This window comes from Litoreibacter janthinus (assembly GCF_900111945.1).
Taxonomy (GTDB): Bacteria; Pseudomonadota; Alphaproteobacteria; order Rhodobacterales; family Rhodobacteraceae; genus Litoreibacter; species Litoreibacter janthinus.
This window is the reverse complement of sequence record NZ_FOYO01000001.1, coordinates 2,005,450-2,061,212: the sequence shown is the minus strand read 5'-3', so window position 1 is coordinate 2,061,212 and position 55,763 is coordinate 2,005,450. Positions and strand designations below refer to the sequence as shown.

59 protein-coding genes (2 of these 59 only partly in view) are annotated in these 55,763 nt (G+C 58.1%); 24 read left to right on the top strand and 35 right to left on the bottom strand.

Features of this window, described 5'->3' with window-relative positions:
* Positions 1-64, top strand: the end of a protein-coding gene (locus BM352_RS10330; protein ID WP_090216405.1) for a class II fructose-bisphosphate aldolase. The gene continues 773 nt to the left of window position 1, outside the view; 64 of the gene's 837 nt are visible here — the last part of the coding sequence; the start codon falls outside the window, past its left edge; its stop codon occupies positions 62-64.
* Here the strand turns inward: BM352_RS10330 and uxuA are convergent.
* The 6 genes from uxuA to uxaC all read right to left on the bottom strand — a co-directional run bounded on the left by uxuA (position 61) and on the right by uxaC (position 6,024).
* A complete protein-coding gene (gene uxuA, locus BM352_RS10325; RefSeq protein WP_090216402.1) occupies positions 61-1,236 on the bottom strand; it encodes a mannonate dehydratase in 1,176 nt (391 codons plus the stop codon). The two genes, BM352_RS10330 and uxuA, sit on opposite strands and share 4 nt — an antisense overlap.
* On the bottom strand, positions 1,233-2,639 hold the full coding sequence (locus tag BM352_RS10320) for a mannitol dehydrogenase family protein (RefSeq protein WP_425434553.1): 1,407 nt from the start codon (positions 2,637-2,639) through the stop codon (positions 1,233-1,235). The genes uxuA and BM352_RS10320 overlap by 4 nt, the downstream gene beginning before the upstream one ends.
* Position 2,640: 1 nt before the next feature.
* The gene (gene kduD, locus BM352_RS10315; RefSeq protein WP_090216395.1) at positions 2,641-3,381 is read right to left on the bottom strand and encodes a 2-dehydro-3-deoxy-D-gluconate 5-dehydrogenase KduD; all 741 of its coding nucleotides are present in this window, start codon (positions 3,379-3,381) and stop codon (positions 2,641-2,643) included.
* The gene (kduI, locus tag BM352_RS10310) at positions 3,378-4,202 is read right to left on the bottom strand and encodes a 5-dehydro-4-deoxy-D-glucuronate isomerase (protein ID WP_090216392.1); all 825 of its coding nucleotides are present in this window, start codon (positions 4,200-4,202) and stop codon (positions 3,378-3,380) included. Before kduI ends, kduD begins: the two co-directional genes overlap by 4 nt.
* 18 nt (positions 4,203-4,220) lie before the next feature.
* The gene (locus tag BM352_RS10305; protein WP_090216389.1) at positions 4,221-4,526 is read right to left on the bottom strand and encodes a cupin domain-containing protein; all 306 of its coding nucleotides are present in this window, start codon (positions 4,524-4,526) and stop codon (positions 4,221-4,223) included.
* Positions 4,527-4,617: 91 nt separating this feature from the next.
* Positions 4,618-6,024 (bottom strand): glucuronate isomerase, encoded by a 1,407-nt coding sequence (gene uxaC / locus BM352_RS10300; RefSeq protein ID WP_090216386.1) that lies wholly within the window; start codon positions 6,022-6,024, stop codon positions 4,618-4,620.
* A gap of 157 nt (positions 6,025-6,181) precedes the next feature.
* Here uxaC and BM352_RS10295 point away from each other — a divergent pair, with 157 nt between their 5' ends.
* The 8 genes from BM352_RS10295 to BM352_RS10260 all read left to right on the top strand — a co-directional run bounded on the left by BM352_RS10295 (position 6,182) and on the right by BM352_RS10260 (position 12,644).
* On the top strand, positions 6,182-6,907 hold the full coding sequence (locus BM352_RS10295; RefSeq protein ID WP_090216383.1) for a GntR family transcriptional regulator: 726 nt from the start codon (positions 6,182-6,184) through the stop codon (positions 6,905-6,907).
* A complete protein-coding gene (locus tag BM352_RS10290) occupies positions 6,904-7,803 on the top strand; it encodes a sugar kinase (RefSeq protein WP_090216380.1) in 900 nt (299 codons plus the stop codon). Before BM352_RS10295 ends, BM352_RS10290 begins: the two co-directional genes overlap by 4 nt.
* Positions 7,804-7,906: 103 nt before the next feature.
* Positions 7,907-8,455 (top strand): DUF4329 domain-containing protein, encoded by a 549-nt coding sequence (locus BM352_RS10285; RefSeq protein ID WP_090216377.1) that lies wholly within the window; start codon positions 7,907-7,909, stop codon positions 8,453-8,455.
* Positions 8,456-8,462: 7 nt separating this feature from the next.
* The gene (locus tag BM352_RS10280) at positions 8,463-9,071 is read left to right on the top strand and encodes a class I SAM-dependent DNA methyltransferase (RefSeq protein ID WP_090216374.1); all 609 of its coding nucleotides are present in this window, start codon (positions 8,463-8,465) and stop codon (positions 9,069-9,071) included.
* Between the two features lie 123 nt (positions 9,072-9,194).
* Positions 9,195-10,076, top strand: a complete 882-nt coding sequence (locus BM352_RS10275) for a metal ABC transporter substrate-binding protein (RefSeq protein WP_139229866.1) — start codon at positions 9,195-9,197, stop codon at positions 10,074-10,076.
* Positions 10,073-10,954 carry a manganese/iron ABC transporter ATP-binding protein gene (locus tag BM352_RS10270; protein WP_090216367.1) on the top strand — a complete coding sequence of 294 codons (882 nt, stop codon included), beginning with the start codon at positions 10,073-10,075 and terminating at the stop codon, positions 10,952-10,954. The genes BM352_RS10275 and BM352_RS10270 overlap by 4 nt, the downstream gene beginning before the upstream one ends.
* A complete protein-coding gene (locus BM352_RS10265) occupies positions 10,951-11,799 on the top strand; it encodes a metal ABC transporter permease (RefSeq protein ID WP_090216364.1) in 849 nt (282 codons plus the stop codon). Before BM352_RS10270 ends, BM352_RS10265 begins: the two co-directional genes overlap by 4 nt.
* Complete coding sequence (locus BM352_RS10260) at positions 11,799-12,644, top strand: metal ABC transporter permease (RefSeq protein ID WP_090216360.1); 846 nt, start codon at positions 11,799-11,801, stop codon at positions 12,642-12,644. Before BM352_RS10265 ends, BM352_RS10260 begins: the two co-directional genes overlap by 1 nt.
* Positions 12,645-12,649: 5 nt before the next feature.
* Here BM352_RS10260 and BM352_RS10255 read toward each other — a convergent pair whose 3' ends face one another.
* From BM352_RS10255 to BM352_RS10245, 3 genes are all read right to left on the bottom strand, one after another.
* Positions 12,650-13,435, bottom strand: coding sequence for an FAD binding domain-containing protein (locus tag BM352_RS10255; protein WP_090216354.1), 786 nt, complete (start codon positions 13,433-13,435; stop codon positions 12,650-12,652).
* A 56-nt stretch (positions 13,436-13,491) separates the two neighbouring features.
* Positions 13,492-13,968, bottom strand: a complete 477-nt coding sequence (locus tag BM352_RS10250; RefSeq protein WP_090216351.1) for a (2Fe-2S)-binding protein — start codon at positions 13,966-13,968, stop codon at positions 13,492-13,494.
* Positions 13,969-14,135: 167 nt separating this feature from the next.
* The gene (locus BM352_RS10245) at positions 14,136-15,380 is read right to left on the bottom strand and encodes a urate hydroxylase PuuD (protein WP_090216348.1); all 1,245 of its coding nucleotides are present in this window, start codon (positions 15,378-15,380) and stop codon (positions 14,136-14,138) included.
* Between the two features lie 101 nt (positions 15,381-15,481).
* Between BM352_RS10245 and BM352_RS10240 the strand changes: the two genes are divergently transcribed.
* Both BM352_RS10240 and BM352_RS10235 read left to right on the top strand, forming a co-directional pair.
* Entirely contained in the window at positions 15,482-16,402 is a 921-nt protein-coding gene (locus BM352_RS10240) for a LysR family transcriptional regulator (RefSeq protein WP_090216345.1), read from the top strand.
* 52 nt (positions 16,403-16,454) lie between these two features.
* Complete coding sequence (locus BM352_RS10235) at positions 16,455-17,105, top strand: TetR family transcriptional regulator (protein ID WP_090216342.1); 651 nt, start codon at positions 16,455-16,457, stop codon at positions 17,103-17,105.
* Here BM352_RS10235 and BM352_RS10230 read toward each other — a convergent pair.
* Both BM352_RS10230 and uraH read right to left on the bottom strand, forming a co-directional pair.
* A complete protein-coding gene (locus BM352_RS10230) occupies positions 17,090-17,869 on the bottom strand; it encodes a DUF2189 domain-containing protein (protein WP_090216339.1) in 780 nt (259 codons plus the stop codon). The two genes, BM352_RS10235 and BM352_RS10230, sit on opposite strands and share 16 nt — an antisense overlap.
* A 38-nt stretch (positions 17,870-17,907) precedes the next feature.
* Positions 17,908-18,261: a hydroxyisourate hydrolase gene (uraH, locus tag BM352_RS10225; protein WP_090216337.1), complete on the bottom strand. Its 354-nt coding sequence runs from the start codon at positions 18,259-18,261 to the stop codon at positions 17,908-17,910.
* A 148-nt stretch (positions 18,262-18,409) separates the two neighbouring features.
* On the opposite strand from uraH, the gene puuE reads away from it, so the two are divergent.
* The 6 genes from puuE (at position 18,410) to BM352_RS10195 (ending at position 25,444) form a co-directional block, all read left to right on the top strand.
* The gene (gene puuE / locus BM352_RS10220) at positions 18,410-19,819 is read left to right on the top strand and encodes an allantoinase PuuE (protein WP_090216334.1); all 1,410 of its coding nucleotides are present in this window, start codon (positions 18,410-18,412) and stop codon (positions 19,817-19,819) included.
* Positions 19,816-20,631: a bifunctional allantoicase/(S)-ureidoglycine aminohydrolase gene (locus BM352_RS10215; protein WP_090216332.1), complete on the top strand. Its 816-nt coding sequence runs from the start codon at positions 19,816-19,818 to the stop codon at positions 20,629-20,631. The genes puuE and BM352_RS10215 overlap by 4 nt, the downstream gene beginning before the upstream one ends.
* Positions 20,625-21,107, top strand: a complete 483-nt coding sequence (locus tag BM352_RS10210; RefSeq protein ID WP_090216329.1) for an ureidoglycolate lyase — start codon at positions 20,625-20,627, stop codon at positions 21,105-21,107. Before BM352_RS10215 ends, BM352_RS10210 begins: the two co-directional genes overlap by 7 nt.
* Positions 21,108-21,170: 63 nt before the next feature.
* Entirely contained in the window at positions 21,171-22,586 is a 1,416-nt protein-coding gene (locus BM352_RS10205) for a uracil-xanthine permease family protein (protein WP_090216326.1), read from the top strand.
* A 148-nt stretch (positions 22,587-22,734) separates the two neighbouring features.
* Complete coding sequence (locus BM352_RS10200) at positions 22,735-24,093, top strand: phosphohexomutase domain-containing protein (protein WP_090216323.1); 1,359 nt, start codon at positions 22,735-22,737, stop codon at positions 24,091-24,093.
* 73 nt (positions 24,094-24,166) lie between these two features.
* Positions 24,167-25,444: a hypothetical protein gene (locus BM352_RS10195; RefSeq protein WP_139229817.1), complete on the top strand. Its 1,278-nt coding sequence runs from the start codon at positions 24,167-24,169 to the stop codon at positions 25,442-25,444.
* Between the two features lie 51 nt (positions 25,445-25,495).
* Here the strand turns inward: BM352_RS10195 and BM352_RS10190 are convergent, their stop codons facing one another.
* From BM352_RS10190 to BM352_RS10180, 3 genes are all read right to left on the bottom strand, one after another.
* Positions 25,496-26,089 (bottom strand): L,D-transpeptidase, encoded by a 594-nt coding sequence (locus BM352_RS10190; protein WP_090216317.1) that lies wholly within the window; start codon positions 26,087-26,089, stop codon positions 25,496-25,498.
* Between the two features lie 68 nt (positions 26,090-26,157).
* Positions 26,158-27,144: a type I glyceraldehyde-3-phosphate dehydrogenase gene (locus BM352_RS10185; protein WP_090216313.1), complete on the bottom strand. Its 987-nt coding sequence runs from the start codon at positions 27,142-27,144 to the stop codon at positions 26,158-26,160.
* 101 nt (positions 27,145-27,245) lie between these two features.
* A complete protein-coding gene (locus BM352_RS10180; protein WP_090216308.1) occupies positions 27,246-27,971 on the bottom strand; it encodes a DsbA family protein in 726 nt (241 codons plus the stop codon).
* Positions 27,972-28,114: 143 nt separating this feature from the next.
* On the opposite strand from BM352_RS10180, the gene BM352_RS10175 reads away from it, so the two are divergent.
* Complete coding sequence (locus BM352_RS10175) at positions 28,115-30,157, top strand: protein-disulfide reductase DsbD family protein (RefSeq protein WP_090216305.1); 2,043 nt, start codon at positions 28,115-28,117, stop codon at positions 30,155-30,157.
* Here BM352_RS10175 and ccmI read toward each other — a convergent pair.
* The 5 genes from ccmI to BM352_RS10150 form a co-directional block, all read right to left on the bottom strand.
* Positions 30,154-31,305, bottom strand: a complete 1,152-nt coding sequence (ccmI, locus tag BM352_RS10170) for a c-type cytochrome biogenesis protein CcmI (protein ID WP_090216302.1) — start codon at positions 31,303-31,305, stop codon at positions 30,154-30,156. The two genes, BM352_RS10175 and ccmI, sit on opposite strands and share 4 nt — an antisense overlap.
* On the bottom strand, positions 31,302-31,769 hold the full coding sequence (locus BM352_RS10165; RefSeq protein ID WP_090216299.1) for a cytochrome c-type biogenesis protein: 468 nt from the start codon (positions 31,767-31,769) through the stop codon (positions 31,302-31,304). The genes ccmI and BM352_RS10165 overlap by 4 nt, the downstream gene beginning before the upstream one ends.
* Positions 31,766-32,308, bottom strand: a complete 543-nt coding sequence (locus BM352_RS10160; RefSeq protein WP_090216297.1) for a DsbE family thiol:disulfide interchange protein — start codon at positions 32,306-32,308, stop codon at positions 31,766-31,768. Before BM352_RS10160 ends, BM352_RS10165 begins: the two co-directional genes overlap by 4 nt.
* Before the next feature lie 4 nt (positions 32,309-32,312).
* Complete coding sequence (locus BM352_RS10155) at positions 32,313-34,298, bottom strand: heme lyase CcmF/NrfE family subunit (RefSeq protein ID WP_090216293.1); 1,986 nt, start codon at positions 34,296-34,298, stop codon at positions 32,313-32,315.
* A 112-nt stretch (positions 34,299-34,410) separates the two neighbouring features.
* A complete protein-coding gene (locus BM352_RS10150) occupies positions 34,411-35,259 on the bottom strand; it encodes a DMT family transporter (RefSeq protein WP_090216290.1) in 849 nt (282 codons plus the stop codon).
* Positions 35,260-35,427: 168 nt separating this feature from the next.
* Here BM352_RS10150 and ppk2 point away from each other — a divergent pair, with 168 nt between their 5' ends.
* Both ppk2 and BM352_RS10140 read left to right on the top strand, forming a co-directional pair.
* Positions 35,428-36,318 carry a polyphosphate kinase 2 gene (gene ppk2 / locus BM352_RS10145; protein ID WP_245780963.1) on the top strand — a complete coding sequence of 297 codons (891 nt, stop codon included), beginning with the start codon at positions 35,428-35,430 and terminating at the stop codon, positions 36,316-36,318.
* Between the two features lie 109 nt (positions 36,319-36,427).
* A complete protein-coding gene (locus BM352_RS10140) occupies positions 36,428-37,480 on the top strand; it encodes a hypothetical protein (protein WP_139229816.1) in 1,053 nt (350 codons plus the stop codon).
* A 51-nt stretch (positions 37,481-37,531) separates the two neighbouring features.
* Here the strand turns inward: BM352_RS10140 and BM352_RS10135 are convergent, their stop codons facing one another.
* The 9 genes from BM352_RS10135 to BM352_RS10095 all read right to left on the bottom strand — a co-directional run bounded on the left by BM352_RS10135 (position 37,532) and on the right by BM352_RS10095 (position 45,695).
* Complete coding sequence (locus BM352_RS10135) at positions 37,532-38,527, bottom strand: ABC transporter substrate-binding protein (protein WP_090216282.1); 996 nt, start codon at positions 38,525-38,527, stop codon at positions 37,532-37,534.
* Between the two features lie 34 nt (positions 38,528-38,561).
* Positions 38,562-39,407 carry an ABC transporter permease gene (locus BM352_RS10130; protein ID WP_090216278.1) on the bottom strand — a complete coding sequence of 282 codons (846 nt, stop codon included), beginning with the start codon at positions 39,405-39,407 and terminating at the stop codon, positions 38,562-38,564.
* Positions 39,404-40,318, bottom strand: coding sequence for an ABC transporter permease (locus tag BM352_RS10125; protein ID WP_245780962.1), 915 nt, complete (start codon positions 40,316-40,318; stop codon positions 39,404-39,406). The genes BM352_RS10130 and BM352_RS10125 overlap by 4 nt, the downstream gene beginning before the upstream one ends.
* 42 nt (positions 40,319-40,360) lie before the next feature.
* Complete coding sequence (locus BM352_RS10120) at positions 40,361-41,152, bottom strand: ABC transporter ATP-binding protein (RefSeq protein ID WP_090216275.1); 792 nt, start codon at positions 41,150-41,152, stop codon at positions 40,361-40,363.
* A gap of 23 nt (positions 41,153-41,175) precedes the next feature.
* Positions 41,176-41,388 carry a hypothetical protein gene (locus BM352_RS10115; protein WP_090216273.1) on the bottom strand — a complete coding sequence of 71 codons (213 nt, stop codon included), beginning with the start codon at positions 41,386-41,388 and terminating at the stop codon, positions 41,176-41,178.
* A gap of 123 nt (positions 41,389-41,511) precedes the next feature.
* The gene (hydA, locus tag BM352_RS10110) at positions 41,512-42,975 is read right to left on the bottom strand and encodes a dihydropyrimidinase (protein ID WP_090216270.1); all 1,464 of its coding nucleotides are present in this window, start codon (positions 42,973-42,975) and stop codon (positions 41,512-41,514) included.
* 21 nt (positions 42,976-42,996) lie between these two features.
* Positions 42,997-43,752 carry an endo alpha-1,4 polygalactosaminidase gene (locus BM352_RS10105; protein ID WP_090216267.1) on the bottom strand — a complete coding sequence of 252 codons (756 nt, stop codon included), beginning with the start codon at positions 43,750-43,752 and terminating at the stop codon, positions 42,997-42,999.
* A 3-nt stretch (positions 43,753-43,755) separates the two neighbouring features.
* Complete coding sequence (locus BM352_RS10100) at positions 43,756-44,448, bottom strand: hypothetical protein (protein WP_139229815.1); 693 nt, start codon at positions 44,446-44,448, stop codon at positions 43,756-43,758.
* Positions 44,445-45,695: a Zn-dependent hydrolase gene (locus BM352_RS10095; RefSeq protein ID WP_090216261.1), complete on the bottom strand. Its 1,251-nt coding sequence runs from the start codon at positions 45,693-45,695 to the stop codon at positions 44,445-44,447. The genes BM352_RS10100 and BM352_RS10095 overlap by 4 nt, the downstream gene beginning before the upstream one ends.
* A 124-nt stretch (positions 45,696-45,819) precedes the next feature.
* Between BM352_RS10095 and BM352_RS10090 the strand changes: the two genes are divergently transcribed.
* Entirely contained in the window at positions 45,820-46,440 is a 621-nt protein-coding gene (locus BM352_RS10090) for a TetR family transcriptional regulator C-terminal domain-containing protein (protein ID WP_090216256.1), read from the top strand.
* Positions 46,441-46,443: 3 nt separating this feature from the next.
* Here BM352_RS10090 and preA read toward each other — a convergent pair whose 3' ends face one another.
* From preA to BM352_RS10065, 5 genes are all read right to left on the bottom strand, one after another.
* On the bottom strand, positions 46,444-47,748 hold the full coding sequence (preA, locus tag BM352_RS10085) for an NAD-dependent dihydropyrimidine dehydrogenase subunit PreA (RefSeq protein ID WP_090216252.1): 1,305 nt from the start codon (positions 47,746-47,748) through the stop codon (positions 46,444-46,446).
* Between the two features lie 2 nt (positions 47,749-47,750).
* Complete coding sequence (locus tag BM352_RS10080) at positions 47,751-48,254, bottom strand: hypothetical protein (RefSeq protein WP_090216250.1); 504 nt, start codon at positions 48,252-48,254, stop codon at positions 47,751-47,753.
* 5 nt (positions 48,255-48,259) lie between these two features.
* Positions 48,260-49,597 (bottom strand): NAD(P)-dependent oxidoreductase, encoded by a 1,338-nt coding sequence (locus BM352_RS10075; protein ID WP_090216247.1) that lies wholly within the window; start codon positions 49,595-49,597, stop codon positions 48,260-48,262.
* 89 nt (positions 49,598-49,686) lie between these two features.
* Positions 49,687-50,484 carry an N-acyl homoserine lactonase family protein gene (locus BM352_RS10070; protein ID WP_090216244.1) on the bottom strand — a complete coding sequence of 266 codons (798 nt, stop codon included), beginning with the start codon at positions 50,482-50,484 and terminating at the stop codon, positions 49,687-49,689.
* Positions 50,481-50,771: a putative quinol monooxygenase gene (locus tag BM352_RS10065; protein WP_090216242.1), complete on the bottom strand. Its 291-nt coding sequence runs from the start codon at positions 50,769-50,771 to the stop codon at positions 50,481-50,483. The genes BM352_RS10070 and BM352_RS10065 overlap by 4 nt, the downstream gene beginning before the upstream one ends.
* Before the next feature lie 94 nt (positions 50,772-50,865).
* Between BM352_RS10065 and BM352_RS10060 the strand changes: the two genes are divergently transcribed.
* Genes BM352_RS10060 through BM352_RS10050 form a run of 3 tightly spaced genes read left to right on the top strand, consistent with a single transcriptional unit; the run spans position 50,866 to position 53,617 of the window.
* Positions 50,866-51,954: an isocitrate/isopropylmalate dehydrogenase family protein gene (locus tag BM352_RS10060; protein WP_090216239.1), complete on the top strand. Its 1,089-nt coding sequence runs from the start codon at positions 50,866-50,868 to the stop codon at positions 51,952-51,954.
* Positions 51,951-52,955: a Gfo/Idh/MocA family protein gene (locus BM352_RS10055; protein ID WP_090216236.1), complete on the top strand. Its 1,005-nt coding sequence runs from the start codon at positions 51,951-51,953 to the stop codon at positions 52,953-52,955. The genes BM352_RS10060 and BM352_RS10055 overlap by 4 nt, the downstream gene beginning before the upstream one ends.
* 2 nt (positions 52,956-52,957) lie before the next feature.
* Complete coding sequence (locus BM352_RS10050; RefSeq protein ID WP_090216234.1) at positions 52,958-53,617, top strand: GntR family transcriptional regulator; 660 nt, start codon at positions 52,958-52,960, stop codon at positions 53,615-53,617.
* A 91-nt stretch (positions 53,618-53,708) separates the two neighbouring features.
* Here BM352_RS10050 and BM352_RS10045 read toward each other — a convergent pair whose 3' ends face one another.
* Both BM352_RS10045 and BM352_RS10040 read right to left on the bottom strand, forming a co-directional pair.
* Positions 53,709-55,055: an ABC transporter permease gene (locus tag BM352_RS10045; protein ID WP_090216230.1), complete on the bottom strand. Its 1,347-nt coding sequence runs from the start codon at positions 55,053-55,055 to the stop codon at positions 53,709-53,711.
* On the bottom strand, positions 55,052-55,763 hold the 3' portion of the coding sequence (locus tag BM352_RS10040; protein WP_245780961.1) for an ABC transporter permease. The gene runs 218 nt beyond the window's last position; the window shows 712 of its 930 coding nt (coding positions 219-930); its start codon lies off the right edge, out of view; it ends in the stop codon at positions 55,052-55,054. The genes BM352_RS10045 and BM352_RS10040 overlap by 4 nt, the downstream gene beginning before the upstream one ends.

Sequence of the window (55,763 nt, the reverse complement as noted above, 5' to 3'; positions counted from 1 at the left end):
CCACGATCCAATCGTAGCCGCGACACGCGAGGTGCTACGCGCGTTCAAACCTGTGGGCGCTTAACCCGCGTGCGACAATGCGCTAATCACGCCGCGAAGCTCTGCCAGTCCCCGCAAGCGACCGATCAGCGGGTAGCCGGGGATCAGGTCGCGGGAAAGGTCTGACAACATGTGATGGCCGTGGTCGGGGCGGAAGGGGATCAGATGATCCGCGCGCCCAGCGTCCAGCCTGCGGGCCTGCTCGTCCAGCAACACGCGGACCAGCGCCACCATATCGGTATCGCCCTCAAGGTGTGCGGCCTCTTCAAACGAGCCGTCCGGATCTTTCGCGACATTGCGCAAATGGGCAAAATGGATGCGGTCCGCGACACGCGCTGCGATAGCAGGAACGTCGTTCGCAGGATTGGCCCCCAACGAGCCGGAGCACAGCGTGATCCCGTTGGCGGGGCTGTCATGAGCGGCAAGGATCCAATCCAGATCGTCCCCGTTCGACACGATGCGTGGCAGCCCCAAAATGTCACGTGGCGGATCATCGGGGTGTACGCAAAGCTTGACGCCCAACTCCTCAGATGTTGGCACAACTTCATCCAGGAAGCGCTTGTAATTCCTTCGTAATCCCTCACGCCCCACACCGTCATATGTCGCCAATGCCTGACGCAAACCGGCCACGTCGTAGCGATCAAACGCCCCCGGCATTCCAGCCATAATCGACGCCAGCAAGCTGTCACGATCAGCCTCTGTCGCCTGCTGAAACCAGCTTGCGGCCTTGGCGCGGACATCGTCGGGATAGTCGTCTTCGGCGTCTTGGCGCCCGAGCATATGGATCTCGAATGCCGCCATCCGCACCGCCTCAAACCGCAAGCACGTTGCCCCACCCGCGACAGGTGCGTTGAGATCGGTTCGGGTCCAATCCAGCAGCGGCATAAAGTTGTAGCAGATGGTCGTGACACCTTCGCCCGCCAGATTTGCCATAGACTGACGGTAGTTGGCGAAGAGCGCGGACAGGTCGCCCTCCCCCTTTTTGATGCGTTCATGGATCGGCAGGCTTTCGACGACGACCCATTCAAAGCCCCCAGCCTCAACACGGGCTTTCCGCGCCGCAATGGCATCAGACGGCCAAACCTCGCCATAGGGGATTTCATGCAAGGCGGTCACGATGCCTCGCGCGCCTGTTTGGGCAATCTCTTCCAGCGAGATTGCGTCCAAGTCTCCATACCATCGCCAGCTTTCAATCATGGGGTCACCTCAAATACCGCAGCGCGTGCGCCCTCTTCCCAAAGCAGCGTCGCAGCCTCGGTGACAGGCGCAAGAAGGCGTGGGGCCAAATCTGCAGGAAAGACGCCCTGCACTGCCAACAAGGCCGCGACCTTGTCAGCAGGAGTGTCTGCAGCCGCCGAAAGCTCTTGCAAACGGGGCGCGAGTGGATCGCGCACATCGATCGGCTGGCCTGTTTCGTCCTGACCGCCGACATAGCGCATCCATGCGGCCACAGCGAGCCAGAGCCCCGGCGTCTCCCGCCCAGCATCCAGGGCTTCTCGCAGCGTGCCCAATATGCGTTGCGGCAGCTTTTGACTGCCATCCATCGCAATCTGCCATGTGCGGTGTTGAATGGCCGGATTGGAATAACGCGCGAATAAGGCGTCCGCGTAGTCTGGCAGGCTCACGCCGGCAGGCGCGACCACGGCAGGCATGATTTCCGCCCAAAGCTGCCGCACATAGGCGGCAAAGACGGGATCGGCCATGGTCTCGGAAATCGTCTCGTGCCCCGCCAAGTAACCCGTGTAGGCCAGCGCGGAATGGGTGCCGTTCAGCATCCGCAATTTCATATGCTCATGCGCGGTGACATCAGCCACCAATTCAACGCCGGCTGCCGCCAGGTCTGGACGCGCACCGTCTACAAAATCATCCTCTACAACCCACTGCGAAAACGGCTCGTGCATGACGGGCGCGTCGTCGCGCATACCTGTCAGGCGCTCCACTTTTTCGATGTCGGCATCGGTCGTTGCAGGGGTAATACGGTCCACCATCGTACAGGGAAAACGGCCGTTTGACTTGATCCATTCGGCCAAAGCGGGATCAACGCGCTGCGCAAATTCCAGCACCAAGCCACGCACCAGTTTGCCGTTTTCTGGCAGGTTGTCGCAGCTTAGAATCGTAAACGGCTGATTTCCGGCGTCGCGTCTGCGTTGGAGCGCACGGACCAGAAAGCCGATGGCCGAGACGGGAAACGGCGCGGTCAGGTCATGCTGGATGTCGGGGCGATCGAAGTTCAGCGCGCCAGTTGCGGGGTTGTGGCAATAGCCCTTTTCGGTGACCGTCAGGGTGACGATTTTCACCTCGGGATTAGCCATCGCGGCCAGCACAGCGTCAGGATTCTCTGGCGCGACGAGAACGCCATTCAAAACATCGACGACCCGAGCCACCTCCTCCGTCGCGCCAAGGCTGACGGCGGTATAAGCCCAATCCTGATCGCGGAGCGCATCGCGAGTGGCAGGGCTGCGAAGCGAGACGCCAACAACGCCCCAGTCGCCACCGGATGCCGCCATCGCATCGGCGATGTAGATGCAGCCATGAGCGCGAAAGAACGCCCCTAGCCCCAGATGGACGATTCCCGTCGCGGGTTTTGGAGGAAGTGTAATTTCAGCGGGCAAGCCAGCCTCCATCGACATTCAAAACAGCGCCATGGATATAGGCAGCAGCGGGTGAGCATAGGTAAGCCACCGGACCTGCGATATCTTCGGGCGCACCCCAACGTCCTGCGGGGATGCGGTCCAGAATGGCTCTGTTGCGCTCTGGGTCCGCGCGCAAGGCTTCGGTATTGTTGGTGTCGACGTAGCCCGGGGCCACGGCGTTCACATTGATGCCCTTCGCCGCCCACTCATTCGCAAGCAGTTTGGTTAACCCAGCAACTCCGTGTTTCGACGCTGTGTAGGACGGCACACGGATCCCCCCCTGAAATGACAACAGCGAGGCCACGTTTACGACCGCGCCCTTTCCGCCAGAAGCAAAGACCGACTTGGCAAAGGCCTGCGTGGTGAAGAAGAGCGCCTTCAGGTTCACGTCCATGACATCGTCCCAATCCGCTTCGGAAAACTCGACCGCGTCCGCGCGGCGGATGATGCCCGCGTTGTTGACGAGGATATCATAGCCTTCCCCGTCAAAGAGACCTTGGCCCGCCATCGGATCAGCAAAATCCACCAGAAGCGAGGAAGCATTGCCCCCTGCCTGAGTGATCGTGCCTACGGTTTCGTCACATGCGCGACGCCCCGCACAAACGACGCTGGCACCTTCTCGCGCGAGTGACACGGCGATGGCTTGACCGATGCCCGTATTGGCCCCTGTCACCAGCGCCTTGCGCCCATTGAGAGAGTAAACGCTCATCGCAAATCCCCGATCGCAATCATATCCATATCAGTGAAATCGACATTGTCGCCCGCCATTGCCCAGCAGAAGGTGTAGGACGACGTGCCGGCACCCGCATGGATGGACCACGGGGGTGAAATCACCGCTTCCTCGTTGGCCATGATGATGTGCCGAGTCTGGGTTGGCTCCCCCATCATGTGAAAGACGCGTTGTTCCTCTGGCAGCTGGAAGTACAGATATGCCTCCATTCGCCGGTCATGGGTGTGTGCTGGCATCGTGTTCCAGACAGAGCCTTGGGCAAACTGGGTGTAGCCCATGACCAGTTGGCAACTGGGGTGAACATCTGGATGCAGTAACTGGATGATGACACGCTCGTTGGCGGTTTCGGGCGCGCCCATCTCTACCCGTCGCGCGTCGGCGAGCTTGATGAGGGTCGTGGGATAGGTTTGATGCGCGGGGGCAGACAGGATGTAATAGCGCCCGTTGCCAGAGAACGTCACAGGCCCCGACCCCATGCCGATATAAAGCACTTCGCCGTTATCGATCTGATATTTTTTTCCCCCGACTTCGACCGTGCCCGCGTCGCCGATATTCAGAACGCCCATCTCCCGTCGGTCCAAAATCGAGGGTGTCCCCGCTTCCGCAACCTTATCAAGCGTCAGCGCCCCGCCTTTCGGAACTGCAGAGCCGAGGATCAATCGGTCATAGTGGCTATAGACCAGGCTTATCTCGCCATCGGCGAACAAGCCGCCAACATGGAAATGGTCTCGCAACTGGTCCGTATCCAAGGTTTTGGCAGTCGCCGGATCGATGGCGTAACGGGATTGGGTTTTCAGCATGGGGTCAGCTCTTTCAATCTACAGGAAATCGTCGCGGCGTGGGGTGAACGTGTCGATCAATGCCCCCGCCTCGACGCAAACGCATCCGTGTCTCGCTCCCGAGGGGATAACCAGACTATCGCCGGGACCAAGGTCATGCTCGGTCCCATCAACGCTGAAGGTGAAGCGGCCTGTTTCCACGTAGGTCGCTTGCACATGCGGGTGGTCATGAAGCTTGCCTTCAGCACCTGCCTCGAACCTGAATGCAACCATCATCAAATCGGGGTTTTCAGCAAGTACCTGGCGGGTCACGCCGGGATCGGTTGGGACTACGGGATGGGTCATTCTGGGTCCTCCATTTCTAAGTCAGGGCAATCAAAAGGGTCCTTGGGGGAATGCTGCCGAGTTTGCACAGATATCGCACTTTAAGTTGGCATCAGAGCTTGTAGGCATCCTTTGCTAGTCGGTAGCTGAGATCATAGGCAACATCCGGTGCCTCGTCCTTCGCCAGCCGCCCCGTGGCGACCAATGTCGCGAGGAACGCACAATCTACCCGCCGCGCTACGTCATGGCGCGCAGGGATGGAGCAAAAGGCGCGGGTGTCGTCGTTGAATCCGACGGTATTGTAGAAGCCAGCGGTTTCCGTCGCCATTTCGCGGAAACGCATCATGCCTTCGTAGCTGTCATGGAACCACCACGGCGGTCCAAGCTTTAGCGCAGGATAAACCCCTGCGAGCGGAGCCAGTTCGCGTGCATAAGATGTCTCGTCCAACGTAAACAATATCACCGTTAAGTCGGGACGAGCCCCCACCGCGTCAAGCAAAGGCTTCAGCGCCGAGACATAATTCGTCTGCGTTGGAATGTCGTAGCCCTTGTCACGGCCGAACCGCGCCATGATGTCTTTCGAATGGTTGCGGAACGATCCGGGGTGTATTTGTAGCACCAGCCCGTCATCAAGGCTCATTCGTGCCATCTCAGTCAGCATATGGCCACGGAACGCATCGGCCTCCTCCGCACTACATGCCCCGCGAAGGGCCTTGTCGAACAGGGCGGCGGCGACCTCTTGTGACAGATCTTCCGTGCGCGCCGTCGGATGGCCGTGGTCCGACGACGTTGCACCGAAGCTCTTGAACACCTCCCGCCGTAAGCGATGTGCTGCCAGATATCCCGTCCAAGTCGTTGTATCCTCTCCGGTCATATCGCCAAGCGTTGCGATATTGGCGGTGAAGCCGTCGAATTCCGGATCAATGACCGCGTCAGGGCGATAGGCCGTTACAACCTTGCCCTGCCATCCACTGTCGCGGATCATTTTGTGCCAGCGCAGGTCGTCGATGGCGCTCTCGGTCGTCGAAATCGCCTCTATATTGAACCGCTCGAACAAGGCGCGCGGGCGGAAAGCATCTTGCGTGAGGCAATCTGCAATGTGGTCGTAAATCTCGTCTGCGGTATCCAGCGACAGGCGCTTGACCACGCCGAAGACCTCTTGAAACGCGTGCTCGACCCAGATGCGCGAAGGTGTGCCACGGAACAGGTAGAAATTCTCTGCAAACAAACGCCAGATTTTGCGAGGGTCTTGCTCGGTCTTGCCGCCATCTTCGCGCGGCACCCCCATCGCTTCCAGCGGGATACCTTGACTGTGCAGCATACGAAACACGTAGTGGTCGGGGGTCACAAACAGCTGTGCCGGATCGGGAAAAAGTTCGTTTTCGGCAAACCATCGTGGATCGGTGTGACCATGCGGGCTGATGATCGGCAGATCCTTCACGCCCTCATAAAGATCACGTGCCATGCGACGCACGGCAGGCTCCGTCGGAAACAAGCGATCGTCGTCAAGTTGCGACATGACCCCCCCTATCGTCCTGCGCGTTTAGGCGATACAAGGTCACCTTAACTGGTATGCTAGTATGTCTATTTTTTGCTGTCAACTAATATCCCAGTTGCGCGAATGATCTTGATCTGTAGAATGTAGAAGCCAGTTTGTTGCGAAAAAAGGCGCCGATATGAAAGACACAGAGAAGCCACCGGAGCACCTATCGCACCTGCCCCTAATCCGGCAGAGTACAGCGCCAACGGTTGCCGACCAAATCTTTTCGGCACTTCAAACCCGCATTCTAACGCTTGAATTACCTCCGCGTACGAAAATATCGGAGACCGAAGTCGCCAAAGCGATGGGCGTCTCCCGCCAACCTGTCCGTGAGGCATTCAAGCGTTTGGCAAAGCTGGGCTTTCTGACCATCCGCCCGCAAAGCAGAACGACTGTTAGCCTGATCTCCGAAGAGGCTGTGACACGTGCCCGCTTTATTCGCATGGCACTGGAAACCCAAACCTGCCGAACAGCCAGTGAGGGGTTGTCTGAAGCGGGGCTTACAGCGCTGTCCAACTTGATTGAGCAGCAAAAAGTAGCAATTGCCGCAGGTGATCGCATGCAGTTCCACACTCTAGATGACCAGTTTCACAAAGAAATCTGCGTTCAATCCGGCGTTGGCTATGTCTGGGACCTGATCCATGAAAACAAGGCGCATATGGACCGCATCCGAATGCTGTCGCTGGATACCTCATCTCAGCACTTCGCACTGGAGGAGCATATCGAAATGTACGAAGCAATCTCGTCGTGCAATGGTGAGGCTGCCGCAGCGGCGGTGACAAAGCATCTATCACGCATACTTCAGCTTATTGAAACCATCAAACAAGAGAACCACAACTGGTTCACGGATATCTCAGAATGACCCGAATTATTGCGATTGGCGAGTGCATGGTCGAAATGGCCCCGTCCGAATCCCAAGGCGAATACCGCATGGGGTTTGCGGGGGACACGATGAACACCGCGTGGTATCTGCGCAAGCTGCTCCCGCCAAGTGATCACGTTGATTATCTGACCGCTGTTGGCTCCGACGCCACTTCTGCCAAAATGACCGGCTTTCTAGAAGAGGCCGGGATTGGCACGGGGCAAATTGCGCGGCGCGATGGCCTGACGGTCGGGCTCTACATGATCTCGCTGGCAGATGGCGAGCGCAGCTTTAGTTACTGGCGCGGGCAAAGTGCTGCTCGGACGTTGGCGCAGGACGCCGCTGCGCTGGACGCCGCACTAGACGGCGCGGACGTTGCTTACTTTTCGGGGATCACGCTTGCGATACTGCCTGATGACGACCGCGCCCGCCTCCTTGAAGCCCTCAGCAAGTTCCGCGCCAAGGGCGGGGATGTGGTGTTTGACCCCAATTTGCGCCCCGGACTTTGGCCTTCATCGGAAGCCATGACCGATGCCGTGATGCAGGCCGCCGCCGTCAGCAGCACGGTCCTACCGTCGCATGAGGACGAAGCGACATGGTTCGGAGATGCGGACACCGCCGCCACCGCCCAACGCTATGTATCGTGCGGAGCGCAAACCGTTATTGTCAAAAATGGACCGGATGAGATGTTGGCTTGGGATGCAGGGACCACCAGTACACATGCACCTGTCGCGGCCGTAAAGGTCGTCGACACAACGGCCGCAGGCGACTCGTTCAATGCAGGCTTTCTGGCAAGCCGCATTGCTGGACAACCGCTGGACGTCTCGATCAACGCCGCCGCAAATCTTGCAGCGCGCGTCATTCAAGCGCGCGGCGCGCTGGCTGATGTCACATAGCAACCACTGAGATCCACCGCTTTGGTGGCGAATAATCCGCCGCGTTTTCCGCAACGCGCGGATTGAATGGACAGCGCGCGCTGCTCTGCGTTAGCGTGCCTCCATGAAATGTCTGACCCTTTGTTGCGCTCTATTCCTCGGCCTTTCTCACACAGGCGCTGCAGATACACTGCGGTTGAACGAAGGCCGGATGCTTGACGCCGCCGCGCGGCAAGTTCTGACAACGCTGCAAGCCCGCAGTTTTCGTAGTGGGCGGGAATTTTGCGGATTACTCGGGCGGAACGAGAATGGGGCGATCATCTCGACCCAGCCCAGACGCGGGAACGCGGACACATGCCTGCCCTACCAGTTCCGTACAAAAGGGGTCGTTCCCTTAGCTTCCTTTCACACACACGGCGCGTATGATCATGAGGCGGATAGCGAAGTCCCCTCCTACGAAGATCTAGATGCCGACATGAAAGAAGGTCTGGTTGGCTTCATCGCCACTCCCGGCGGGCGGTTTTGGGTCAACTTGCCCCAAGAAGGTCTGACCCGCCAGCTCTGCGGGTTGCGCTGCCTTCCGCAGGACCGCCATTTCAATCAAGGGGATTGGGGTCTGATCCGAAAAACCTATACTTTGCGCCAACTCAAACAGCGGCGACAGCTCTACTAGCGCAACCATGCCCAAGCCCCCCTCCGACACCGTGATCGACCTTTACCAAGCACACGCAGCGGTTTGGGAAACGCTGCGTAGCCAGTCGCTGATGGAGCGAGGCTGGATGGAGAGGTTTCTCACGGCCCTGCCCACTGCTGGTCATGATGTCCTTGATCTTGGCTGTGGCTCGGGGAAACCGCTCGGCGCGTATCTCATCAAGCAGGGGTGCAATGTGACCGGCGTCGATGGTGCAGCTGCTATGGTCGACACGGCCCGCGCTCGCTTTCCTGCTCAACGGTGGATCACTGCCGACATGCGTGCCCTGCCCCCATTGGGCAAATTCCACGGCGTGCTTGCTTGGCACAGCTTCTTCCACCTGCCTCCAGAGGACCAGCGACTGATGTTCAAGGCCTTTGCCGACCTCAGTCACGCAGGTGCAGCTTTAATGTTTACCAGCGGCACGGAGCTTGGAGACGCCATCGGGACGTTTGAGGGTGCCCCCCTGTACCACGGAAGTTTGGACAAGACGGAATACCGAAACCTGTTGCAGGCGAACGCCTTCGAATTGATCCGCCACGTCGAGCGCGACCCAGCCTGTGGCGGGGCTACGGTTTGGTTGGCGCGGAAGCACTGAGCATTTCGCCAAGACATCGGCCTTCACCTTATTGCGAGCAATTCGCAAAAACTTGACTTTTTGCAAACGACTCGCATATAGAGATCAATGACCCTTCCCCGTTCCAGAATGGATTTTCCGCAAATGCGCCTTGCCCTCCCCGCCCTCCTTGCGTTGTGCCTGAGCGTTTTTCCAGCATCCGCTGCCGACAAGTTCAAGGCCGTCACAACATTCACCGTAATCGCGGACATGGCCTCGCGCGTTGCTGGCGATGCCGCCGTGGTCGAAAGCATCACCAAGCCAGGCTCCGAAATTCACCAATACGAGCCGACGCCGCGTGATATCCTGCGTGCTCAAGAAGCCGATCTGGTTTTGTGGAACGGACTGAACTTGGAGCTCTGGTTTGAACAATTCTTCCGCAATCTCCGCGACGTGCCATCGGTTGTTATCTCAGAAGGCGTTGAACCTATGGGCATCTCCCAAGGCCCCTATTCCGGCAAGCCAAATCCTCATGCGTGGATGTCCGTCGACTCTGCGCTGATCTATGTCGACAATATTGCCAAAGCCTTTTCGACCTATGATCCAGACAATGCCGAAACCTACATCGCCAACGCTGCCGCTTACAAAACCGAAATCCTGGCTGCCCTTGGCCCCCTAAAGGATCGCATCGCAGCCTTGCCGGAAAACAAGCGCTGGCTGGTCACGTCAGAAGGCGCGTTTTCCTACCTTGCGCGCGATCTGGGCCTGAAAGAGCTATATCTCTGGCCGATCAATGCCGACGCCCAAGGCACGCCAAAGCAGGTCCGTGACCTGATCGACGCGGTGCGAGACAACAACATCAACGCCGTGTTCTCGGAAAGCACCGTCTCCGCCGCCCCTGCAGAGCAAATCGCCCGCGAAACGGACGCGGTCTATGGCGGCGTGTTATATGTCGACAGTCTCAGCGCAGCGGACGGCCCTGTGCCCACCTATCTGGACCTGTTGCGCGTCACCGTTCAAACCATCGTAGAAGGTTTAGAAAAATGAGTTTTGGCAGCTTGCCAGACGATGCCGCTGGACTGTGCGCAGAGGGCATCACCGTCACCTATCGCAACGGCCACACCGCCCTGCGCGATGCGTCCTTTTCCCTGCCCAAAGGGACCATTGCTGCTTTGGTGGGGGTGAACGGCTCCGGCAAGTCGACCTTGTTCAAGGCAATCATGGGGTTTGTTCCAACCTCGGCTGGCAAGATCTCAATCCTTGGCGGCACCGTGCGCGATGCGTTGCGTGCCAATACGGTCGCCTATGTCCCACAGGCCGAGGAGGTCGACTGGACCTTCCCTGTGCTGGTGGAAGACGTAGTGATGATGGGACGCTATGGCCATATGGGCTTCTTCCGCATCCCCCGCCCCGAAGACCACAAGATGGTTGAGCGGGCGTTGGAGCGCGTCAACATGCTTGAATTCCGCCATCGCCAGATCGGCGAGTTGTCCGGCGGCCAGAAAAAACGCGTCTTCCTTGCCCGCGCACTGGCACAAGACAGCCGTGTGGTGCTGCTGGACGAGCCGTTTACGGGTGTGGACGTGCAAACCGAGGACGCGATCATAGCCCTGCTGCGCGAGATGCGTGACGAGGGCCGCGTGATGCTGGTCTCGACCCACAACCTTGGCTCCGTCCCAGAGTTCTGCGACCGCACGATCCTGATCAAGGGCACCGTTCTGGCTTATGGACCGACCGAGGACATCTTTACCCGCCAGAACTTGGAGCTGGCCTTCGGCGGCGTGCTGCGCCACTTCGTCATGCAAGGCGCGGACCTCCACGACGACGAGGAAGACACCCGCCGCCTGACAGTCATCTCGGACGACGAGCGGCCTTTCGTGATCTACGACCATCACGACGACGAGGAAGAGGCAGACGCCCCATGATCGAAGCGATGTGGGAACCCTTTACCTATAATTATATGTTGAACTCCATGTGGGTGTCGGCCTTGGTTGGGGCCGTCTGCGCGTTCCTGTCCGCCTATCTGATGCTGAAAGGCTGGTCGCTGATCGGGGACGCACTCAGCCACTCCATCGTGCCGGGCGTGGCGGCGGCCTATATGCTGGGCCTTCCTTTCGCGTTGGGAGCCTTCTTTGCCGGCGGCTTGGCGGGCGGGGCAATGCTGTTCCTGAACCAACGAACCGGATTGAAGGAAGACGCCATTATCGGGCTGATTTTCACCTCCTTCTTCGGGCTGGGGCTGTTCATGATCTCGCTGTCGCCTGCGTCCGTGAACATTCAAACGATCATTATGGGCAACATCCTTGCCATCTCTCCTGCGGACACGCTGCAATTGGCGCTGATTGGCGGCGTCTCCTTGGTCGTCTTGCTGGCAAAGTGGCGAGACCTGATGGTGACCTTCTTTGATGAAAGCCATGCGCGGTCCATCGGGCTGCGACCTGAACTGCTGAAGGTGGTCTTCTTCACGCTATTGTCGGCTTGCACCGTAGCTGCGATGCAAACTGTTGGCGCGTTTCTGGTCATCGCTATGGTTGTGACCCCCGGAGCGACGGCCTACCTGCTGACCGACCGCTTCCCAAGCCTTCTGATCATCTCTGTGGCGATCGGGACGCTGACTTCGTTCATTGGGGCCTATATCAGCTATTTCCTTGATGGCGCCACGGGCGGGGTCATCGTCTGCCTCCAAACGATGCTGTTCCTTGTGGCATTCGTCTTTGCCCCCAAGCATGGCATCCTCGCGTCCCGCGCTCGCGCTCGAGAGGCTTTGTGATGGAGTGGCTGTCACAGTGCGAGGCAGAATGGTGCCTGCCCTTCCAGTTCCCGTTTATGGTGAACGCGCTGATCATCTCGGTCATGCTGGCAATTCCCGCTGGTTTGCTGTCCTGCTTTCTGGTCCTCAAAGGCTGGTCCCTGATGGGCGATGCTATCTCTCATGCGGTGCTGCCAGGGGTGGTACTGGCCTATGTGCTGGGCTTGCCGCTTGGCCTTGGGGCCTTCGCGGCGGGCATGGCCTGCGCGGGGCTGACGGGGTGGATCGACGAAAACTCGCGCGTGAAGCGCGACACCGTCATGGGCGTCGTCTTCTCGGGCATGTTCGGGCTGGGCATCGTGATGTACACGAAAATCGAAAGCGAGGTTCATCTGGACCACATCCTATTCGGCAACATGCTGGGTGTCGGGCCGGAAGACATGTGGACCACCGGCCTGATCGCGGCGCTGGTCACGGGGCTCATCGCCTTTTTCTGGCGTGATTTGTTGCTGCAGGCCTTTGACGAGCAGCAAGCGCGTGCGCAAGGCCTGCCTGTGCGCCTGCTTCACTTCGGAATGCTTGCTGCGATTTCGCTAACCGTCGTGGCGGCACTTCAGGCGGTCGGGATTATCCTAGCCATCGCCTTCCTTGTCGCCCCAGGTGCCATCGCGTTTTTGCTTACGAAACGGTTCGGCGTCATGCTCTGGCTGTCCATGGCGATCGCAGGGCTGTGCGCCTTTGCGGGTGTCTATGCCAGCTTCTTTCTCGACAGCGCCCCTGCCCCGACCATCGTGTTGCTGATGACAGCGGCTTTCATTGCTGCGTTCCTCCGCGCCACGATCCAATCTCGGCGCGTCACGCAGTAAATCGGTCAGGCCGCAGCCGACACGGCCCGCCCCGTCAGCACCTTCACCAGATGTGCGCGGTAGTCGCCGGTGCCGTGCAGGTCGGAGATCATCCCCTCCCCGCTCAGCGATAGCCCATCCAATGCTGACGCTTTGAAACTGTCGGACAGTGCCGCTTCGGCGTCCGTCCAGCGGAACACGCCTTCTTCAGATGCGCCAGTCACAGCAACCCGCACCCCATCCCAGAATTTGGCGACAAACACCCCCACCAAAGCAAAGCGCGAGGCGGGTTGGACGAACTTCTGGTAGTTGGCTTTTTCCGGCACCGGGAATTTCACTTCGGTGACGAGTTCACCGTCTTCCAGCGCCGTCGTGAACATACCTTGGAAGTAGTCGTCAGCCGCGATGTCGCGGGCGTTGGTGACAATAGTCGCGTTGGAGGCGAGAACCGCCGCCGGATAGCACGCAGCAGGGTCGTTGTTGGCGACCGATCCTCCGATGGTGCCACGATTGCGCACAGCCGGATCGCCGATCTGGCCTGCAAGCGCAGATAGCGCCGGATAGCGCGTATCGGCAGCAACAACCGCGTGGGTGGTGCCCCCACCAATGCAAACCCTGCCGTCATCATCCACGCAAATCCCCTTCATCTCGTCAATTCCGGTCAGGCTGACAAGCATCTCGGGACTGGCAAGGCGCTGCTTCAATGTCGGGATCAGTGTCTGCCCGCCACCCAGTGCCTGCGCCTCTTCCGACGACAACGCTGCCACGGCCTCTGCAATTGTCGTTGGGCGGGTCATTTCGAACTTATACATTGTAGAATTCCCCTTTTTGTTTCGGGCCGCGCGCTCGCGCCGCAGTCTACCGTTAGCTAGTGCGAAGAAACGTCCTGCCCGGACGCGGCCATGATTGCCTTGACGATATTGTGGTAGCCCGTGCAGCGGCAGATATTGCCTTCGAGATACTCACGCACCTCGGCTTCGGAGGGCTTCGGGTTCTCCTTCAGCAGTGCTGCCGCAGACATCACCATGCCGGGCGTGCAGAAGCCGCATTGCAATCCGTGATGCTCCTGAAACGCCGCCTGGATCACGTTGAGCGAGCCGTCGGCATTTGCCTGCCCCTCGATCGTGGAAACCTCGGCGCCATCAGCTTCTGCGGCGAACATGGTGCAGGACTTTACCGCCTTGCCGTCCACGTGAACCACACAGGCCCCACATTGCGACGTGTCGCAACCGATATGCGTGCCGGTCAATCGCAGATCCTCGCGCAGGAATGTGGACAACAGCGTGCGCCCCTCCACCTCGCCCGAGACGGCTTTGCCGTTCACTGTCAGCGCAATATCAACCATCAATTCCCTCTTTAGCTCCTGAATTCGGTTCCCCAGAACTGGGGCAGACCTCAGGAAACTGCGCGGCATATATCGATGGGTATGAGTGGTGCGGTGGCAGCTTCCTGACCTCAGGCTGGATCAATGTCCGCGCGGACTCAAGAGAAAAATTCCGGGGCCTCCGACCCCTAATTCGTTGAAGCCAAAGCCACGGGAACGCGTGCATTTTTGAACCATTGCCGGATCGCCGCGCGCTCTGTCGGCTCGATATAGGTCAGGTTGGCGGGTGGCATGGCGTGGCTTGCACCAGCTTGCAAATAGATTTGGGCGGCCTGAGCCGCGATGTCGGCATCTGTCTCGAGATGCACGCCTTTCGGAGCCCACAGAATCCCGTCCCAGACGGGCTCGCGTGCGTGACACATGGAGCAGCGGCCAAGAACGATGTCGCGCACGTCCTCGAACCCCTGCGCCTGAGCGTATTGGGTGGCCACGGGACCCATCGCCTGATCCTCATCAACTTCAAGCGAAGGCTGGCCAAGGGCGGACAGCCACATGATCGCAATGAACAGCAGCACCGTCGCCCCGATAGTCCAGCGCGGCTCGGGCTTCTTCATGTGCATCGTGTTGAAATAATGGCGAATGGTCACACCCATCAGGAAGACCAGCGCCGCGATAATCCAGTTATACTCGGTGGCGAAAGCCAGCGGGTAGTGGTTGGACAGCATCAGGAAGATTACCGGAAGCGTAAGGTAGTTGTTGTGAGTGGAGCGCAGCTTGGCGATTTTGCCGTATTTCGGGTCCGGCGCGCGGCCCTCTTGCAGGTCTTTGACCACGATGCGCTGGTTGGGCATGATGATGAAGAACACGTTGGCCGTCATGATCGTTGCGGTGAACGCGCCCAGATGCAGCAGCGCCGCGCGGCCCGTGAAGACTTGCGTGTAGCCCCATGCCATCACCACCAACAGCACGAAGAGCAGAACCATCAGCATGGTCGGGCGATCGCCCAGTCGGGATTTGCATAAGAAGTCGTAAATGATCCACCCGATGGTCAGCGAGGCCGCCGAGATTGCTATGGCCTGCCACTGCGCCAGATCCATTACGTTCGGGTCAATCAGGAATAGCTCTGCCCCGACCCAATAGACCACTGCCAGCATCGCCGCGCCGGAGATCCACGTCATGTAGCTTTCCCATTTGAACCATGTGAGATGCTCGGGCATCTGCTCGGGGGCCACCAGATACTTCTGAATGTGGTAGAAGCCGCCGCCGTGGACCTGCCATTCCTCGCCATCTGCCGGACCGTCGATATCGCGGTTCAGGCCCAGGTCGAGCGCAATGAAGTAAAACGAGCTTCCGATCCATGCGATAGCGGTGATGACATGCAGCCAGCGCACGGCGAAGGCCAACCAGTCCCACATGATTGCCAAGTCATACATGATCTTTCTCCCGCTGTTTCGCCTATGACACCACAGTTGATTACCTACAGGAAATAGAGAATTATCATCGGCAGTTTCAAATATTATTGGATAATCGCCCTGTGAGCTACGTCGAGACCATCAAAACCTTCCTCAGGGTCTATGATTTGGGCTCCATGTCCGCTGCGGCGCGCGATCAACGGATCTCCGCTGCTGTCGCCTCGGCTCGGATTAACACGCTCGAAACACAGTTGGGCGTGCGCCTGTTCTCGCGGACCACCCGCTCGCTTCATCCGACGGAGCAAGGCCGGGTCTTCTATGACGGGGCGCTGCGTATTCTTGAGGCGATAGACGCCGCAGAAGCGGCCGTGACTGACATGACGCGTTCCCCACGGGGAACTCTTTTCGTGGCTGCGCCTTTGGGCGTCGGGAAGCGGTTCCTCGCGCCTGAAGTGCCACGGTTCAAAAAACTGTACCCGCTTGTCGAAATCAGGTTGCGACTGTCAGACCGCAAGATCGATCTGACCAGCGAAGGGCTGGATGTGGCCCTGTTTCAGGATCAACCCCGCGACAGCAACCTGATGATGCGCCAATTTGCCGAGGTGGAGCGGGTTGTCTGCGCCGCACCGGATTATCTTGCCGTTATGGGCCGCCCGAAAAACGGCGATGACCTGATTGCAGATGGCCACCATTGCCTGAACCTGCGTTATCCGGGTGCGCCTGAGTTTCAATGGATTCTAAATACGCCGGACGGCCCGCGCAAATATGCTGTTACCGGCCCGTTTGAAAGCGATGATGGCGACGTTCTGACCGGCTGGGCGTTGGATGGGTACGGAGTAATTCTGAAGCCACGGCATGAGGTGGCCCAACATCTGGCATCCGGCGCGCTGGTAGAACTATGTCAAGATACACCGCCCTCGCCGGTCACTTTGGGTTTTCTTTATGCCCACCGGAAGCATCAGGACCCAAAGCTGCGATTGTTCATGGATCATATGTCCGACCGGATCGGCACAGCGATCAAGAAGGCCCAGTCCGACGCATAGCAGCGCCCGTGACCGACTCCGACATCTGAGGCATATTTACTTTTCCGTATAGATGTGTTCGGTAATTCCCGAGTTATTTGAGGCCGCCATGCGCGCAGAACTGAAAGAGCAGCGAAGATCCGAGATTGAGAGTGCCGCGCTCGATGTCATGAGAAGCCGTGGGTACGAAGGCGCGTCGATGCTCACCATAGCCAAAGCCGCCAATGCGTCGAACGAAACGCTCTATCGGTGGTATGGCGACAAGCAGCGCCTGTTTCTGGAGATCGTGAAATCCAATGTCCTCGATATCGAAACGGCACTGGAGAAGGCGCTTACCAGTTCGGTGAGGACTGAGGATACGCTCGATCAGATTGGCCGATTGTTGTTGGGGCTGCTATTGGGCGAGCGCGAGATTGCGCTGAACCGCGCGGCGGCTTCTGACGCGACCGGCAAGCTGGGGGCCGCCATATCGCGTGGCAATCGCGATCGGATATTGCCCAGGATTGTTCAACTAATGGCCGCATTGCGCCAGACAGGGGTGATCTCTGCGCCAAGCGACGAACAGGCGGCGGAATGGTATTTGACCCTGTTGATCGGCGATCTGCAAATCCGGCGTGTCATTGGCACCCTGCCCCAACCCACACGCGGCCAGATCAAAGAGCATGTCGCAGGGGTGATGCCTGCGTTCTTACAGCTTTGCGCGGCGGATCAAGTTGGTGTGTAAAGTGCTCTGCGGTAGATGTGCCACGTTGCGTGACCCAACACAGGCAGCGCCAGAAACAACCCTAGGAACATTGGCACCAGCGCCACCAATACCACGATTGCTATGATTGCGGCCCAAAGCAGCATGACGGCCCTGTTGTGCAGCACCGTCCGAATAGAAAAGCCCATGGCCGTCATGAAGTCGATCTCACGGTCAAGCAGCAGCGGCATGGAGACCACCGTGATCGTATAGGTCATCAAAGCGACAACCCCGCCTACAAAGATCTGAAAGGCGATTAGCGCGATGCCCGTAGGTGACTGGAAAACCTCCCACGACGTTGTAATGTTGATCAGCTGCATATTCCCCAAGAACAGCGCAAGCGACATATGTGCAAAGAAGCTCCAGAACAGGAAAATGAGTACCAGTAGCGCGCCAATCCAAGGGAGTTGCCTCCCGCGTTCGGCCCAAACGACCGACAGGACAGACGACCATGTCAGGGGCTCTTCCGCCTCAAGGCGGCGGCTCACCTCATAGAGGCCGACTGCGGCGAACGGGGCCACGATGGGAAAGCCCAAGGCCAGCACAAGCGTCCACGTAAACGTCCCCGCGCCCCAATAAACCAAACCTGCGCCGCACAGAACATAGAAGGCGGAAAAGAACAGCCCATAGGCCGGCGCACGGGTAAAGTCGCGCCATCCCTCGCGCAATGCGCGAAGCAATTCCCAAAACGTAACGGTTCCAATTTCGGGTCGAGGTGAAGCTGCGGGCTCAGTAAGCTGTGTCATGGCTCATGACAGCACACTCCGCCCTGCCAGAGCAAGTTCTAGCTGCCGCGATAGGTCGAATATCCAAACGGGCTGACCAACAACGGAACGTGATAGTGGCTTTGCTCGGACATCCCGAACCGGATCGGTACCTCGTCCAGAAAGCGCGGGTCTTCCGGCGGCGTGCCGCACGCATCGAGATAGGCCCCTACTTTGAAGACCAATTCATAGGTGCCCGTTTTGAAATCCTTTTCAGGGAGGATCGGGCTATCGGTGCGCCCGTCTGCATTTGTCACCATCGTTGCAATCTTGCGATGGCTGTTGCCTGAAACGCGATAAAGCATGATTTCCAGTCCCGCCGCAGGACTGCCGAGCGCGGTATCGAGCACATGGGTCGTTAGGTAGCCGAGCATCTGCGATCTCCTCAATATCGGTCAGGTTAACTCAAGGTCGGGCAATAGCGAAATAAATGCTAGGTCGCGCTCCGGAAAACTCTTTCAAATAATTTTTGAAATACGTGCGCATTTAAATGATGTAGCGATAAAACGAGGGAGATCTGCCATGAATCGTTATCCGCGTGATCTGCACGGCCACGGAGCCCAGCCACCGAACGCCAATTGGCCAAACGGTGCGAAGATCGCCGTTCAAATTGTCCTTAATTATGAAGAAGGTGGCGAGAATTGCGTGCTGCATGGCGACGCGGCCTCCGAAGCCTTCCTGTCCGAGATCGTCGGTGCCGCCCATTGGCCCGGACAGCGTCACTGGAACATGGAATCAATTTACGAATATGGAGCCCGCGCCGGATTCTGGAGGCTCCACCGACTTCTGAAGGATTTACCAATCACCGTCTATGGTGTTGCGACCGCCCTCGCCCGGTCCCCTGAACAGGTGGCCGCGATGAAGGGCGCGGGTTGGGAAATTGCGTCTCACGGGTTGAAATGGGTCGAGTACAAGGATGCTTCGCCCGAGGATGAGCGCGCTGATCTTGAAGCCGCTGTCAAGCTCCACACGCAGGTCGTCGGTGAAGCCCCGCGCGGGTGGTATACGGGACGTTGTTCGGCCAACACAGTGAGGCTGGTGGCAGAACACGGGGGCTTCGACTATGTCGCCGACAGCTACGCGGACGATTTGCCTTATTACGTGCGCTTTGACGGGCGTGACCAGTTGGTGGTGCCTTACACGCTGGATTGCAACGACATGCGCTTTGCCACGCCGCAAGGGTTCAACTCGGGCGACCAGTTCGAGGCCTATTTGCGCGACAGCTTTGATGCGCTTTATGAGGAAGGCTGCGATGGGGCCCCCAAGATGTTGTCCATCGGGTTGCATTGCCGACTGATCGGGCGTCCGGGTCGGGTGCAGGCGCTGAAGCGGTTCCTTGACTATGTGCGCGGCCATGATGGCGTTTGGTTTGCCACCCGCCAGCAGATTGCGCAGCATTGGTTGGCAGAACACCCTGCGGCCCCGAAGACGCGCCCGACGCTGATGGATAAGCAAACATTTATAGATACTTACGGTAGCATCTTCGAGCATTCACCTTGGGTCGCGGAGCGGGCTTGGAACCTTGAGCTGGGCCCCGCGCATGACACGGCCGAAGGGCTTTGGAACGCAATGGCCCGGATGTTCCGCGCGGCAAGTTCGACGGAACGGCTAGAGGTTCTGGATGCACACCCTGATCTTGCCGGCAAGCTGGCCGCAGCCAAGCGACTGACGGCCGAAAGCACGTCCGAGCAAGCCAGCGCAGGCTTGGATGCCCTGACAGATGAGGAACGCCAAGCGTTTACTGATTTAAATGAGGAATATGTCGCAAAGCACGGATTTCCCTTCATTATAGCCGTACGCGACAATACGAAGCTCAGCATTCTGGAAGCCTTTCAGCGCCGCATCCACAATGACAGCCAAGTCGAATTCGACGAGGCCTGTCGTCAGGTCGAACGGATCGCGCAGCTGCGCCTGAAGGAAATCCTGCCATGAGCTACGCACTTCCGCCCGCAGGGTTACCAGCGCAATCGGACAAGCTGACTGGCACAGCGGTTTTCACCGAAGCCTATGCCTTCCTGCCCGCTGGTGTGATGCGCGATATCGTGACGAGCTTCATTCCGAATTGGTCTGGCACGCGCGCTTGGATCATCGCACGCCCCCTTTCGGGCTTCGCCGAAACATTCTCTCAATACATAGTGGAAGTCGCGGCTGGCGGCGGCTCTGACCGGCCGGAAAACAACCCCGAGGCGGAAGCGGTGCTGTTTGTCGTGGAAGGACAATTGGACCTGTCCAACAGCGCGGGCACCCATGTGCTGCAAGAAGGCGGCTATGCCTATCTGCCCGCCGGACAAGGCTGGACCCTGCACAACCGCAGTGACGCGAAAGCCACCTTTCATTGGGTGCGCAAACGCTACGAGGCGGTCGAAGGCCTACTTGCCCCAGAAGCTTTCGTGACATCAGATGCGGAAAACGCCCCGATCGCGATGCCTGACACACATGGCGCTTGGGCCACCACGCGCTTTGTGGAGCCGACCGATTTACGGCACGATATGCATGTCAACATCGTTACATTCCAACCGGGGGGACTGATCCCCTTCGAGGAAACGCATGTGATGGAACACGGGCTTTATGTTCTTGAAGGCACGGCTGAATATCTGCTGAACCGCGACTGGGTGTCTGTCGGTCCGGGGGACTTCATGTGGCTGCGTGCGTTCTGCCCGCAGGCCTGCCGCGCCACGGGGGACGCGCCGTTCCGCTATCTGCTTTACAAAGACGTCAACCGTCACGCGAAGCTGCCATGGTAATCCGCACGCAACCTCTGACGGCGGATGCCTTTGCGCCCTACGGCGATGTGCTTGATTGCGCGGGTACCCCGGACAAGATGATCAACGAAGGCCTATGTGGGCGCTTCCATGATCGTGCGACGCTGGATTTCGAAGATGGTCGCGCGGGGATCAGCGTCTTTCAGGCTCAACCGCGTGCGCTGCCGTATGAATTGACGCTGCTCGAGCGTCACCCGCTGGGGTCTCAGGCCTTCATTCCGATGAGTTTTGAGCCGTTTTTGGTCATTGTCGCCCAAGACTTGGGCAATCGGCCTGGCGAGATTGCGGCATTTTTGACCGCTGCGGGACAAGCAATCAACTTTCACAAAGGCACGTGGCATGGGGTTCTGACGCCACTGCACGCGCCTGGGCTATTCGCTGTCGTCGACCGTATCGGCGATGGCGCAAATCTAGAGGAATTCAGGCTGGAAACTCCAGTCATGATAGAGCGCGGCTAACGCGCCAAAGAAAGGCCACACGGCGCCGTGTGGTCAAATCAACAGTCGAACGGGGAGAACGTAATGGCTGATACTTCACTAGGGACCGCAGAGCAGCTGCGCGATCCAAACTATACGCCGGGATTGGCCAAAGCCATCCCTCTTGGAATTCAACACGTGCTGGCCATGTTCGTCTCGAACGTAACGCCCGCCATTATCATCTGCGGTGCGGCGGGGTTCGGCTTCGGCTCTAACTCTCCGGACTTCCCGCAAATGATCTACATGATCCAGATGTCGATGTTCTTTGCAGGGGTTGCGACCCTGATCCAAACGATCGGCATAGGCCCAGTGGGGGCTAAACTGCCAATCGTGCAAGGCACATCCTTCGCCTTTATCCCGATCATGATTCCCCTGGTGGCAGGCAAAGGCGTTGACGCTGTTGCGGTGCTGATGGGCGGCGTTCTGGTTGGCGGCATTTTTCATGCCTTCCTTGGCCTGTTTATCGGCAAAATCCGGTTCGCCCTTCCCCCATTGGTCACTGGGCTTGTGGTGACAATGATCGGTCTGGCGCTGGTAAAAGTCGGAATCCAATATGCTGCGGGCGGTGTTCCCGCTATCGGCACGCCTGAATATGGCTCCGGCGCGAACTGGCTGGTGGCAAGCGTTGTAATCATAGTCACCCTTGGGCTGAAGTTCTTCACCCGTGGGATGATCAGCGTCTCGGCCGTGTTGCTGGGCCTGATTGCCGGCTACATCGTTGCGTTCATGATGGGCATGGTCAACTTCGGCAATGTCGGTCGTGCGGCCAGCTTTGCGCTGCCTGATCCATTCCACTTTGGTATGGAATTCAGTGTTGCGGCGATCATCGGCTTCTGTCTGATGGGCTTTGTCTCTGCGGTAGAGACTGTCGGCGACGTGTCCGGCATCACCAAAGGCGGCGCCGGCCGCGAGGCTACCGATAAAGAGATTCAGGGCGCGACCTTCGCTGACGGCCTGGGCACTGCAGTTTCCGGCCTCTTCGGCGCGTTGCCGAATACCTCGTTCAGCCAAAACGTGGGCCTGATCGCCATGACCGGCGTGATGAGCCGCCATGTGGTCACCATCGGCGCGATCTTCCTGATCCTCTGCGGACTGGTGCCAAAAATCGGCGCGATCATCTCCACCGTTCCAATCGAAGTGCTAGGCGGCGGCGTGATCGTTATGTTTGGCATGGTCGTGGCCGCTGGTATCTCGATGCTGTCGGACGTGAACTGGAACCGCCGCAACATGGTGATTTTCGCAATCGCCCTGTCGCTGGGTCTGGGGCTTCAGCTGGAGCCGGACGCGCTGCAATATTTGCCCGGCACTTGGAAAGTTCTGGCAACGTCAGGCATCCTGCCTGCAGCCCTGATTGCCATTGTTCTGAACCTTGTGCTGCCAGAAGAGCTGGCCGCAGAGGCGACGGAAGAAGTGGCAGGCGGCATGTCCGGCCACGGTCAGGGATCGCTTCCAAAAAGCTAATCTTCAGATCGGTAAGTCCACCAAAGGCCCCTGCGGAAACGTCGGGGCCTTTTTTGTGGCCCACGCTAATGGCTTCGCTAACGAGATGAATCCTTGGAGCGCCCTGCCCTTCGCGGTATGTCTGGCGCGTTGAATACGAGGTGACATCATGACGACCCTGACCTGCTTTAAGAGCTATGACGTGCGTGGCCGATTAGGCGACGAGCTGAACGAAGAAATTTGCTACGGCATCGGGCGCGGTTTTGCGCGCTCTATTGATCCGGGGTCGGTTGTGATCGGATATGACATTCGCCCGACCTCCAAAGCACTGGCAGGTCAATTGGCGGAAGGGCTGCGCGACGAAGGCGTCGATGTGATCGACATTGGCCTGTGCGGCACGGAAGAAGTGTATTTCGCCACGTCCCACTTTGAGGCAGGTGGCGGGTTGATGGTCACGGCCTCGCACAATCCGATTGACTATAACGGGATCAAAATGGTGCGGGCGGGCTCGCGGCCGATCTCGTCGGCGGATGGTTTGGGCGAGATCCAAGCTCTGGTGGAGGCCGGTAATTTTGGCCCTGCAAAAGAACGCGGACGCTTGCAGGCGCGGGACCCACGCGATGCCTATGCCGACCGAGTGGTCAGCTTTGCCAATACGTCCACTTGGCGTCCGATGAAGGTGGTCGTCAATTCCGGCAACGGGGTCGCCGGCCCCAGCTTTGACGCCGTCGCCGCCAAGCTGGATGCACCAGTCGAATTTGTACGCCAACACCACGCGCCGGATAGCGGCTTTCCTAATGGAATCCCAAACCCCCTGCTGGAAGAGAACCGCGCGCAAACTGGTCAGCGCGTGCTGGCAGAAGGTGCGGATTTGGGCGTCGCTTGGGATGGCGATTTCGACCGTTGCTTCTTCTTTGACGAAACGGGTGCGTTCATTGACGGCGAATATGTCGTGGGTCTGCTTGCGAGTGCGTTTCTCGGAAAACACGCCGGTGCAAAGATCATTCATGACCCGCGCGTGATTTGGGCGCTGTTGGATTTGGTTGGCACAGGCGGTGGCGAAGCTGTCGCATCGCAATCCGGTCACAGCCACATCAAAGCGAAGATGCGCGAAGTTGATGCGGTCTATGGCGGCGAGATGTCCGCCCACCACTATTTCCGCGAGTTCATGTATTGCGACAGCGGTATGATCCCGTGGATTTTGTTGATCGAGCACATGAGTGCTACGGGCAAGAAACTGTCAGAACTGGTTGCTGACATGCAGGCACGCTTCCCGTCCTCCGGGGAGATCAATTTCAAGCTTGATGACAAACAGCCTGCGATCGACGCGTTCGAGGCGACGTATTTGCCGGGAGCGAAAGCCGTGGATCGGCTGGACGGGCTATCGCTGGACTATGGGGACTGGCGGGTGAACTTGCGGCAATCGAACACCGAAGCGCTTTTGCGGCTGAATGTTGAAACCCGTGGTGACCGCGCGTTGCTGGCGCAGAAGGTCGCCGAGATCAGCGAACTCATTCAGAACGCCTGAGCAATGCGGACCCTAAGCCAATCCGGAACGGGTGCTGCTTGAGTGGGACAGGCGCATGATCGCAGGGATGGCGATGCAACTAATGTTTGCCTTCGCGGCTTTGGCCGTGCTCTCGCCATTTCTGCCCCTGTTCTTGATGTGGCGTTGCGCTTTGCTTTCCGTCACCGCATTCATCGCTGCCGGATTTCTGGCTGGTCCTGTCCACTGGTCTGATCAAGGACTTGGCTACGCCATTGGCGTGATAATCCTCTTCTTGCTCATCATCGGCGTTGCCTTAGGCTTGGGGCTTCGCATTGCAGTTGCCGGAGCAAGGGGCCAACTCACGCAAAGGGCATTGCTGGGGCCGGATAAGCGGTGGCGACATCTGCTGGATGTAATCAGCGTTGGATTTGCTGGCAGTGCGGCGGGCCTTGCTTGCGCCATAGGTCTGGCATTTGCTTTCGCCGACAGCGCGCTTGGTCGGAGCTTGGATTTGTTCATAATTCTGATCGCTCTCTTGGCTGCTTTGGGCGCGTTGTTGCTTGGCCCCTGGCTAATCAGGGCCTTTGGTGTGACTGTCAGCGCCGCCATCATCGGCGTGTCGTTGGTCGGCTCTTTGCAGCCGACACGCATCCTTGAAAGCGCAGAAAATTTGGCAGACGGCGCACCGTGGTGCCTTGCGTCACCCCCATCGGCCGCGCCGATTGCGTCCGCGGCACAGCTTGGGTTCTTCGCGATGCACAAAGGGGGGCATAACCCGCATCTGGGACTTCAGGTGCAAGGTGGCGCGCCGTTTCGGGCAAATTGGTCCATTCGGCAGCAAAGGTTTGTTGAAGGTGATCGCGGCGATCTCACCCCCTGTTTACCCCGCGTAGATTTTGCCGACGCCCTCACGCAAGGATGGGTATCACCGGATGCCTTCATCGTCGGGTCAACAGAATATCTGATCCCGCCTGAGATGGAGCCGAAAGCCTTTCCCCGTATGCTATCGATCCGGAGTTCATTGGTCACCGGACCAGTCGGGACCCTGCCCGAGTTCTTCGAGCGGCTTGAGATCCGGGAAAGCGCCACAGCGTGGGACATGCCAGATGACGCCAAGCCACTGACTGACATGCCGTCAGCTGCAGAGCTCGACATTGAAGCGCTGTTGTCGGGAACGCGTTTGATATTTGCGGGAACTGATCAAGTCACAGGTCGGCAGGTTATACTTGAGTGTCTTCGGGGGGCGTTTGCAAACCGCGACTGCTTTGCGACTGTGAATGCCGGAGCGGCCCAGTATGCATTTTTCCTGCCAGTCGAAGACATCAGGCACTGGTCAAGCGCGACCGATAAAGTCGAAGCCCTATTCTTAGGTCTTCGGCGTTTAAACTAGCGCTTTGGTGCGGCGCCAAGCGCGTTGCCGCGCTCGGACGCTGAAGCAACCTTAAATTACGCGAACCTGAGTGCCGACAGGGCAAAGCTCGAACAATTCAGCGATCTTTTCATTATACAGACCGATACAGCCCGAAGACGAGCGACGCCCGATCTTACGCGTGTCATGCGTGCCGTGAATCAGGTAGGCAGGCCAGTCGAGATACATCGCGTGGGTGCCCAGCGGGTTACCGGGGCCAGGAGGCATGTATTTTAGATCTGGGTCTTCTTTGATCATCGACACGGTCGGCGTCCAGTCAGGACCGACTTTCTTACGGACAACTTTGGTATAGCCACGCTTGGTCAGATCTTCGCGACGCGGCACCGACGTCGCGAACACGCGGTAATCCGAGCCATCGGCGCTCCAGTAATGCAACGCGCGCGAAGTGGTGTCGGCAACGACGGTTGCGACACCCAACGTGTCGAAATGATCCTGCCACTGCTGATATTGGAAGCTGGAGGCGTTGCGGCGCACCCCTTGCGGCGTTTGCGGCACGCCAATTTCATCAACGGGGGTTTCGATGTTCTGGGCGCGCAAAAGCGCAGGTGTCGCCAGCGCTGCGGACGCCGTCGTGAGAAATAGGCGACGCGATTGTTTGATGCTCATAGGTTCAGGGCCTTCGGCTCTTGTTTCGATTTGTCAGGGGATTACCATTTCGCGCAGGAAGCATAAACTCACATCTGTGTCATTTGGCGGGCCAGATCGATCATGCGGTTGGAAAAGCCCCACTCATTGTCATACCAGCCAAACACCCGCGCCATGCCGCCCGACTGCGTCACATGCGTTTCTGGAAGGGCCATGACGATGCTTTCCGAACGGGCGCGCAGATCCGAGGACACCAAAGGTTCCTCTGTCACACCAATGATAGCGCCCTTCGCCGCGAGCAATACTTCGTTGATTTTCTTTTCTGTGAAAGGTCGTTGCGCCTGAAAGCTCATGTCGATGGCCGAAACCGAAGCGGTCGGAACACGTACCGAGGTCGCGAAAATGCGGCCTGCCAGAACTGGCAGAACAAGATCGGTGAGCTGCCCTGCCGAAGTTGTCGTGGGCACCATTGATAACGCAGCGGCACGCGAACGCACCAGATCACCGCGCGGCGCGTCCACCGTTGGCTGCGACCCCGTGTAGCAGTGGATGGTCGTCATGTGTGCCGTCATCAGCCCGAACGCGTCGTCAATCACACGCGCCAAGGGGGCCAAGGCGTTAGTCGTGCATGAGGCGCAAGAGATAATCTTCTGATCACCCAAGGCATCGTCATTCGCCCCCAGCACGACCGTTTGATCTGCCGTCGGGCATGGCCCCGAGATCAAAACACGCCCCGCCCCTGCAACGAGCCCCCGTTCCGCAAACTCGCGCGTCGTCGCTTTTCCGGTGCATTCGAGAAGCAGATCGACGCTGTTCAGATCAACCACTGACAGGTCGGGGCTGTCGGTCAGTGGATATCGCACGCCGTTGATCGTTAGGGAGTGATCATCATACCCAATCTCGCCAGGGAACTGGCCAAAGACGCTGTCATGTTTGAGCAGATAGGCGCAAAGCTCGGGGCGAGCGATGTCGTTCAGGGCTGCAATTTCGAACCCCTCGCCCGCCTTGGTGGTGGTTAGAAGCCGCAAAATAGAGCGCCCTATGCGCCCCAGTCCGTTGATGGCAATCTTCGCCATGAGCCCGCCCTTTCCGCGTCACGCATCATTCCGATTTGCCCGACACTAGGCCCTTCCAAAATCCGAAGGAAAGCACAAAAGTTAAGGGGTGTAGAGTTGGATCAGCCCGCGTCGCGGGTCATGGCAACAAGCTCTTTCATCTGTTCAAGCTCAATCGCGCCGGGCACGAGTTGATCACCGAAGATGAAAGCTGGCGTGCCGTTCAGGCCCAAGGCCTGCGTCAATTGCATGCTGGTTTGAATGTGAGCCGCAACCTCCGGCGCGTCCATGTCACGCTTGAGTTGCTCCAAGTCCATTCCAAGTTTGCCGGCGATGCTCATCACGCTGGCTTCATTCGCACGGCCGGAATTTTCCATCAGCGCGTTGTGGAACTCAGCGTACTTGCCCTGCGCACGCGACGCCAAAGCAGCGCGCGCCGCGTAAACGCTTTCTTCGCCAAGGATTGGCCATTCGCGCATAACAACGCGGACATTGCTGTCTTCCTCCATCAACGCCTCAACATCGCCGAAAACGCGGCGGCAATAGCCGCAATTGTAGTCAAAGAACTCAACTACGGTGACGTCGCCGTCAGGGTTTCCCATAACGGGCGCGTTCGGGTCACGCTCCAAAGCATCGCGATTGGCGATCAGCATGGCTTGAGCTTGATCCGCTTTAGCCTGCTCTTCGCGGTTCTGCAGTGTTTGCAGCGCTTCCATGATAATCTCGGGATTTTCGCGGATGGTCTCCAGAACCAGTTCCTGCATCTGGTCACGGGTCATATCTTCGGCGGACACAGATGTTGCGGCAAGGCAAAGCGCAAGGGCGGTTGAGGTGGTAAAACGGATCATCGAAGCGCTCCTTGGCGGCGAATATAAGGTTTCGAGACCGTGATGTCCTGTGAGGGGATTGTCAAACACATGCTCATCACGAGGCGGTGACATTTCGCCAAAAACACTTGCCTTTAGCAGGCCACCAGTGGACCAACACTGTCATGAGATTTCTTGCATCCCTTCTCGTGATTTGGCTCTCTGTAGCTTCGACACCCGCCTTCGCGGCAAGCTCCCTCGCGTATCAAAGCGACAGGATGACCGCACGGCTTATAACGGCAGAGAACGGCGTTACGCCGGAAGCAGGCACATTGTCGGCGGCGCTCCAAATTCAGCTCGCGGACGGGTGGAAGACCTATTGGCAGGCACCGGGTGCTGTGGGTTATCCGCCCGAGCTGAATTGGGACGCCTCATCCAACATTGCCAGCACAGAACTGCTGTTTCCCGCGCCGACGCGTTTTGAAGCGTTCGACATCGAGAACTATGGTTATGCCAAAGAAGTCACATTTCCGATTCGCGTCGATTTGGACCAAGCGGGTGGCGCGACTGTTTTGAACGTGTCCGCGAATGTGCTTGTTTGCGCCGAGCTTTGCATCCCAGAGATGTTCAACTTGTCGGTGACGTTGCTTGGAGGCACTGGCGGGATCGACGGCGCGGCTGCGGCGATGATCGCGGATGCTGCCGCTAAAGTGCCCGGTGCATTGGCCGACGCTGGACTGCGTGACGCGCAGCATTGGATTGCCACCGACCAATCGGAACTGCAGGTGGCAGTGGCCAGCGACACGCGCTTCGGCCAAGATCTTCAGATTTTCGCCAATATGGGCAGTGATGCGGCCTTTGGCGCGCCAACTTTCAGCTTTGGGGACGATCGTAAATCACTCGTCGCCTCCCTGCCTGTTTTGTCCTTTCCTGCAAGCTCCGAGATTTTTGAGATCACCCTGACCGATGGCAAACGGGCAGCGACGTTCCAGCCGGGCACGCTTAGCGACACGGCCTTTACGACTTCAGGTGGAGCGACCGCACTTTGGTCCATCGCATTGATCGCTTTGTTGGGTGGGCTGATCTTGAACATCATGCCCTGCGTGCTTCCGGTTCTTGCGGTGAAGTTCGCATCCGCATTGAAGTCCAGCGATCAGTCAGCAGCACGTATTCGAGCGGGGTTTGTGGTATCAGCCCTTGGTGTGCTGGTGTTCATGTGGTCACTGGCGGGCGTGCTGTTGGCCATTCGCACGGGAGGCGGTCAGGTGGGCTGGGGCGTTCAGTTCCAGAACCCCGTCTTCCTTGGCCTGATGATCACGCTGATCGCCGTTTTCGCGGCCAACATGGCTGGCCTTTTCGAGATCACCTTGCCCCAGAAACTGAATACGTCGATTGCGCGCATGGAGCACGGCTCTGGTCTGTTGGGAGATTTCGCGACGGGTGCCCTTGCCGCCGTTCTGGCGACCCCCTGTTCTGCTCCGTTCCTTGGCACTGCTGTAACCTTTGCACTGGCCGGAAGCGGGTTTGAAGCGATGGTAATTTTCACGGCTCTTGGAGTCGGGCTGGCGGCGCCTTATCTCGCCGTCGCCTTGCGCCCGTCCTTGGTACAAGCACTGCCCAAGCCCGGCCAGTGGATGATACGGGTCAAGTGGGTCATGGCGGCTTTACTGGCGGTCACAGCGCTCTGGCTCGGTTCGGTCCTGCTGACAGTCGCGGGGTGGGCCGTCGTTTCGGGAGTTTTCGGCTTCGTCGTCGCGGCGATCGTCGCCTTGCAGATTGGCGGCAAGGGTGTTTTGCGCTTTGCCCCAATAACATTGGTTCTGGCTGCCATTCTGGTACCAGTCGCGTTGCGCCCTGTCCCACAGGCTATCGTGAACGCTGCAAATTGGGCCGTGTTTGACGAACGCGCGATTGCAGCGGCCGTCGCGGACGGGGAAGTTGTCTTTGTCGACGTGACCGCCGCGTGGTGCCTGACCTGCAAAGCGAACAAAGCCAGCGTGCTTGACCGCGACCCTGTGGCGGGACTTCTATCGAGTGATGGCGTGACAGCCATGCGTGCGGACTGGACACAGCAGAACCCCGATATTCTGGCTTTTCTCCAGCGCAATGGGCGGTTTGGAATCCCGTTCAACATCGTCTACGGGCCTGATGCGCCGAGCGGGATCATGCTGCCAGAGTTTCTGACCAAAGACGCGGTGTTGAACGCGCTAGGCGCCGCGCGGCTTTAGTTGCCGAGGGCGGCCAACCCCTGCTCAACGGTGATCCGGCGTGGGTCGTCTTCAGGGAAGGCATCAGTCAGCTTCTTGGCACTTTCATAGGCAGCGCGGGCGTTTTCGGTTTCGCCAAGAACCCCATACGCGCGGGCGAGCTGCAGCCAGCCTTGAAGGTTTTCCGGCTCTTCTTTCATCCGTTCTGCCAGATTGCCAACCATTGTACGTACGAAGTCCTGACGGTCTTCTGCGGACATTTCCGACGCAGCAGCCACATCAGCAGCAGACGGGCCACGGGGCGCGTCAGGGAAGTCAGGCGCGGGCACGGGATCAAGCCCGAGCATGGACCCCATACGGTTAATCTCGCGCAGGTAGAACGGCATCCATTCTGTTGGCGCGGTTTCCAGAGCCAGACGATCGATAAGCGATTGGCGCGCCTCCTCGGTGCGCCCTGCCTGATCCCATGCAACCGCGCGATAATAGGTTCCTGCGGGGTTCATCGGGTCGAGTGCGATTGCACGCTCAATCGCATTGGCTGCGGGTTTGGTCACCGTGCCGTTCTCGGCAGAGATCAGAGCCTCGGCATATTGGGACCATGTGGACGATGTTGCGCCCTCCCGCTCCACAATTCGCGAATAGGCAGAAGCGGAATCAGCGTAACGGCCCATATTCGCGTAGGTCGTCGCCAGAAGCTCCCAGCCGCGGGTTTCGCCGCCGTTGGGCTCGCTTTCCAGCTTAGATTTAAGTTGCGCGGTCAGCTTGTTGAGGTTCTCGTCTTCCGCCTGTTCCGCTGCGCGCTCCGCGAAAGGAACGGACGGGATGCCCGGCGCGCCAAGTTGCATGTACAGAGCCGCACCTGCGATCGGTGTCGCCAATGCGAACGCCATCAACACGCCCTTGCCCGCACCACCGCCCGCGCTTGCTGGGCCGCGACCTTTGTCAGCTGCAATCATCCGGCGCTTGATCTCAGTGCGGGCGGCGTTGGCCTCGGCCCCTGAAATGATGCCGCGTTCTTCATCACGATCCACTTCGCCCAACTGGTCACGGAAGATCGCGATGGCGCTGTCAGCGCGGTCCAATGCACCTTCGTTGCCACGTAAGAGCGGCCAGAGAAACGCAAGCATCGTCAACATTGCCAGCGCCGCAGCGGAGACCCAAAAGATCATGTAGTCGTGTCCTCTTCCATCAGCTTGGCCAAGGCAGTTTCTTCCTCGGCGCTCAGCTGGCTATCTTTTGAAGCTGGCTTGCGCGGACGGCGCGCCAGCGAAACGGCAACAGCTACGCCGCCGATTAGCAGAATTGCGAAAGGCCCAAGCCACAACGCATAGGTCGAGGGCTTGAAGGGCGGATTGAACAACACGAAATCCCCGTAGCGCAGCACGAGGAAGTCATAGATTTCCTGATCCGTGTCACCTGCAACCAACCGCTCGCGGATCAGCACCCGCAAGTCGCGGGCAACACCTGCATTCGAGCTGTCGATCGGTTCGTTCTGGCACACCACACAACGCACATTTGCCGATATCGCGCGCGCACGTTCTTCGAGGGCGGGATCAGCCAGAACCTCATCAGGCTCTACTGCCAAGGCAGGGCTGGCGAGCATGGCCAGCGCCAGAAGTGCGGCCCGGATCATTTGCGCACCTCGTTCAAGGCCTCGGTAAATCGACGCAAACCGTCCCCGACAACAGGGCCGGCAAACCTGTGGCGGATGATGCCGTCCTCGTCGATGATGAAAGTCTCTGGCACGCCGGATATTCCTAGATCAATGCCACCACGCCCCGAATAATCGGAGCCCAGCGCCTCATAGGGGTTGCCCAACTCGTCCAGCCACTTGGCGGCGGCCTCAGGCTTGTCCTTGTAGTTGATGCCGATCAGGGTCACCCCCTCCTCCTGCCCAAGGCGGGTCAGGTTGGGATGCTCTGCCCGACACGGTGCACACCAAGACGCAAAGACATTGAGCAGCTTGATGCCATCCATCTTGGTGATGTCGGCCGTCGTCAGGCCGGGACGGTCAACGCCCGCGATGGGCTCTAGATCAAGCGGTGGGACGGGCTGAGAGATCAGAACAGACGGCAATGCCGAGGGGTCCCGCCCGCCGGACAGCCCCCAAATGGCAAATCCGCCAATGATCAAAGCTACCACAAGGGGCAGCGCGAAAAGCAGTCGTTTCATCTACCTACTCCGCTGGCGTTGCGCCAAGAGGCGCTGCTTTGGCTTTGCGCGGGGCGCCGATGCGAAGCCTGCGATCCGACAAGGACATACCGCCGCCGATCACGAGGAACACAGTGCCGATCCAGAGGAAGTTCACCAAAGGTTCGTAGAGTACACGCAACGTCCACTGACCCTTTGCCCCCTCTGCCGCCGGTTCTGCGATGGAGGTGTACAAGTCTCCTGCCAGAGTTTGGCGGATAGAGCTTTCCGTCGTTGTGGACCCCGCCGCAGGATAGAAGCGTCGCTCTGGATAGAGCTTGGTCACGAAATCCCCGTCATGCGTCACGTTCAGCGTCGCAATGTCTGCGATGTAGTTCGGGCCCTGCTGGCGCTCGATGTTCTCGAAGGTCAGCTCAAAGCCTGCGATCTCAACCTTGGTGCCGGGGCTGGCGAAGGTCACGATATCTTCCTTCCAGGCCGAAGACCCCGTGGCGCCCATAACCAAGATCGCGATCCCGATATGGGCCAGCGTCATTCCGTGCGACGCACGCGGCTGGCGACGGATGCGCGCCATGGCACCAGGCTGGAACAGCTTAACCCGTTTGATCCACTCCTGCGCGGTGGCGACGATCAACCAAACCGCGATACCCATTGCCAAAACCGCAAGAACCGGACCACCGGTCGAGACATACCAGACCACAAGCGCTGCAATTACGGCCAAGGCCAGAGCCAGTTTCAGGCGCGACAAAACCCCCGCCAGATCAGCGCGCTTCCATGACAAGAACGGCCCTACCCCCATGACCACAAGCAGCGGCAAGGTGATTGGAATGAACCCAGCGTTGAAAAATGGCGGGCCGACGGAAATCTTGTCGCCTGTGACAGCTTCGAGGAACAACGGGTAAAGCGTTCCAAACAGAACAGTTGCGGTCGCTGTCGCCAAGAGAAGGTTGTTGATCAACAATCCCGCCTCTCGCGAGATCGGCGCAAATAGACCGCCACCTTCCATTGAGGGCGCGCGCCATGCGAACAGCGCGAGCGAGCCACCGATAGAGACGCCTAACAGGCCAAGAATGTAGATACCGCGTTCCGGATCGACCGCAAAGGCGTGGACCGACGTCAGCAGGCCGGAGCGCACGATGAACGTGCCAAGCAGCGACAAGGAGAAGGTCAGAATTGCCAGTAGGATCGTCCAGCTTTTGAACGTGTCACGCTTCTCGGTCACTATCGCTGAATGTAGCAACGCTGTGCCCAACAACCATGGCATGAACGATACGTTCTCGACCGGATCCCAGAACCACCATCCACCCCAACCAAGCTCGTAATAGGCCCACCACGACCCAAGGCCGATACCTGCGGTCAGCGAGGTCCAGGCGGCCAAAGTCCAAGGGCGCACCCAGCGGGCCCAAGCAGGGTCCACACGACCTTCGATTAGCGCCGCCACAGCGAAGGAGAACACGATCGAAAAGCCCACATAGCCGACATAAAGCAGCGGAGGATGGATCGCGAGACCGATATCTTGGAGCAGCGGGTTCAGGTCCTCGCCATTTAACGGCGGCGGAAAGACACGCGTGAAGGGGTTGGACGTGAACAGCATGAAGCTGATGAAGCCAACTGAAATCCAAGCCTGAACAGACAGGGTGCGGGCTTTCAAAGCCTCCGGGATGTTGCGTCCAAAGAACGCCACTGCCGCGCCGAACCCCGCGAGAATGAACACCCATAACAGCAACGATCCCTCGTGATTGCCCCATGTTCCGGCGATCTTGTAGATCAGCGGCTTCAGGGAGTGGGAGTTGTTGACCACGTTCAGGACCGTGAAATCTGAAACGATGTAGCTGCGCATTAGTGCCGCAAAGGCCGCTGCAATCAAAGCGAACTGCACCAAGGAGCTGGCTTGGGCGGACCGCATCCAAAGCGTATTGCCCCGTGCGGCGCCCATCATTGGCAACACGCTCTGCACGAGTGCGGCGATCAGAGCCAATGAAAGGGCGAATTGTCCGAGTTCTGGGATCATGAGACAGCCTGTTTTGACGGTTTTACCTAGATGGGGCCAAGCGCAAGGCAAGGTCAAGCGATCGGGGCGCGACGCGTTGACCCGTTCGATCACGATCTGGCTATCTGGAGCCTCAGTTGCGCGACGCCCGCAGCAAAATGACCCCGATAAGAGTGATCATGGTCGATAGCACCTTTCCAAGGCTCAACCGCTCGTTCATGAGCAACACCCCGATCAGCAGGGCGAAGATGATAGAAGTTTCGCGAAGTGCCGTTACCAAGGCGATCGGGGATTTGGTGAAGGCCCACATTACCAGACTGTAGGCAATGAATGAGGCCGCGCCCCCGACAAAGAATACCTTCAGCCCCTTGGTCGGCAAATCGCGGAGCACTTGTGGTGTGGTGGCCGCCATAAAGACTATGAAAATCAGCGAATTTGCGATGCCAAGCCATGCGTAGTAGCCAAGTGCCGTACCTGCGACGCGCGCGCCCATCCCGTCGACAAGGGAATAGGATGCAATGAAGCATCCTGTTGTCAGCGCCATAACCGTCGCCTTCCCATTGCGCAGCCCGTCCGCCCCACGGACAAGCGAAATGCTTAGGATGCCTGCAGCAATTGTGACAACAGCCAGAATCTCCATACCGGAAAGATCAACGCCAAGACCCAATACTGAGACGGCCGCCACAAGCAACGGAGCGACGCCGCGCGCGATGGGGTAAACTTGGGTCAGATCACCAATCTTGTAGGACCCGAGCAAAAACCACTGGTAGCCAAAATGCAGTGCCATTCCTGCGATCAGGTATGGATAAGCCGCAGGATCTGGTGCGGGCACGAAAGCCAGCATCGGCACCGCAATCGGCAAATGGCCGATCACCACACCCGCCATATTCAAGCGCTTGTCCTTACCGCCTTTCACCAAAGCGTTCCAAACGGCGTGCAAGAGAGCTGCCGCAAGAACGGCGAAAAAGACCAGTGGTTCCATCAGGCCACGCTAGGCCGCTGCCGCAATGGCGACAAGCCGTATCCGTGGCAACACAAGGCGCGGTTAGATTGCTGTGATTGATCCACATCAATGCGACACGCGCGCGTCATTGCTAGGCAAAAGACGCTCATCCAGCATCCCATTTCATCCACTAAATTGAAGGCTCCTATGACCGGTTCAAAAGCAAAAACCACACCAGCTAAGGCGAAAACGAAATCTGAGACCATTACAGGATTTGAGCAAGGGGAATACCCCTATGCCGAGAAGCTAAATCGCGACACTTACGAAAAAGAAAAAGCGGCGCTGCAAGTGGAATTGCTCAAGGTCCAGCATTGGGTGCAGGAAACCGATCAGAAATTTGTTCTGCTCTTTGAAGGGCGCGACGCTGCCGGCAAGGGCGGCACGATCAAACGCTTTACAGAGCACCTGAACCCTCGTGCAGCACGGGTGGTTGCGTTGAACAAGCCGAGCGATGAAGAACGCGGTCAGTGGTTTTTCCAACGCTACATCAAACACTTGCCCACATCGGGCGAGATGGTCCTGTATGACCGGTCTTGGTACAACCGCGCGGGCGTCGAGCGTGTCATGAACTTCTGCGCCCCGACCGAGTATCTGGAATTTATGCGCCAAACGCCCGAGTTCGAACGGATGCTAGTGCGCAGCGGCATTCGGCTTTTCAAATACTGGTTCTCTGTCACGCAAGAAGAACAGAAGCGTCGCTTCGCCTCTCGTGAGACGGATCCGTTGAAACGTTGGAAGCTATCGCCCATCGACCGCGCCAGCTTGGACAAGTGGGAGGACTACACAGAAGCCAAGGAAGCGATGTTCTTCTACACCGACACCGCAGATGCGCCTTGGACCGTCATCCGCTCCAATGACAAGAAGCGGGCCCGACTAACCTGCATGAAGCATTTCCTCTGGCAGCTAGATTATCCCGACAAGGATGAAAGCGTGGCCTCACGACCTGACCCGAAAATCTACCATCAGGCGGAAGCCGTGGTGCACGATTCAGATCATATTCTGGCAAATTCGCTTCATCCGGCGAACCGCAAGGGATAGCTCCCAAGCTTGACCTGTGGCCCTATCTGAGCGCAGTCTGAGATATTCTTGATTTTTCGGACCGGTGCAGGTCCTCGGCCCTGCATCATTTTCAAGCGGGGGCCACCCCATGGGGATCATACTACCCCGATTACGTCCGCGTGGCCGATTGGTCATTGCGCCCAAGCATCTTGGCATCCTCGCGTTGCCAGCCTTTGTGTTGCTCGCGTCGGAATATCTGCTGGGAAATTTCGGCAATAGCGCCCTGTTGCTGCCGCCGACTGTGACCGTTTCGCAAGCTCCGCTGTTAGAATTGACCGCGCGCTACAACTTCCTGTCGGCGTGGTTTTTCTACTCGGCAGTTTGCGTGATATTCATCGCCATCTTCTTTTCAGAATTGTGGTCGAAACACTCCCCCAAGTCCGCGTTTCGCATCCTGCTTGGCCTGATCGCCGTCGTGGCCTTCACCATGGTGTTCAATACCTTGGAGCCGGTGTGGATGGGAAGCTTCGAGGCCTACGAGTTACTGGGCAAGTCCCTGTTCGTTGACGCGCTGTCGCAAGGGCGATTGCGCGCGTGCGAGACCTCTTTGGCTTGCGAGGGCGAAGGCGCCTTTCACGGGATGGAAGTACTGCTCGACAAAGCAAACCACATCACGTCGCTCGCCGCTGCCTGCGTTATCGCGGGCATGGTGCTGGCCTTGGCGCGCCCGCACCGTCCCTGCTTGCACAGTGCGCAAGGCCTCGCGGCTGAGGCTGCGATCCTGAAAGAGGCGCAGGATACGTCGAGCCGATACCTTTATTGCTCCGGCATTTTGCTGAGTGTCGGCATGGTGCTTTTGCTGTCTTGGATGAAGTGGCCCGGCCAGATGATCGCCGACCCGGCGTTGCGCGACCGACATGCGGGATTGGTCAACGCGATATCGCTGTACCGGGGAGTCAGCTATTCGGTGCTGATCCTGAGCTACTACATGCCCGTGAGCCTGATCCTGATGGTGCGAATTGACCGCTTTCACAAGGCGGTCGAGGCGCATGGCAGCCCCGAGATCGGAAGTCAGGTCATGGGGTTCGACATCAACCGCATCGCGTCGATGGATGCGTTCAAGAAAATCATCGCCATCGTCTCGCCGATTTTGGCAAGCGCGTTGGGGGCAGCTGTCACATTCGAGGGGATTGGCGGCTGACCTGCCGGAAGGTTGGGATGGGCGCTTGCGCACGCCCATCCCGTTCGCAAATTACTTCAGTGCTTCGTCTGTAATCTCGGAAGTCCAAGCGCCAACCGGCTCTTTGGAGATCACCGGATCAGAGCCGCCCGCCAGTAGCGTTGCTACAGTACGGTTGAAATCCGCTTCGTCCAGCGCGCCGTTCGAGCCTGCCGTCAGCTTGGCAATCTCGCCCATCATACGCTTCTGATGTGCCTCGGTCTGCGCACCGGATTCGTCATTTTCAAGCACGATTTCGGCCGCCTCATCTGGATTTTCCTCGGCGTATTTCCAGCCCTTCATCGAAGCCCGCACGAAGCGCACCATCTTGTCTTTGAAGGCCGGGTCTTTGAGGTTGTCCTCCAGAGCGTAGATGCCGTCCTCCAAAGTCGCGACGCCTTGGTCTTCATATTTGAAGGTGACCAGTTCGTCCTCGGATACGCCTGCATCCAGCACCTGACCGAATTCGTTATAGGTCATAGTGGAGATGCAGTCGGCCTGACGTTGCAGCAACGGGTCAACGTTGAAGCCCTGCTTCAGGACCGTCACGCCATCAGGGCCGCCATCGGTTGGGATTCCCTCCTGGCTCATCCAGGACAAGAACGGATACTCGTTGCCGAAGAACCAGACTCCGATGGTTTTGCCTTTGAAATCTTGCGGGGATTTGATGCCGGTGTCTTTCCAGCAGGTCAGCATCAAGCCGGACGTTTTGAACGGTTGCGCGATATTGACCACGGGCAGGCCCTTTTCGCGGGCGGCCAATGCGGATGGCATCCAGTTCAGCATGACGTCAGCGCCGCCACCTGCCAAAACTTGAGGCGGGGCGATGTCAGGGCCGCCTGCCAGCACGGTAACGTCCAGCCCCTCTTCTTCGTAAAAACCTTTGTCTTTCGCCACATAGTAACCCGCAAACTGGGCTTGCGTGACCCATTGCAGTTGTAGCTTGACCGAGTTCGCATGGCCGTCGGCATAAGCAGCAGGGGCTGCCAGTGCCATCGACAAGGCGGCGGTTGTGAGCAGTTTCTTCATGAGTTGTCCTCCAGGTTGATACTCTTGTTATACTTTATTTTCGTTGCGACGGGTGCCAGAAGGTCACCGTTTTTTCGGCCATCGCCACCACCCCGTAAAAGGCAGACCCAGCTAGGGCGGCGACCACGATCTCAGCCCAGACCATATCGAGCGCAAGCTGCCCCACCGAGGTGGAAATGCGAAAGCCCATACCCATTGTCGGTGAGCCAAAGAACTCGGCCACAATCGCGCCGATCAAGGCGAGCGTTGTTGAAATTTTAAGCCCGTTAAAGATGAAGGGCATCGCGGCAGGCAGGCGCAATTTCGTCAGGCTTGGCCAATAGCCTGCCCCGTAAGTGCGCATCAGGTCGCGTTGCATGGCGGTGGTTTCCTGCAATCCAGCTACTGTGTTCACCAGCATCGGGAAGAACACCATAACCACAACCACCGCCGCTTTGGATTGCCAGTCAAAGCCGAACCACATCACAAGGATTGGCGCGGTCCCGACAATCGGCAAGGCCGCCACGAAATTGCCCACAGGCAGAAGGCCCCGTTTCAGGAAGTCGTAGCGGTCCACCAGAATGGCCATCAGGAAGGCAGCACCGCAGCCAATGACGTAGCCGCTCAGTGCGCCTTTGATGAAGGTCTGCTGGAAGTCCAGCCAAAGCGTCGGGATCTCACTGAAGAAGGTGGATATTACATGAGTTGGTGCAGGCAGAATCACCAGTGGCACGTCCAGTCCACGGACCAACAACTCCCAAACAACAAGGATGGTCAGGCCAAAGATGGCTGGAACGATCAACCGGATCGCGCGGGTGTCTGCATTTGGCCCCGTGGACAGGCGCGTATTCAGCGCCCACATGGCGAGCCAGATGACGAGTGCCAGAACGACCAAGATCATGTCAGCCCCATCCGCTTCAGCGTCAACCTTTGGGCCAGCCCGATTAGCAGAACCAAGGATGCCGCGAGAACGGCAGCCAAGACCAACGCGGACCAGATTTGAACCATTTGCCCGTAATAGCTGCCCGTCAACATGCGCCCGCCCAACCCGCGGGCGCCACCCGCCGGCAGCTCTGCCACGATTGCACCCACGAGGGCGGCAGCGACACCGATTTTAAGCGAAGCGAAAAGGTAAGGCATTGAGGCCGGCAACCGCAATTTCCAGAACCCTTGGCTTTGGGACGCATTGTAAGTCTTGAGCAAATCCAATTGCATCGCATCCGGCGCTCTCAGGCCTTTTACCATCCCGACAACAACAGGAAAGAAGCTCAGGTAGGCAGAGATGATGGCTTTGGGCACCAGCCCTTGCACGCCAATGGAGTTCAGCACCACGATAATCATCGGCGCGATGGCGAGGATTGGGATCGTTTGGGAGGCAATGGCCCAAGGCATGACGCTCATATCCATGGCGCGGCTGTGAACGATACCGACAGCGAGAAGAATACCCGCCCCCGTGCCAATGGCGAAGCCAAGAAGCGTGGCGCTTAGAGTGATCCATCCGTGATAGACGAGCGAGCGCTTGGAGGTAATCTTCTTCTCGACGGTTGTGTCCCACAGATCGCTCGCCACTTGGTGGGGGGCCGGCAGCCGAGGGCGGTCTTGGGCATAGGTAGCTGGGATCGCGAAGCTGTTCTTGAGCACCAGACCAAAGGACGAGGCATCTCGCCGTTCAATCGGGTTGTCGGGGGTGACAACAGCCCCTGCCCGCTCCAGTCCGGTCAAGGTTTCCTTCACGTTCATAAAGGGCACTGCAAGATACCAAAGCGCGAAAATCGCAGCGACGACGGTCAGGATAGGGCCTGCGTTGCGCACAGCTAGCTCCTGTCCCGTTCGGGGGACTTGATTGACCCACGCCTAATCATCCGCATGCCCCGCTCGCAAACCTTCTCGCACGCGGTGGGCAATTTCGATGAACTCGGGGCTGTCGCGAATGTCCAGGGGGCGTTCTTTGGGCAATGGGCTTTCGATGACGTCTGTGATCCTGCCCGGTCGCGGGCTCATAACAACGATCTTGGTCGACAGATACACCGCTTCGGGAATCGAATGGGTTACGAAGGCAATGGTTTTGTTGGTGCGCGCCCAGAGCGCCAAGAGCTGCTCGTTGAGGTGATCGCGGACAATCTCGTCCAAGGCTCCGAACGGTTCGTCCATCAGCAAGATGTCGGCATCAAACGCCAAGGCCCGCGCGATCGACGCCCGCTGTTGCATCCCGCCGGACAGTTGCCAAGGAAATTTCGCCCCGAAGTCAGACAACTCCACAAGCTCCAGAACCCGCGCGACGCGATCATTCTGGTCAGCCTTCGAGTAGCCCATAATTTCGAGGGGAAGTTTAATGTTGCCCGCGATCGTGCGCCACGGGTAAAGCCCGGCCGCTTGGAAGACATAACCGTAAGCGCGAGCACGGCGCGCCTCGTCAGCGGTCATGCCATTTACTGTAAGCGTGCCGCCCGTCGGCGTCTCCAGCCCCGCAATGCAGCGCAGGAACGTGGTCTTGCCACAGCCGGAGGGGCCAATAAAGCTGACAAAATCACCCTGAGAGATGTCCAGCGAGACATCCTTCAAGGCATGGACCGGCGCATCGGCGGTCTGGAAGGTCAAATCCAGCGATTTCGCGGCGATGACCGGAGAGGTTGCATTTGGGGCCATTTAGAACGGCCCCGCTGCGTGTTTCAGGTAGCCGGCATCTCCGCAGACATCTCTGCGGCCAAGTCTGCTTCCGCCTGCTCTTCGGCAGCGGCGCTGTATTTCGACCATACCCCGCCAATTGCGAAGGCAGCGAAAATGAACATCGCGTCTGCAATGGCCACGTCGTTGATCCATGTTCCCAAGGCAAGCAAGCCTAGCGCCAGCACCAAAAGAATCTTCGTAAAGAGAACTTGCATGTAAATACCTCTCTGGGTGTCCCATTTCTGGGTAGAGGTTTCTCAGTGCTTTCCGGCAATTCTGTGACACGATCCGGGCATTTCCTTCATGATTGTCATAATTGAGGGGCTAAATGCCCGATTTTAAACGCCTGACGGGATGTTGAGCGGGTTTCGTTCAATCTTGCGGGGTGTGTTCAAAGACTTCCATTTGCTCAGCGCTTGAGATGCGCTGGCAAAAGCCGGACGGCGCACAAACTTGCCGCGCCCCGGCTGCGGCTGCGAATTCTGGCCATACGCCCAGACCACTTCCCCGCGCGACAAGGTATATCGGGCCTGCGCGGTGACGGTCATTCCTTCGAACACGTTATAGTCGATGATCGACTTTTGAGTGCTGACGGCGATCTCGCGGCTGATGGTCGGATCCCACACCACCACATCCGCGTCGCCACCGACCGCGATGCCGCCTTTCATCGGATAGATATTGAGAATTTTGGCGATATTGGTCGAGGTGGCCGCGACGAACTCTTCCGGCGTCAAGCGCCCCGTTTCCACGCCAGTGGTCCAGAGCATTGCCATGCGTTCTTCCAGGCCCCCTGTCCCGTTCGGGATTGTGGTGAAGTTATCCAGACCCATCTGCTTTTGCTTGTCGGTAAAGGCCGCGTGGTCTGTTGCAACGACTTGAAGCGAGCCAGAGGACAGGCCCGCCCATAGCGACGCCTGATGCTCCTTCGAGCGGAACGGCGGCGACATCACGCGACGTGCGGCGTATTGCCAGTCTTTGTTGAAATACTCGGTCTCGTCGAGCGTCAGGTGCTGGATCAGCGGCTCGCCATAGACACGCATACCTTTTTGGCGGGCGCGGCGGATGGCTTCGTGGGCCTGCTCGCAAGACACATGCACGATATAAAGCGGCGTCCCAGCGGCGTCGGCAATCATGATCGCGCGATTGGCGGCTTCGCCCTCAACCTCGGGTGGACGGGAATAGGCGTGCCCTTCGGGCCCGGTAATGCCTTCGGCCAGATACTTCTGCTGCAACTCCTGCACGATATCGCCGTTTTCGGCATGAACGAGTGGCAGTGCGCCAAGCTCGGCACAGCGTTTGAAGGAGGCGAACATCTCGTCATCTTCCACCATCAACGCGCCTTTATAGGCCATGAAATGCTTAAACGTGTTGATGCCACGCTCGTTAACGACGGCTTCCATCTCGTTGAAAATGTTCTCGTTCCAGCCGGTGATCGCCATGTGATAGGAGATGTCAGTGCAAATCTGATCCTTCGACTTGCGGTCCCAATCGTCGATAGCATTGAGCAAGCTGCCATCCTCGCCGGGGAGGCAGAAATCTACCAGCATCGTGGTGCCACCGGCGGCTGCAGCGAAGGTGCCGGATTCGAATGTTTCGGCAGCCGTGGTGCCCATGAAGGGCATTTCAAGATGGGTGTGCGGGTCAATGCCACCGGGGATCACATAGGCGCCTTCGGCGTCAATCGTCTCGTCGCCTTTCAGGTTCTCCCCGATCTCGGCGATCTTTTCGCCTTCGATCCGCACATCGGCTTTCCAGCTGCGATCCGCAGTGACGATCGTGCCGCCCTTGATAACTTTGCTCATGTGCGTTCCCTTTCGTATCAATCAGTCCGCGCAGGCTTTGCCGCCAGCGGAAATATCTCGGTCTTTCAGCAGTAGATGCATGCCAGAGCTTTTGGCCTGCGTGCAGATCTCGTCCCAGTCCAGCTTTGCGTCTGTGTATTCGACTGCCAGCACGTCTTTGCCCGCATCCAGATAGGGTTGCGCTTCTTCACAAAAATCGTACTCGAAGCACTGCTCGATCAGCAGAAAGTCCATGCGCTGGACGAGGTCGGGTATAAGGTCCGGCGCGTTTTTCTGTGCTATGGTCAGGCCCTTGCCATGCGCATAGTCCGCGAGCGCGCCGACATAGCTCAGCGCATCTTGCTTGGTGATGTCAAACCCGGTTTCGTTCTCGAATAGGTCGATATTGTCGGCCTCCACGCCCACGAACCCCATCGACGCGCAGCGATCTATGCGTGCGGTCATGATGTCGAACACTGCAGGTTTGCGGATGTCGACGAACACCTCGTCCGGCCAGTCGCCCAATGCCTGTCCCAGCACCTCAACAGGAAAGGCCGTTGCATCATCGCGATACGCTTCCTGGCTGCCAACGCTTATGTAGCAAACCGGTGCAATATCGCGGGCTTTGAGTTGCGCTACCTGCTCAGAAGTGACTGCATCCATATCAGTGACCAGCACCGACACCCTTACGGTCAAATCCAATGGCTCTGTCAGTTGCCAATCCCAATAAGCACGTTGCTCCCCCCCGATCACAAATACGGCCAATGGAACTGCGAGAAAGGAAGGGAGTGCTAACATCTGCTATTGCCTCCGAATGGCGAATTGCGAACGCCGCGGGCCGGCGCCGCGTGTCACGACCATGTCGATCAGAACTGCATTCTTGTCGATAGAGTACACCGCGCGACGGGTTTCCGCCGCCAAACCCTTATTCTGCGCTTTCGGGTCGAGAACGGTTTTGGACCGCCAGACGCCATCTTGTTCGGTCGTCTCGGTCAACAAGGCCGCAACATTGCCCCCGCGATCAATCGCCTGATAGCGACAGGTGCCCAGAACCGCGAAGCAATCATGCGGTGCATATCTGGTCACATCCGCGGTAATGTTTGAGCGCGAGGAACGGAACCTGTTATCGGCGGTTAAACCGACCGGCACGAACAGCTGATTGCCTTTGGCGCGAACTGTGGTCTTGCCCAACGCCTCAGAGATCACCGCCGCGATATCTTCAAGTTTCTCAGCCTCTGGCAAGGTCAGAACCAACTGCCCGTTATAAGTGTAGCGATTGCCACTGCGCTTGCGCGATGTCAGGGACATTACCGCAGGAACAGGGGATTGGTCGCTTGTCAGCGAGAACCGATACGTCACACCCGAGGGTGGCCGGACTGCATCCAGATCGACCTCCGCCCCGATGCCGGAACGTATGGTCACCTCGCTTTGGGGCGCGGCGCAGCCGGTAAGGGCAAACCCTGCCAGCACCATAAGAAGTCTGACTGTCCTCACCCGACGATCTCCGCCGTTTCGACGACTGCGTGGAACAAGACATTCGCCCCTGCTTCGGCCCATTGCGGGCTAATCTCTTCGGCCTCGTTGTGGCTGAGCCCATCCACGCACGGGCACATCACCATGGCTGTCGGAGCCACACGGTTGATCCAACAGGCGTCATGCCCTGCGCCGGAGATCAGGTTCATATGGGAATAGCCAAGCCGCTCCGCCGCGTTCCGAATAGCGCTGACGCATCCCTCATCGAATGCAACAGGATCGAAACCACCGACCTTTTCCAGCTCTATTCCCAGCCCCATTTCATCGCAGATAATCTGCGCTCCTTTGGCCAAGCGCTGTTCCATGTCTTCGATGACCGACAGATCGGGAGAGCGGAAATCTACGGTAAACACCACCTTGCCCGGGATCACATTGCGCGAGTTCGGGTAAACATCAATATGCCCCGCCGCGCCGACTGCATGCGGCGCGTGCGACCAAGCAATCTCGTCCACAAGCTCCAGAATCCGCGCCATACCGAGACCGGCATTTTTGCGCATGGGCATCGGGGTTGATCCGGTGTGGCTGTCCTTGCCGGTAATTGTCACCTGCGTCCAGCTTAAGCCTTGGCCATGCGTGACGACGCCAATCTCTTTGTCTTCCGCTTCAAGAATGGGGCCCTGCTCGATGTGCAATTCGAAGAAGGCGTGCATCCTGCGCGCGCCGACCTCTTCCTCTCCACGCCAGCCGATCCGCTTTAGCTCATCGCCAAAGGTTTTGCCTTCGGCGTCCGTACGATCATAAGCCCAATCCTGTGTATGAATACCTGCGAAGACGCCAGAAGACAGCATTGCAGGAGCGTAGCGTGTCCCCTCCTCGTTGGTGAAGTTGGTGACCACAATCGGGTGCTTCGTCTTGATGTTCAGGTCATTGAGGGAGCGAATAATCTCCAGCCCGCCCAAGACGCCAAGGACGCCGTCATATTTCCCGCCAGTCGGTTGGGTATCGAGATGGGAGCCGACATAGACCGGCAACGCGTCTGGGTCCGCCCCCTCGCGACGCGCGAACATGTTGCCCATTTGATCAAGACCCATTGTGCATCCCGCCGCCTCGCACCATGATTGAAACAGCGCGCGCCCTTCAGCATCTTCGTCGGTCAGCGTCTGGCGGTTGTTCCCACCTGCAACGCCCGGACCGATCTTCGCCATCTCCATCAGGCTGTCCCACAGCCGTGCGCCATCAATTTTTAAATTCTCGCCAGGTGCAGCCATAATTTCCCCCAGTATTTGACCAGTCGGTCAAAGTGAGGCTACCAGTGGTCATGGGGCTGTCAAGGATTCCCCTCGGAAAAACCGCCGCACCGCGCGGCAAGTGCTAATGAAAGAGGCATTCTCTATGCCAGACGGAACTGAAGCCGAGCGGCCCCGGACCCGCATCCAGCAACGCAACCGCGATCTCATCCTTGAGGCGGCGCTTGAGGTGTTCTCGACCCATGGTTTCCGCGGAGCAACGCTTGACCAGATCGCAACCGAAGCCGGGCTGTCGAAGCCGAATTTATTGTACTATTTCCCCTCGAAAGAAGCGATCCACACCGAGCTTCTGTCAGGGCTGATGGACAATTGGCTGGACCCTTTGCGCGAAATGGAACCAGACGGTGACGCGATCACTGAAATATTGGCCTATGTCGATCGCAAGCTGCAAATGAGCAAACTCTATCCCCGTGAAAGTCGGTTGTTCGCAAACGAGATCGTTCAAGGGGCGCCGCGAATTCTGGACGCTTTGCAGGGGGAGCTGAAGCAACTGGTAGACGAAAAAGTTGCCGTTCTGCGCGACTGGACCCATCAAGGCAAAATCGCGCAGGTCCACCCCTACCATCTCATTTTTTCGATCTGGTCTCTCACACAGCACTACGCCGATTTCGACGTTCAGGTGCGCGCGGTGCTCGGCGACGAGGAGCCCTTTGACGAAGCTCCCGCCTATCTCAGAGAGATTTTTCTTAAGATATTAACGCCCTAGGCGTCACTCCGCCGCGCAAGCACCCGGATTGTTGGGGTGGGTTGTCCAATTGGCGTATTCTTTCTCAACGACCTTTCCAGTGCGGGGATCTACCTCGCCGGGCGACATTGGCACCATGGAGATGCAAGCCTCAATCGGGCAGACATCTACGCAAAGGTTGCAAGCCACGCACTCGGCGTCAATCACCTCGAACACACGGTCGTCTGACATTGAAATCGCTTGGTGCGATGTGTCTTCGCAGGCCGCGTAGCAGCGACCGCACTTGATGCAGGCATCCTGATCGATCTTCGCTTTGGCCACATAGTTGAGGTTCAAATACTGCCAGTCGGTGACGTTTGGCACGGCCATTCCCACGAAGTCTTGGGTTGAAGTGTAGCCCTTCTCGTCCATCCAGTCCGACAGGCCGGAGATCATTTCCTGTACTACCTTGAACCCGTAGGTCATGGCAGCTGTGCAAACCTGAACATTGCCGCAACCCAAAGCCATGAATTCCGCCGCATCGCGCCATGTCGTGACACCGCCAATACCGGAAATTGGCAAGCCGTGAGTTTCCGGATTGCGGGCAATTTCTGACACCATCGACATCGCGATCGGTTTGACTGCCGGACCGCAGTAACCGCCATGCGAGCCTTTGCCGTCGATGCTCGGCTCGGGGCTCATGCTGTCGAGATTGACCGACGTGATCGAATTGATGGTGTTAATCAACGACACCGCATCCGCCCCGCCCCGCATTGCCGCCGCGGCGGGTTTGCGCACGTCGGTGATGTTCGGCGTCAGCTTCACGATGACCGGTTTGGAGTAATATTGCTTACACCAGCGGGTCACCATTTCGATGTATTCGGGCACTTGGCCAACAGCCGCGCCCATGCCGCGTTCCGACATGCCGTGCGGACAGCCGAAGTTCAATTCGATCCCGTCGGCGCCGGTGTCTTCAACACGCGGCAGGATGTCTTTCCATGCCTGTTCTTCGCATGGGACCATCAAAGACACGATGATGGCACGATCGGGATAGTCGGCTTTGACGCGCTTGATTTCTTCGAGATTGACCTCAAGCGGCCGGTCGGTGATCAGCTCAATATTGTTAAGCCCCAATAGGCGACGATCGGCCCCGTAGATCGCGCCATAGCGCGGTCCGTTGACGTTCACGACCGGTGGCCCTTCGGAACCGAGTGTTTTCCAGACGACGCCGCCCCACCCTGCCTCGAAAGCGCGGCGGACGTTGTATTCCTTGTCGGTTGGCGGCGCAGACGCCAGCCAGAACGGGTTCGGACTTTTGATGCCCAAGAAGTCTGTGGTGAGATCGGCCATTGTCAAGCCTCCGTTACAGGTAATAGAATTGGTTCCAAGTCTACATTCGCGTCTTCTAATCGCACCCGCGCTGCATTGTAGATGACGTCATCAAAGGTCTTCGGATGTCTTAGCACCACTGCCTCAAATGTAAGTTCCGCATGGCCGCGTGAAACAAGGTCATCAAAACCTTTAGATGCCGTCGGCTTTAACGTCAGATCAGAAACAGTTTTTGCTTCTCCGTCTTTAGCAATTTTCTGTCGCGTGCGAGAAAGCAGTATGGTCTTTCCACGCTCCTCTCGAAGCATCTGCTCTAACGCATGAATGGACTGCCAAACATCGTGCTCAACTGTGCCAGGTGTAGCTTCAGGTTGAACGAAACAAAGCCGTGCAAATGCCGCGGCCTCGACACGCGAGGATTTCTGACGGCGTGCATTGGCTATCAACGTGCGTAGCTTGGCAGGATCAGTTAGTTGTTCTACTTGCGCCAACGCAGATCGCTCGTGGGGGGTGATTTCAGCGCTCATTTCGGTCACCCCATCAAGCTGGAATGAATGTCTTCGGCCGCATCGCGCCCCTCGGCCACCGCTGTCACGGTCAAATCATCGCCGCCGGAAGCGCAATCTCCACCGGCCCAGACGCCTTTGAGCGACGTCGCTCCGGTGGCCGATACCGCGATCTTTCCGCGCTCAAGATCCAATCCATCCGGCACACCTTCCAGAGTTTGGCCGATGGCCTTGAACAGTTGATCTGCCTTCAGGCGGAAGGTTTCGCCCGTGCCCTTCAACTCGTTTCCGCTGGAGGTGGTGTATTCAAACTCGACTTCTGCCACAGATCCGTTGCCATGGACGCTCACCGGTTGGGCGTTGGAAATGATGCGAACGCCCTTGGAGGTCGCCAAGTCCTGCTCGAACCGAGACGCGCCCATCTGGTCCTGACCGCGCCGATACACAATCGTGACATTCTGCGCGCCTAGCAGTTTGGATTGCACGGCGGCGTCGACTGCGGTCATGCCGCCACCAATCACGACAACGTCGCGACCGACCGGGAGGTTGGACCGGTCCGACGTTTGCCGCAATTCAGCGATGAAAGAGACGGCGTCGGATACGCCCTCTCTTTCCTCGCCGGCGGCGCGCAGGGAGTTCACGCCGCTTAACCCAATGGCCAAGAAAACCGCATCATATTCGTTGCGCAATTCATCAAGGCTCAATTCACTTCCAAGCTTTTGGCCCCGCTCGATTGTGATCCCGCCGATCTGGAGCAGCCAGTCGACCTCTTTCGCTGCGAACTCATCGGTGGATTTATAGGCGGCAATGCCAAACTCGTTCAGCCCGCCGGCTTTCGCGCGCGCGTCAAACACAACAACGTCATGGCCCTTCATTGCCAGACGATGCGCACAGGATAGCCCTGCGGGCCCTGCCCCGACGACGGCCACGCTTTTGCCTGTCGAGACTGCGCGGGCGAACGGGTGAATGCCCTTATCCATCAACGTATCAGTCGCAAAGCGTTGCAGACGCCCGATCTCAACAGGTTTGCCTTCCGCAGCCTCACGAACGCAGGCTTGTTCGCAAAGCGTTTCGGTGGGGCAAACACGGGCGCACATGCCGCCTAGAATGTTTTGGCTCAGGATGGTCTTTGCCGCAGCCTCCGGCGTGCCGGTCTGAATCTGGCGAATGAACAAAGGAATGTCGATGTCTGTCGGACACGCGGTAACGCAGGGGGCATCATGGCAGAAATAGCAACGGTCGGAGGCCACGGCCGCCTCGTGCGGGGCATAGGCCGGATGCAGATCGTCAAAGTTATCTGACAAGGTCTCGGCGCTCAATCGGCCGGATACGATACCGGGGGTCAGTGGCGTGGCGTCGGGCATGATCTCTCCAAGTTGCGTCAACCTACTCGGAAAGAGTGCCACAGTTTGAAATTTTATCAACTGGTAAAATTTCAGCAGTTTAAAAACTTTTACAGATTGAAATCTCCACTTGGGCCGCGATCCAGCCGCCAACAGAACTCCGGCCCATCCTGCGGGAAGAGGGTCGTCACAAGCGGATCGTGACCCGGAATGATAAGCGACCGGTCAGACGCCAGTTCATGCAAACGAGCAAACCCATCGAGCATGTTTTGAAGGTCAACTACAATGGGGAACGGCTTATTTTCAAACACATTTTCATAAAAATGCGTTGCATCCGAGGCAAGGCAGAGCCAGCCGGCTTCAGTGCGCACTCTTACGGCCTGAAGCCCTCTGGAATGGCCTCCGAGACAATGCACGGTAACACCTTCCGACACCTCTGCATCGCCATCATGAAAGACACAGCGCCCTTGGAAAACCCGCTTAACCGCTTCGCAGACATGATCGGCAGTGAAGGGCATCTTTAGCGTGTCATGACACATGCAGGGGCCTGTGGCGTAAGCCATTTCAGCCTCTTGCAAGTGAATCGTCGCGTTCGGAAACAGATGCAGCCCCCCCGCATGGTCATAATGCAGATGCGTCACAATCAGCTGGGTGATGTCCTCAGCCTTCAGCCCGATCCCCGCCAGCGCATCGCGCGGGTCGCGCAGAATGGGGCGGCCACGGCGCGTAGCCTCCTCACTGTCATACCCGCAATCGACAAGGATCACCTCAGCTCCGCGCCGAAGCACCCAGATGAAGTAATCCATGGCATGCGGTGCGTCATGGTTGTCGTCAAAAATGAAACTCTCTGCGCGCGTTCGGGAATTCCGGTCCGCATATTTCAGCGCATGAACCTGCCAATCGGTCATTGCTGCACCTGTTGGAAGAACCGCACGTCTTTGCTGACGATCATGCCGTCGATTGCCTTTTGGAACTCGGCGTAATGGGTGCTTGAGGTGTGTGCGTTGAAGGACGCCTCGTCGTCATAAAGCTCATATAGGAAGACCTCCCCTGCCCGTTCCGGGTCCGTGCAGACGTCAAACTGTTTGCACCCCGCTTCGAGTGACAAGGAGGTTTGAGCGTTGCTCAGCATGGCCGGCATGAATTGCGCCAATTGATCGGGCGCGATTTGAAATGTCACTACGACAGCAAACATTGGGCCAACTTCCTCACTTGTTTATTGCATACATTAATGCATACGTTAATGTCATCAGGTACGTCCAGTCTTAGAATGCGGGAAAAATAACGATATGATCAAGACTTTCAAAATTGCGGTGTTCGACGGTGACGGGATCGGCCCCGAGATCATGCGCCCGACCGTGGCTTTGCTTGAAAGCATGGCGTCGCGATCCAGCGCCTACAGTTTCGAATTTGAAACCGTTCCTGCCGGCGCCGCGCATTATGCGCAGCATGGGGAAAGCTTGCCCGAGGCCTCGCTTGCGATTGCGCGGGGCGCTGATGCGATCCTGCTGTCTGCCATGGGACTCCCCTCTGTCCGGTATCCTGACGGAACGGAAATTTCACCCCAGATCGAGATCCGTAAAGCCCTGAAGCTTTATGCGGGCGTCCGACCCGTGCGCATTGCACCCGGCCAGCCGACGCCGCTGGCGTTAAAGGGCGGGCAAGAGGTCGATTTTGTGCTGATCCGCGAAAGCACCGAAGGCCTGTTTCACTCCCAGGGTAGCCGCGATGTGCGCGATGATCAGGCCGCATACGAAACCCTCAAGATCACACGCGAAACATCGGAAAAGCTGTTCCGCTTTGCCTTCGCACTGGCCGAAAGCCGCAAGGCCGCAGGGCGCGGACCGGGAAAAGTCACCTGCGTCGACAAGGCCAACGTCTTTGCCGCCTTTGCCTTCTTCCGCAAGATCTTCGACGAGGAAGCCGCGCGCCATGCAGGTCTGACTTCGGATCACGCCTATGTGGATGCCACCGCTCTTTGGATGGTGGAAAAGCCGTGGATATTCGACGTGATAGTGACCGAAAATATGTTCGGCGACATCCTATCCGATCTGGGCGCGGGCCTCATGGGCGGGCTTGGGCTTGCCCCCTCCGCGGATATCGGGGACGACCACGCGGTGTTCCAGCCCTGTCACGGCTCCGCCCCCGACATTGCAGGCCAAGGGATCGCAAACCCGTTTGCAATGATCCTATCGGCAGCAATGATGCTGGATTGGCTCGGGGCCTCTCACGGGCTTCCGGAAATGATCAACGACGGCAAACGCTTGCGTGAAGCAGTTGAAGCGGCAATTGCCGATCGCAACACTGTGACACGAGATCTTGGCGGCGCGGCAAGCACCGCCGAGGCGGCTGCCGGCATCGCCGCCCGTTTGGTATGAAGGTCGCGTGCCTTGGCGCGGGGTATTTTGCGCAATTCCATTACGATGCGTGGCGGCGGATTGACGGGGTCGATCTTGTCGGCGCATGTGACCGCGACCCTTCCAAGGCCGACGCGACCGGCGCGACGGCCTTTTCCGATTTGGGGGCAATGCTGGACACTGCGAAGCCTGACATTTTGGACATCATCACACCGCCAAGTAGTCATGCTGAAGCGATAGCTCGTGCTGTCAAAGCAGGTGTGAAAGCTATCATCTGTCAGAAGCCCTTTTGCACGTCTTTAGAGGAGGCGCGCACCTCAACTCGACTGACAGCTTCGGCAGGTATCCCACTCATCATTCACGAAAACTTTCGCTTCCAACCGTGGTATCGCGCCGCCAAGGAGGTCTTAGACCAAGGTCGGATCGGCACGCCTCACCAGCTTACATTTCGACTGCGCACGGGTGACGGTCAAGGGCCGCAAGCGTATCTGGATCGACAGCCGTACTTCCAAACTATGCCCAGACTTCTAGTACATGAGACTGGTGTCCATTGGGTTGATACATTCCGCTACCTCTTCGGTCGGCCGACCGCCGTTTATGCCGATCTGCGCCGATTGAACCCCGCCATATCGGGCGAAGATGCGGGCCATATCTTGTTTGACTTCCATGGCGGCCGCCGTGCCTTGTTCGATGGAAACCGACTACTGGATCACGCAGCGCAGAACCAACGCACGACCCTTGGCGAAGGATTGTTCGAAGGCACTGAGGGAACGCTGACGCTAACAGGCGACGGCGGGCTGCATCTTCGCAGATTTGGAGCGATTGACGCTGAAACTGTGCTTGCCCCAAAGAAGTGGGCTGGGTTTGGTGGTGACTGTGTGTTTGCTTTGCAAAAACACGTTGTGGACGCGCTTCAACTGGGCACGCCATTTGAGAACGAAGCGGCGGACTATCTTTTTGTGCTTGAAGTTGAGGCCGCGATCTATCGCTCCGCCGAGATCAAAGCACGGGTGGAGGTTTAAGCATGGCCCGTTCCCAAACCGATCAAGCCCTTTATCAATTGCGCGATATGGTCTTTTCCGGCGAGCTCGCGCCGGGATCAAACCATTTCGAGGCGGATTTGGCGACGCGATTGGGCATGTCACGCACCCCTATCCGTGAGGCGGCGCTGACCATGCAGGCACAGGGATTGGTTAATGTGCAGCCAAGGCGTGGCATCCATATCCGCCCGATTTCTGCGGACGATATGGCCGACATTTATGATGTAATCTGCGAACTTGAGAGCCTCGCCGCTGCACGCGCAGCCGAGCAGAACTATGCAGCAAGCGACCGCGGCGTTGCGCGTCAGTGCATCGAAGACATGGATGCCAGCCTCGCAGCAGAGGATCGCGTCGCATGGGCGCGGGCAGATGATCGGTTTCATGCAGAGCTTGTTCGGCTGGGCGGAAACAAACGGGTTGAAGAAGTCGTCGCGCGCTACACCGATCAAGTACGCCGCGCACGGATGATAACGTTGCAACTGCGTCCGCTGCCAACGCAATCGAACGATGACCACCGCGCGGTGCTGGATGCGATTGCTGCGGGCGATGCCACCACCGCGCGCTGCCTGCACAGATCACATCGCCAGCGCGCTAGGGCCTTGTTGACCGGGCTTATTCACGAGTTCGGTTTGCGCGCTCTTTAGCCCATTCTGACCATCGCATCGGATTTTGGCAGGACTTGCGTCACGCTCCCTTGAGCTTTCGACCTCTGACGCGGCGTGACCGTCCTGCTCCTTAGTTTCCGTTGTTCAGGTTTCCCGGGTCGAACACATTCCCGAATGCTCCGCTGCCACCTGTCGGAGGGTCGATGACGTCAGGCTCCGGTGTGTCCTCTGCCCCCGACAGATTGTCCGGTGCGAAGACGCTGCCAAATGCACCGCTCGGGCTTGGGGCGGGTTGCGCGGAATCTTTTGCGTCATCCCCTGACAGGTTGTTCGGGGCAAACACATTTCCAAAGGCCCCGCTCGTGTTTCCGCCATTGCTCGGAGCAGACGCCGCGGCAGGGGCTTGCTCTGCTGTTTTCTGGCGACGTTCCTCACGCAGCTGCTCAATACGGCGCTGCGTCTCGATCTGCTTGGCTTCGCGGACTTGAATTTTGCAAGCCTCGGGGCTGTATTTCTGGGCCGTACCAACCAAAACAATCACAACGAAGGCCAGCAAAACCAGCAGGATCGCCGCCGGATTTCCAGTCATAAAGCTGGGCAAGACTGAACCGCTGTGCTCTTTGGCTTTGCCCTGTTGGACCGCGAGCCTGCGCGCTTTATTACGCTGGGCGGCCTCAAAGGCCAGTGCAGCAAAAATGGTCAAGATGATGATGATGAATGCCAAAGACGAGATCGAAGGGTTGATCCCCAACCGGACCTTTTGCGCCAGAACGGTGGTCAACGTCTTGTAGTCAATGATGGTGAAAGTGGTGGTGTTGTAGTTCTCGAACGAGGCGAGGAATGCCAGAACGGACGCCGAGGCGATGGCGGGGCGCATAAACGGCAAGAGGATTTTGCGAAACGCCTGCGTGTGCGTCGCGCCCAAATCCAGAGCCGCTTCAGTCAGGTCGGGGTCGAACCTTTGAAGACGGGCCACAAAGACCAGCATCGCGTAGGAGGCAATGAATGACGATTGCCCGAGGATGGTCAGGAATATCCCGTTATGGAACAGCTCATGCAGGAACGACCCGTCGCTCGCCCCCAAGAAGCCCCCTACCCGATCCCAAAAGACCAGTGTCGAGATGCCCAAAACCACGCCCGGAATAAGGATCGGTGCGATGATCATTGTGTAATATGTGGACCGCAGCTTCGGCCAGACCTGCGTGAGTACGATTGACGCTGCCAGTCCCATCGAGACTGAGAGGATCACTGTGCCGAAACCTATGATAATGCTATAATAAATCCCGTCCCGAATGTGCTTGTCGTTGAACAGCACGTCGAACCATTCGAAGGTGAAACAGGCCCAAGGTGAGACGGACGGAAAATCTGACGAGTTGAAAGCGGTCAAGCTCATCACCACCAGCGGCCCCAGAAGGTAGCTGAAGAAAATCAGTAGATACGCCCCGAGTGCTATGCGAATGACATTGGCGGAGCTCATTTACCGATGTCCCCCATGTTCACTTTGAAGATTTTCATAACCGTAAGAACAATGGTAATCGTGGAGGCCAGCAGAACAATCGCATAGGCCGCACCTTGCTGCCAATTCAGCGAGTCGTTGAACCATTGATACACAAGCTGCGTGAACCAAAGACTGCTAGGCCCACCCAAGATTTGCGGTGCCGCCAGTGCGCCAGCCGATAGCATGAAGACCATCGTAGCGCCCGACACGATACCGGGTTTGGCGTGGGGGATGACAATACGGCGATGGATACGAACCCAACTGGCCCCCATGTCACGCGCCGCCTCGATCTGATTGCGATCCAGACTTTCGATGACGTTATACATCGGGAACAGCATCAACAGGATGTAGGCGTAACCCAGACCCGCGTAGAGCGCGATGTCCTGGCGGATAAAGTCAATCGGCTCGCTCGTAAGGTGCAGAAACATGAGCGCCTCGTTCAGCAAGCCACTGTCGCCAAAGATAATCCTGAGCGCAAAAGCCCGCAGAATTTCGTTAATCCAATATGGAATGATCAAGAGCACAACCAGCAACCGTACAAGACCCGACCCTTTGGATTGCCCCAAGAAATAGGCAAGCGGGTAGCACAAGAAGATATTGAAGATTGTCACCAGCATCGCGGCGAAAATGGTGCGCACGAACACCTTAAGATCGACCGTGTTATAGGTTTGATGTGATGCGTCGGAA

Bases quoted from the DNA above. Each gene is read 5' to 3' on its own strand.
- uxuA (WP_090216402.1), bottom strand. From the start codon at position 1,236: ATGATTGAAAGCTGGCGATGGTATGGAGACTTGGACGCAATCTCGCTG.
- kduD (WP_090216395.1), bottom strand. From the start codon at position 3,381: ATGAGCGTTTACTCTCTCAATGGGCGCAAGGCGCTGGTGACAGGGGCC.
- kduI (WP_090216392.1), bottom strand. From the start codon at position 4,202: ATGCTGAAAACCCAATCCCGTTACGCCATCGATCCGGCGACTGCCAAA.
- BM352_RS10305 (WP_090216389.1), bottom strand. From the start codon at position 4,526: ATGACCCATCCCGTAGTCCCAACCGATCCCGGCGTGACCCGCCAGGTA.
- uxaC (WP_090216386.1), bottom strand. From the start codon at position 6,024: ATGTCGCAACTTGACGACGATCGCTTGTTTCCGACGGAGCCTGCCGTG.
- BM352_RS10295 (WP_090216383.1), top strand. From the start codon at position 6,182: ATGAAAGACACAGAGAAGCCACCGGAGCACCTATCGCACCTGCCCCTA.
- BM352_RS10290 (WP_090216380.1), top strand. From the start codon at position 6,904: ATGACCCGAATTATTGCGATTGGCGAGTGCATGGTCGAAATGGCCCCG.
- BM352_RS10285 (WP_090216377.1), top strand. From the start codon at position 7,907: ATGAAATGTCTGACCCTTTGTTGCGCTCTATTCCTCGGCCTTTCTCAC.
- BM352_RS10280 (WP_090216374.1), top strand. From the start codon at position 8,463: ATGCCCAAGCCCCCCTCCGACACCGTGATCGACCTTTACCAAGCACAC.
- BM352_RS10275 (WP_139229866.1), top strand. From the start codon at position 9,195: ATGCGCCTTGCCCTCCCCGCCCTCCTTGCGTTGTGCCTGAGCGTTTTT.
- BM352_RS10270 (WP_090216367.1), top strand. From the start codon at position 10,073: ATGAGTTTTGGCAGCTTGCCAGACGATGCCGCTGGACTGTGCGCAGAG.
- BM352_RS10265 (WP_090216364.1), top strand. From the start codon at position 10,951: ATGATCGAAGCGATGTGGGAACCCTTTACCTATAATTATATGTTGAAC.
- BM352_RS10260 (WP_090216360.1), top strand. From the start codon at position 11,799: ATGGAGTGGCTGTCACAGTGCGAGGCAGAATGGTGCCTGCCCTTCCAG.
- BM352_RS10255 (WP_090216354.1), bottom strand. From the start codon at position 13,435: ATGTATAAGTTCGAAATGACCCGCCCAACGACAATTGCAGAGGCCGTG.
- BM352_RS10250 (WP_090216351.1), bottom strand. From the start codon at position 13,968: ATGGTTGATATTGCGCTGACAGTGAACGGCAAAGCCGTCTCGGGCGAG.
- BM352_RS10245 (WP_090216348.1), bottom strand. From the start codon at position 15,380: ATGTATGACTTGGCAATCATGTGGGACTGGTTGGCCTTCGCCGTGCGC.
- BM352_RS10235 (WP_090216342.1), top strand. From the start codon at position 16,455: ATGTGTTCGGTAATTCCCGAGTTATTTGAGGCCGCCATGCGCGCAGAA.
- BM352_RS10230 (WP_090216339.1), bottom strand. From the start codon at position 17,869: ATGACACAGCTTACTGAGCCCGCAGCTTCACCTCGACCCGAAATTGGA.
- uraH (WP_090216337.1), bottom strand. From the start codon at position 18,261: ATGCTCGGCTACCTAACGACCCATGTGCTCGATACCGCGCTCGGCAGT.
- puuE (WP_090216334.1), top strand. From the start codon at position 18,410: ATGAATCGTTATCCGCGTGATCTGCACGGCCACGGAGCCCAGCCACCG.
- BM352_RS10215 (WP_090216332.1), top strand. From the start codon at position 19,816: ATGAGCTACGCACTTCCGCCCGCAGGGTTACCAGCGCAATCGGACAAG.
- BM352_RS10210 (WP_090216329.1), top strand. From the start codon at position 20,625: ATGGTAATCCGCACGCAACCTCTGACGGCGGATGCCTTTGCGCCCTAC.
- BM352_RS10205 (WP_090216326.1), top strand. From the start codon at position 21,171: ATGGCTGATACTTCACTAGGGACCGCAGAGCAGCTGCGCGATCCAAAC.
- BM352_RS10200 (WP_090216323.1), top strand. From the start codon at position 22,735: ATGACGACCCTGACCTGCTTTAAGAGCTATGACGTGCGTGGCCGATTA.
- BM352_RS10195 (WP_139229817.1), top strand. From the start codon at position 24,167: ATGCAACTAATGTTTGCCTTCGCGGCTTTGGCCGTGCTCTCGCCATTT.
- BM352_RS10190 (WP_090216317.1), bottom strand. From the start codon at position 26,089: ATGAGCATCAAACAATCGCGTCGCCTATTTCTCACGACGGCGTCCGCA.
- BM352_RS10185 (WP_090216313.1), bottom strand. From the start codon at position 27,144: ATGGCGAAGATTGCCATCAACGGACTGGGGCGCATAGGGCGCTCTATT.
- BM352_RS10180 (WP_090216308.1), bottom strand. From the start codon at position 27,971: ATGATCCGTTTTACCACCTCAACCGCCCTTGCGCTTTGCCTTGCCGCA.
- BM352_RS10175 (WP_090216305.1), top strand. From the start codon at position 28,115: ATGAGATTTCTTGCATCCCTTCTCGTGATTTGGCTCTCTGTAGCTTCG.
- ccmI (WP_090216302.1), bottom strand. From the start codon at position 31,305: ATGATCTTTTGGGTCTCCGCTGCGGCGCTGGCAATGTTGACGATGCTT.
- BM352_RS10165 (WP_090216299.1), bottom strand. From the start codon at position 31,769: ATGATCCGGGCCGCACTTCTGGCGCTGGCCATGCTCGCCAGCCCTGCC.
- BM352_RS10160 (WP_090216297.1), bottom strand. From the start codon at position 32,308: ATGAAACGACTGCTTTTCGCGCTGCCCCTTGTGGTAGCTTTGATCATT.
- BM352_RS10155 (WP_090216293.1), bottom strand. From the start codon at position 34,298: ATGATCCCAGAACTCGGACAATTCGCCCTTTCATTGGCTCTGATCGCC.
- BM352_RS10150 (WP_090216290.1), bottom strand. From the start codon at position 35,259: ATGGAACCACTGGTCTTTTTCGCCGTTCTTGCGGCAGCTCTCTTGCAC.
- ppk2 (WP_245780963.1), top strand. From the start codon at position 35,428: ATGACCGGTTCAAAAGCAAAAACCACACCAGCTAAGGCGAAAACGAAA.
- BM352_RS10140 (WP_139229816.1), top strand. From the start codon at position 36,428: ATGGGGATCATACTACCCCGATTACGTCCGCGTGGCCGATTGGTCATT.
- BM352_RS10135 (WP_090216282.1), bottom strand. From the start codon at position 38,527: ATGAAGAAACTGCTCACAACCGCCGCCTTGTCGATGGCACTGGCAGCC.
- BM352_RS10130 (WP_090216278.1), bottom strand. From the start codon at position 39,407: ATGATCTTGGTCGTTCTGGCACTCGTCATCTGGCTCGCCATGTGGGCG.
- BM352_RS10120 (WP_090216275.1), bottom strand. From the start codon at position 41,152: ATGGCCCCAAATGCAACCTCTCCGGTCATCGCCGCGAAATCGCTGGAT.
- BM352_RS10115 (WP_090216273.1), bottom strand. From the start codon at position 41,388: ATGCAAGTTCTCTTTACGAAGATTCTTTTGGTGCTGGCGCTAGGCTTG.
- hydA (WP_090216270.1), bottom strand. From the start codon at position 42,975: ATGAGCAAAGTTATCAAGGGCGGCACGATCGTCACTGCGGATCGCAGC.
- BM352_RS10105 (WP_090216267.1), bottom strand. From the start codon at position 43,752: ATGTTAGCACTCCCTTCCTTTCTCGCAGTTCCATTGGCCGTATTTGTG.
- BM352_RS10095 (WP_090216261.1), bottom strand. From the start codon at position 45,695: ATGGCTGCACCTGGCGAGAATTTAAAAATTGATGGCGCACGGCTGTGG.
- BM352_RS10090 (WP_090216256.1), top strand. From the start codon at position 45,820: ATGCCAGACGGAACTGAAGCCGAGCGGCCCCGGACCCGCATCCAGCAA.
- preA (WP_090216252.1), bottom strand. From the start codon at position 47,748: ATGGCCGATCTCACCACAGACTTCTTGGGCATCAAAAGTCCGAACCCG.
- BM352_RS10080 (WP_090216250.1), bottom strand. From the start codon at position 48,254: ATGAGCGCTGAAATCACCCCCCACGAGCGATCTGCGTTGGCGCAAGTA.
- BM352_RS10075 (WP_090216247.1), bottom strand. From the start codon at position 49,597: ATGCCCGACGCCACGCCACTGACCCCCGGTATCGTATCCGGCCGATTG.
- BM352_RS10070 (WP_090216244.1), bottom strand. From the start codon at position 50,484: ATGACCGATTGGCAGGTTCATGCGCTGAAATATGCGGACCGGAATTCC.
- BM352_RS10065 (WP_090216242.1), bottom strand. From the start codon at position 50,771: ATGTTTGCTGTCGTAGTGACATTTCAAATCGCGCCCGATCAATTGGCG.
- BM352_RS10060 (WP_090216239.1), top strand. From the start codon at position 50,866: ATGATCAAGACTTTCAAAATTGCGGTGTTCGACGGTGACGGGATCGGC.
- BM352_RS10055 (WP_090216236.1), top strand. From the start codon at position 51,951: ATGAAGGTCGCGTGCCTTGGCGCGGGGTATTTTGCGCAATTCCATTAC.
- BM352_RS10050 (WP_090216234.1), top strand. From the start codon at position 52,958: ATGGCCCGTTCCCAAACCGATCAAGCCCTTTATCAATTGCGCGATATG.
- BM352_RS10045 (WP_090216230.1), bottom strand. From the start codon at position 55,055: ATGAGCTCCGCCAATGTCATTCGCATAGCACTCGGGGCGTATCTACTG.